46 protein-coding genes and 1 tRNA gene (1 of these 47 running past the window's edge) are annotated in these 57,671 nt (G+C 42.0%); 25 read left to right on the top strand and 22 right to left on the bottom strand.

All coding sequences use genetic code 11. The annotated features are described in order from the left end of the window. The 5 genes in view from ACED29_RS16360 to serS are tightly spaced (at most 18 nt apart) and all read left to right on the top strand, a layout consistent with a single transcriptional unit that may run on beyond the window. Nucleotides 1-2,608: the 3' portion of a DNA translocase FtsK gene (locus tag ACED29_RS16360; RefSeq protein WP_273057208.1), read on the top strand. The gene continues 41 nt to the left of window position 1, outside the view; only the last 2,608 of its 2,649 coding nucleotides appear in the window; the start codon falls outside the window, past its left edge; it ends in the stop codon at nucleotides 2,606-2,608. An 11-nt stretch (nucleotides 2,609-2,619) separates the two neighbouring features. Further along, complete coding sequence (lolA, locus tag ACED29_RS16355) at nucleotides 2,620-3,264, top strand: outer membrane lipoprotein chaperone LolA (RefSeq protein ID WP_124015953.1); 645 nt, start codon at nucleotides 2,620-2,622, stop codon at nucleotides 3,262-3,264. 7 nt (nucleotides 3,265-3,271) lie between these two features. Beyond that, complete coding sequence (locus ACED29_RS16350) at nucleotides 3,272-4,603, top strand: replication-associated recombination protein A (RefSeq protein WP_124015954.1); 1,332 nt, start codon at nucleotides 3,272-3,274, stop codon at nucleotides 4,601-4,603. Then, complete coding sequence (gene crcB / locus ACED29_RS16345; protein WP_124015955.1) at nucleotides 4,596-4,970, top strand: fluoride efflux transporter CrcB; 375 nt, start codon at nucleotides 4,596-4,598, stop codon at nucleotides 4,968-4,970. Before ACED29_RS16350 ends, crcB begins: the two co-directional genes overlap by 8 nt. 18 nt (nucleotides 4,971-4,988) lie before the next feature. After that, nucleotides 4,989-6,275, top strand: coding sequence for a serine--tRNA ligase (serS, locus tag ACED29_RS16340; protein ID WP_371698099.1), 1,287 nt, complete (start codon nucleotides 4,989-4,991; stop codon nucleotides 6,273-6,275). 341 nt (nucleotides 6,276-6,616) lie between these two features. On the opposite strand, the gene ACED29_RS16335 is transcribed toward serS, so the two are convergent. The 6 genes from ACED29_RS16335 to punR form a co-directional block, all read right to left on the bottom strand. Continuing rightward, nucleotides 6,617-6,955, bottom strand: a complete 339-nt coding sequence (locus ACED29_RS16335; RefSeq protein WP_371698098.1) for a TusE/DsrC/DsvC family sulfur relay protein — start codon at nucleotides 6,953-6,955, stop codon at nucleotides 6,617-6,619. Further along, entirely contained in the window at nucleotides 6,949-7,257 is a 309-nt protein-coding gene (tusB, locus tag ACED29_RS16330; RefSeq protein ID WP_124015958.1) for a sulfurtransferase complex subunit TusB, read from the bottom strand. The genes ACED29_RS16335 and tusB overlap by 7 nt, the downstream gene beginning before the upstream one ends. Then, entirely contained in the window at nucleotides 7,254-7,610 is a 357-nt protein-coding gene (gene tusC / locus ACED29_RS16325; protein WP_371698097.1) for a sulfurtransferase complex subunit TusC, read from the bottom strand. The genes tusB and tusC overlap by 4 nt, the downstream gene beginning before the upstream one ends. 19 nt (nucleotides 7,611-7,629) lie before the next feature. Next, entirely contained in the window at nucleotides 7,630-8,019 is a 390-nt protein-coding gene (gene tusD, locus ACED29_RS16320; protein WP_182756607.1) for a sulfurtransferase complex subunit TusD, read from the bottom strand. 65 nt (nucleotides 8,020-8,084) lie between these two features. After that, the gene (locus tag ACED29_RS16315; protein ID WP_124015961.1) at nucleotides 8,085-8,744 is read right to left on the bottom strand and encodes a Bax inhibitor-1/YccA family protein; all 660 of its coding nucleotides are present in this window, start codon (nucleotides 8,742-8,744) and stop codon (nucleotides 8,085-8,087) included. Between the two features lie 204 nt (nucleotides 8,745-8,948). Beyond that, nucleotides 8,949-9,851, bottom strand: coding sequence for a DNA-binding transcriptional activator PunR (punR, locus tag ACED29_RS16310; protein WP_124015962.1), 903 nt, complete (start codon nucleotides 9,849-9,851; stop codon nucleotides 8,949-8,951). Nucleotides 9,852-10,179: 328 nt separating this feature from the next. Here punR and ACED29_RS16305 point away from each other — a divergent pair. Next, a tRNA-Ser gene (locus ACED29_RS16305) sits at nucleotides 10,180-10,269 on the top strand. A gap of 612 nt (nucleotides 10,270-10,881) precedes the next feature. On the opposite strand, the gene ACED29_RS16300 is transcribed toward ACED29_RS16305, so the two are convergent. Further along, entirely contained in the window at nucleotides 10,882-11,040 is a 159-nt protein-coding gene (locus tag ACED29_RS16300; RefSeq protein ID WP_371698096.1) for a hypothetical protein, read from the bottom strand. A gap of 339 nt (nucleotides 11,041-11,379) precedes the next feature. Here ACED29_RS16300 and ACED29_RS16295 point away from each other — a divergent pair, with 339 nt between their 5' ends. Then, entirely contained in the window at nucleotides 11,380-13,938 is a 2,559-nt protein-coding gene (locus tag ACED29_RS16295; protein ID WP_371698095.1) for an ABC transporter, read from the top strand. A gap of 502 nt (nucleotides 13,939-14,440) precedes the next feature. On the opposite strand, the gene ACED29_RS16290 is transcribed toward ACED29_RS16295, so the two are convergent. Continuing rightward, the gene (locus ACED29_RS16290) at nucleotides 14,441-15,517 is read right to left on the bottom strand and encodes a PotD/PotF family extracellular solute-binding protein (RefSeq protein WP_371698094.1); all 1,077 of its coding nucleotides are present in this window, start codon (nucleotides 15,515-15,517) and stop codon (nucleotides 14,441-14,443) included. A gap of 506 nt (nucleotides 15,518-16,023) precedes the next feature. On the opposite strand from ACED29_RS16290, the gene ACED29_RS16285 reads away from it, so the two are divergent. From ACED29_RS16285 to ACED29_RS16275, 3 genes are all read left to right on the top strand, one after another. Continuing rightward, nucleotides 16,024-18,177, top strand: coding sequence for a M3 family metallopeptidase (locus tag ACED29_RS16285; protein WP_371698093.1), 2,154 nt, complete (start codon nucleotides 16,024-16,026; stop codon nucleotides 18,175-18,177). Nucleotides 18,178-18,446: 269 nt separating this feature from the next. After that, complete coding sequence (locus ACED29_RS16280) at nucleotides 18,447-19,409, top strand: DnaJ C-terminal domain-containing protein (RefSeq protein ID WP_371698092.1); 963 nt, start codon at nucleotides 18,447-18,449, stop codon at nucleotides 19,407-19,409. 2 nt (nucleotides 19,410-19,411) lie between these two features. Then, complete coding sequence (locus ACED29_RS16275) at nucleotides 19,412-19,729, top strand: chaperone modulator CbpM (RefSeq protein WP_182697195.1); 318 nt, start codon at nucleotides 19,412-19,414, stop codon at nucleotides 19,727-19,729. Between the two features lie 101 nt (nucleotides 19,730-19,830). On the opposite strand, the gene ACED29_RS16270 is transcribed toward ACED29_RS16275, so the two are convergent. From ACED29_RS16270 to ACED29_RS16255, 4 genes are read right to left on the bottom strand one after another with little or no spacing between them, the layout of a single operon-like run. After that, nucleotides 19,831-20,958, bottom strand: coding sequence for an ABC transporter permease (locus ACED29_RS16270; protein WP_182697196.1), 1,128 nt, complete (start codon nucleotides 20,956-20,958; stop codon nucleotides 19,831-19,833). Further along, nucleotides 20,948-21,865 (bottom strand): ATP-binding cassette domain-containing protein, encoded by a 918-nt coding sequence (locus ACED29_RS16265; protein WP_371698091.1) that lies wholly within the window; start codon nucleotides 21,863-21,865, stop codon nucleotides 20,948-20,950. The genes ACED29_RS16270 and ACED29_RS16265 overlap by 11 nt, the downstream gene beginning before the upstream one ends. After that, a complete protein-coding gene (locus ACED29_RS16260; protein WP_371698090.1) occupies nucleotides 21,862-22,803 on the bottom strand; it encodes an HlyD family secretion protein in 942 nt (313 codons plus the stop codon). The genes ACED29_RS16265 and ACED29_RS16260 overlap by 4 nt, the downstream gene beginning before the upstream one ends. Further along, nucleotides 22,800-23,456 carry a TetR/AcrR family transcriptional regulator gene (locus tag ACED29_RS16255; protein ID WP_124015970.1) on the bottom strand — a complete coding sequence of 219 codons (657 nt, stop codon included), beginning with the start codon at nucleotides 23,454-23,456 and terminating at the stop codon, nucleotides 22,800-22,802. Before ACED29_RS16255 ends, ACED29_RS16260 begins: the two co-directional genes overlap by 4 nt. A 613-nt stretch (nucleotides 23,457-24,069) precedes the next feature. Between ACED29_RS16255 and ACED29_RS16250 the strand changes: the two genes are divergently transcribed. Further along, a complete protein-coding gene (locus ACED29_RS16250; RefSeq protein ID WP_182697199.1) occupies nucleotides 24,070-25,650 on the top strand; it encodes a BCCT family transporter in 1,581 nt (526 codons plus the stop codon). 70 nt (nucleotides 25,651-25,720) lie between these two features. Here ACED29_RS16250 and ACED29_RS16245 read toward each other — a convergent pair whose 3' ends face one another. The 5 genes from ACED29_RS16245 to ACED29_RS16225 form a co-directional block, all read right to left on the bottom strand. Further along, a complete protein-coding gene (locus ACED29_RS16245) occupies nucleotides 25,721-26,437 on the bottom strand; it encodes a 3'-5' exonuclease (protein ID WP_371698089.1) in 717 nt (238 codons plus the stop codon). Nucleotides 26,438-26,446: 9 nt separating this feature from the next. Beyond that, complete coding sequence (locus ACED29_RS16240) at nucleotides 26,447-28,321, bottom strand: putative nucleotidyltransferase substrate binding domain-containing protein (RefSeq protein ID WP_124015973.1); 1,875 nt, start codon at nucleotides 28,319-28,321, stop codon at nucleotides 26,447-26,449. Between the two features lie 488 nt (nucleotides 28,322-28,809). Further along, complete coding sequence (gene iadA / locus ACED29_RS16235; RefSeq protein ID WP_371698088.1) at nucleotides 28,810-29,973, bottom strand: beta-aspartyl-peptidase; 1,164 nt, start codon at nucleotides 29,971-29,973, stop codon at nucleotides 28,810-28,812. 8 nt (nucleotides 29,974-29,981) lie between these two features. Further along, the gene (yfcC, locus tag ACED29_RS16230) at nucleotides 29,982-31,454 is read right to left on the bottom strand and encodes a putative basic amino acid antiporter YfcC (RefSeq protein WP_371698087.1); all 1,473 of its coding nucleotides are present in this window, start codon (nucleotides 31,452-31,454) and stop codon (nucleotides 29,982-29,984) included. A gap of 70 nt (nucleotides 31,455-31,524) precedes the next feature. After that, the gene (locus ACED29_RS16225) at nucleotides 31,525-34,119 is read right to left on the bottom strand and encodes a TonB-dependent receptor (protein WP_371698086.1); all 2,595 of its coding nucleotides are present in this window, start codon (nucleotides 34,117-34,119) and stop codon (nucleotides 31,525-31,527) included. Between the two features lie 345 nt (nucleotides 34,120-34,464). Between ACED29_RS16225 and ACED29_RS16220 the strand changes: the two genes are divergently transcribed. The 4 genes from ACED29_RS16220 (at nucleotide 34,465) to proX (ending at nucleotide 40,088) form a co-directional block, all read left to right on the top strand. After that, complete coding sequence (locus tag ACED29_RS16220) at nucleotides 34,465-36,198, top strand: cyanophycinase (protein ID WP_371698085.1); 1,734 nt, start codon at nucleotides 34,465-34,467, stop codon at nucleotides 36,196-36,198. 754 nt (nucleotides 36,199-36,952) lie between these two features. Continuing rightward, a complete protein-coding gene (proV, locus tag ACED29_RS16215) occupies nucleotides 36,953-38,179 on the top strand; it encodes a glycine betaine/L-proline ABC transporter ATP-binding protein ProV (RefSeq protein WP_182722815.1) in 1,227 nt (408 codons plus the stop codon). A 26-nt stretch (nucleotides 38,180-38,205) separates the two neighbouring features. Beyond that, nucleotides 38,206-39,057 carry a proline/glycine betaine ABC transporter permease gene (locus tag ACED29_RS16210; RefSeq protein ID WP_182756552.1) on the top strand — a complete coding sequence of 284 codons (852 nt, stop codon included), beginning with the start codon at nucleotides 38,206-38,208 and terminating at the stop codon, nucleotides 39,055-39,057. Beyond that, entirely contained in the window at nucleotides 39,054-40,088 is a 1,035-nt protein-coding gene (proX, locus tag ACED29_RS16205) for a glycine betaine/L-proline ABC transporter substrate-binding protein ProX (protein WP_371698084.1), read from the top strand. The genes ACED29_RS16210 and proX overlap by 4 nt, the downstream gene beginning before the upstream one ends. A gap of 98 nt (nucleotides 40,089-40,186) precedes the next feature. Here the strand turns inward: proX and ACED29_RS16200 are convergent, their stop codons facing one another. The 3 genes from ACED29_RS16200 to ACED29_RS16190 form a co-directional block, all read right to left on the bottom strand. Then, nucleotides 40,187-41,311, bottom strand: a complete 1,125-nt coding sequence (locus ACED29_RS16200) for an NAD(P)H-hydrate dehydratase (RefSeq protein ID WP_371698083.1) — start codon at nucleotides 41,309-41,311, stop codon at nucleotides 40,187-40,189. Nucleotides 41,312-41,529: 218 nt separating this feature from the next. After that, a complete protein-coding gene (locus ACED29_RS16195) occupies nucleotides 41,530-42,747 on the bottom strand; it encodes an HD-GYP domain-containing protein (protein WP_124015982.1) in 1,218 nt (405 codons plus the stop codon). A gap of 572 nt (nucleotides 42,748-43,319) precedes the next feature. After that, nucleotides 43,320-44,201, bottom strand: coding sequence for a LysR family transcriptional regulator (locus ACED29_RS16190; RefSeq protein WP_371698109.1), 882 nt, complete (start codon nucleotides 44,199-44,201; stop codon nucleotides 43,320-43,322). 85 nt (nucleotides 44,202-44,286) lie between these two features. On the opposite strand from ACED29_RS16190, the gene ACED29_RS16185 reads away from it, so the two are divergent. The 7 genes from ACED29_RS16185 to ACED29_RS16155 all read left to right on the top strand — a co-directional run bounded on the left by ACED29_RS16185 (nucleotide 44,287) and on the right by ACED29_RS16155 (nucleotide 50,123). After that, nucleotides 44,287-44,712 (top strand): PACE efflux transporter, encoded by a 426-nt coding sequence (locus ACED29_RS16185; protein ID WP_124015984.1) that lies wholly within the window; start codon nucleotides 44,287-44,289, stop codon nucleotides 44,710-44,712. Nucleotides 44,713-44,886: 174 nt separating this feature from the next. Continuing rightward, nucleotides 44,887-45,027 (top strand): hypothetical protein, encoded by a 141-nt coding sequence (locus ACED29_RS16180; RefSeq protein WP_371698082.1) that lies wholly within the window; start codon nucleotides 44,887-44,889, stop codon nucleotides 45,025-45,027. 442 nt (nucleotides 45,028-45,469) lie between these two features. After that, nucleotides 45,470-46,573, top strand: coding sequence for a flavin reductase family protein (locus tag ACED29_RS16175; protein ID WP_371698081.1), 1,104 nt, complete (start codon nucleotides 45,470-45,472; stop codon nucleotides 46,571-46,573). A gap of 4 nt (nucleotides 46,574-46,577) precedes the next feature. Then, a complete protein-coding gene (locus ACED29_RS16170) occupies nucleotides 46,578-47,633 on the top strand; it encodes a fatty acid desaturase (protein ID WP_371698080.1) in 1,056 nt (351 codons plus the stop codon). Nucleotides 47,634-47,756: 123 nt separating this feature from the next. After that, on the top strand, nucleotides 47,757-48,215 hold the full coding sequence (locus ACED29_RS16165) for a DUF2127 domain-containing protein (protein WP_371698079.1): 459 nt from the start codon (nucleotides 47,757-47,759) through the stop codon (nucleotides 48,213-48,215). 467 nt (nucleotides 48,216-48,682) lie between these two features. Then, nucleotides 48,683-49,153 carry a Dps family protein gene (locus tag ACED29_RS16160; protein ID WP_124015988.1) on the top strand — a complete coding sequence of 157 codons (471 nt, stop codon included), beginning with the start codon at nucleotides 48,683-48,685 and terminating at the stop codon, nucleotides 49,151-49,153. A gap of 187 nt (nucleotides 49,154-49,340) precedes the next feature. After that, complete coding sequence (locus ACED29_RS16155; RefSeq protein WP_371698078.1) at nucleotides 49,341-50,123, top strand: hypothetical protein; 783 nt, start codon at nucleotides 49,341-49,343, stop codon at nucleotides 50,121-50,123. 94 nt (nucleotides 50,124-50,217) lie between these two features. On the opposite strand, the gene ACED29_RS16150 is transcribed toward ACED29_RS16155, so the two are convergent. Next, nucleotides 50,218-50,802 carry a TetR/AcrR family transcriptional regulator gene (locus tag ACED29_RS16150; protein WP_182697214.1) on the bottom strand — a complete coding sequence of 195 codons (585 nt, stop codon included), beginning with the start codon at nucleotides 50,800-50,802 and terminating at the stop codon, nucleotides 50,218-50,220. Between the two features lie 455 nt (nucleotides 50,803-51,257). On the opposite strand from ACED29_RS16150, the gene ACED29_RS16145 reads away from it, so the two are divergent. The 3 genes from ACED29_RS16145 to ACED29_RS16135 all read left to right on the top strand — a co-directional run bounded on the left by ACED29_RS16145 (nucleotide 51,258) and on the right by ACED29_RS16135 (nucleotide 55,077). Beyond that, the gene (locus ACED29_RS16145) at nucleotides 51,258-52,592 is read left to right on the top strand and encodes a sensor histidine kinase (RefSeq protein WP_371698077.1); all 1,335 of its coding nucleotides are present in this window, start codon (nucleotides 51,258-51,260) and stop codon (nucleotides 52,590-52,592) included. Nucleotides 52,593-52,665: 73 nt separating this feature from the next. After that, nucleotides 52,666-53,205: a response regulator transcription factor gene (locus tag ACED29_RS16140; RefSeq protein WP_124015992.1), complete on the top strand. Its 540-nt coding sequence runs from the start codon at nucleotides 52,666-52,668 to the stop codon at nucleotides 53,203-53,205. 861 nt (nucleotides 53,206-54,066) lie between these two features. Further along, the gene (locus ACED29_RS16135) at nucleotides 54,067-55,077 is read left to right on the top strand and encodes a substrate-binding domain-containing protein (RefSeq protein ID WP_124015019.1); all 1,011 of its coding nucleotides are present in this window, start codon (nucleotides 54,067-54,069) and stop codon (nucleotides 55,075-55,077) included. A gap of 727 nt (nucleotides 55,078-55,804) precedes the next feature. Here ACED29_RS16135 and ACED29_RS16130 read toward each other — a convergent pair. After that, entirely contained in the window at nucleotides 55,805-57,325 is a 1,521-nt protein-coding gene (locus ACED29_RS16130; protein WP_371698076.1) for an EAL domain-containing protein, read from the bottom strand. Between the last annotated feature and the right edge of the window lie 346 nt (nucleotides 57,326-57,671).

Raw genomic sequence — 57,671 nt, 5'->3', positions numbered from 1 at the left:
ACGATTGCTTGAAGGTGGCCTTATTTTATGTTGCATGATCGCGACATACATTCTATTGGCATTATCCAGTTTTAATCCAAGTGATCCAGGCTGGAGTCAGTCGCATTTCCAAGGTGAAATTCACAACTGGACTGGTGCTGTTGGCGCTTGGACTGCAGATGTGCTGTTTTACTTCTTTGGTTTCATCGCCTTTTTAATTCCTATCATGATAGCCACCACGGGTTGGTTTATTTTCAATCGTGCACATCGTTTGTTTGAAATAGATTATTTTTCAGTCGGATTAAGAATTATTGGTTTTATTTTGATGTTGTTAGGCTTAGCTGCATTGGTCAGCATGAATGCCGACAATATGTACGTCTTTTCAGCCGGTGGGGTAGCCGGTGATGTGATTGGTCAGGCGATGTTGCCGTACTTTAATAAGCTAGGAACCACATTATTGCTAATGTGTTTTTTTGGCGCAGGCTTCACTTTAGCGACTGGGATTAGTTGGTTAACCATTATTGAATTAACCGGCTTAGGTTCTATCTGGTGTGCCAAGAAAATATGGCATTTACCTAAATTATTTAAACGAGAAACAGAAACCGAAGATACTAAAGGCTTCCTTTCATTAGTGGATAAATTTACCCAACGTCGTAACGAAATGGATGATCAACATGAGCCAACAAGAACTCAATCTAACAAGCCGGTTAAAACGCCAATCCATATTAAACAAGCAGTCGAGAAACCGCCGGTTGTAGAAAAGAAACGTAGCTTCTTTAGTCGCAAGCCTAAACCCGCTGAAGATATTGCGGTTTCAGACATTGATGACCAACAGTTTGATAGTGACGATCGTCAAGAACCGTCAATACAATTTGATCATGAAGACACGCCATTTGCGCCTTGGGTCGCGACAAAAGACGACGTTGACTTCAATCTTGACGACGACAATGATGACCTCGATATTACTCAGAGTATGAATCACTCTGATAGTGATGAACCATTTGAGGAAGCTTTTGCCAAACCTCATTCAAAGGGGGCATTAGTTGCACAACAAAAACCGAAAAAAGAAGCCAGAATTGTTGACGGTGTAGTGGTAATCGATGGTCAAACCACGCAACAAGCTCGCCAGAAAATGGATCCTTTACCAAGCATTACCTTGCTTGATGTGCCTGATCGCAAGAAAAACCCTATTAGTGAAGCCGAACTTCAGCAAGTCGCTCGATTAGTTGAAGCAAAGCTGGCGGATTTTAATATTATCGCCAACGTTGTTGGCGTTTATCCTGGACCGGTGATTACTCGCTTTGAGCTTGAATTAGCCCCTGGGGTTAAAGCCTCTAAAATTACCAATCTCTCGAAAGACTTAGCCCGCTCATTATTATCTGAAAACGTGCGTGTTGTTGAAGTGATTCCTGGTAAAGCTTATGTCGGTTTAGAGTTGCCAAACAAATTCCGTGAAACCGTATTTATGCGTGATGTGCTCGATTCTGCCGCTTTTAAAGACAGCAAATCAACATTATCTATGGTGCTGGGGCAAGACATCGCCGGTGAACCTGTGGTGGTTGATTTAGGTAAAATGCCTCATCTATTGGTTGCCGGTACGACCGGTTCTGGTAAGTCTGTGGGGGTGAATGCGATGATCACCAGCTTACTGTATAAATCAGGCCCGGATGATGTTCGCTTTATTATGATTGACCCTAAAATGCTCGAATTATCTGTGTATGAGGGGATCCCACATTTACTCTGTGAAGTGGTTACCGACATGAAAGAAGCTGCTAATGCATTGCGTTGGTGTGTCGGTGAAATGGAGCGACGTTATAAATTAATGTCGGCATTAGGAGTACGTAACCTTAAAGGTTACAACATCAAAATTAAAGATGCTGCTGCAAAAGGGGAGTACATTCCCGATCCATTATGGAAGTCATCTGAAAGTATGTTAGATGATGCGCCGCCGCTTGAAAAACTACCATCTATCGTGGTGGTGGTTGATGAATTTGCTGACATGATTATGATTGTTGGTAAAAAAGTTGAAGAGTTAATTGCCCGTATAGCCCAAAAAGCTCGTGCTGCAGGGATCCACTTAATATTGGCTACTCAGCGGCCATCGGTTGATGTGATCACTGGTTTGATTAAAGCTAACATTCCAACCCGTATTGCGTTTCAAGTGTCATCACGTATTGATTCTCGTACCATTCTTGATCAGCAAGGTGCAGAAACCTTATTAGGTATGGGGGATATGCTGTATCTTCCACCTGGTACTGGTTTACCTAATCGTGTTCATGGAGCGTTTATTGATGATCACGAAGTTCATAAAGTGGTTGCCGATTGGTGTGCTCGTGGCAAACCGCAATACATTGACGACATTCTTAACGGCGCCACCGATGGTGAACAAGTATTGTTACCCGGTGAAACCTCAGACAGTGAAGAAGAATTAGATGCGTTATATGATGATGCCGTTGCGTTTGTTACCGAAACGCGCCGCGGCTCTATTTCTAGCGTACAACGTAAATTTAAAATTGGTTATAACCGTGCCGCCCGTATTATTGAAATGATGGAAAGCCAAGGTATTGTGACAGCTCAAGGTCATAATGGTAATCGTGAAGTATTGGCTCCACCGCCACCGAGATCATAATAGGAATGATAATGAATAAACGTTTTGCTGTATTGAGCCTATTATTAACCACCAGCGTAACTTGCTTTGCCGCGATGGCCGATGACGCCACTGAGCTACGAGCAAAACTGTCTAACATTGATAGTTTGCATGCGACATTTTCCCAGCAAGTTACCGACATTAATAATAAACCAATCCAAACTGGCAGTGGCGTATTTGCCCTAGCATATCCCAATCAATTTTACTGGCATTTAACTCAGCCAGATGAATCTTTGATCGTGGCCGATGGCGCTAATTTATGGATTTATAACCCCTTTGCTGAAGAAGTAACCGTAATGGATGTTGCTCAAGCGGTTGATGCATCGCCGATGGCTTTGTTAGTGCATCGAGATGAAGCCACATGGGCTAAATATTCAGTCACCAAACGGGTTATTAATGCGACATCTAGCTGTTTTGATATTCAGCCTAAGAAACTCAACAGTAACGTTATTGCTGTTAGTGTGTGTTTTGACGCCAAGCAGTTAGTCAAATTTAACTTAACCGACGAGCAAGGTAATTTAAGCCAATTTTCGCTCACTGAGCAGCGCAGCGTAAAAGCAGACGAGACCAATATCTTTAATTTTGCTGTACCAGATAACGTCGATATAGACGATCAACGCTTAAAGCAAGCTCACTAAGCAGTTTATGGCTAACTTAGGTTTCGATTTCGCCCCAGACTTTCGCCCCTTGGCTGCGCGTATGCGCCCAAGGGATATTAGTGAATACATAGGTCAGGCACACTTATTGGGTGAGGGCCAGCCACTGCGTAAGGCGCTAGAGGCAAATCGAGCCCACTCAATGTTACTGTGGGGCCCGCCAGGTACCGGGAAAACCACCTTAGCTGAGCTTATTGCCCATTATGCTAACGCCCATGTTGAGCGTATTTCTGCGGTGACTTCTGGGGTGAAAGAGATCCGTGCGGCGATTGAACAAGCCAAAGCCGTGGCCCAAAGTCGCGGTCAACGTACCTTATTATTTGTCGATGAAGTACACCGTTTTAATAAAAGCCAGCAAGACGCATTTTTACCCTTTATTGAAGATGGCACTGTTATCTTCATTGGTGCTACCACTGAAAACCCCTCATTCGAACTTAATAACGCCTTGTTATCCCGGGCGCGTGTTTACCTTATTAATCGCTTAAGCTCCGATGAAATCAGCTTAATTGTGACTCAAGCGTTAACTGATGTTGAACGTGGTTTAGGCAAACGCCAATTAACATTACCCAGCGCAGTAGCTAAGCAATTAGCCGACATTAGCGAGGGCGATGCACGTAAAGCACTTAATTTAATCGAGTTAATGAGCGATTTAGTTGCAGATGAAAGTGCGTTTACCACCGAGATGCTCACTCAAGTTGCGGGCCATCAAGCAGCGGGTTACGATAAAAATGGCGATCAATTTTACGATTTAATTTCTGCTGTGCACAAGTCTGTGCGCGGCTCGGCGCCCGATGCGGCGTTATATTGGTATTGCCGTATTTTAGAAGGTGGTGGCGATGCCTTATATGTTGCTCGTCGTTTATTGGCCATTGCCTCAGAAGACATTGGTAACGCCGATCCTATTGCCATGACAGTTGCACTTAACGCATGGGATTGTTATCACCGTATTGGACCCGCTGAAGGCGAACGCGCAATTGCTCAAGCCGTGTTGTATTTAGCCAGCGCGCCCAAAAGTAACGCCGTTTATAGTGCGTTTAATCAAGCCCGTGAGCTTGCTAAGCAAACTGGACACGAGCCTGTGCCTAATCATCTGCGTAATGCGCCGACAAAATTGATGAAAGAAATCGGTTTTGGTAAAGAATATCGCTATGCTCATAATGAACCCGCGGCCTATGCTGCCGGCGAAAACTACTTCCCTGAATCATTGCAACACAGCCAGTTTTATCAGCCAACGAACAGAGGTTTTGAAAAACGTATTCAAGATAAATTAGGGCAATTGCGTCAGCTTGATCAACAAAGCGAGGACAAACGCTATGACTAATGTGATCTTGGTGGCATTAGGTGGTTCAATTGGTGCAGTTTTACGCTATCTTCTATCAATTTTTATGATCCAGCTATTTGGAAGCAGTTTTCCTTTTGGTACACTGTTAGTCAATCTACTGGGATCGTTTTTAATGGGCGTAGTTTATGCGCTAGGGCAGTTAAGTCATGTTAGCCCTGAAATTAAAGCGCTAGTTGGCATTGGCCTATTGGGCGCATTAACTACATTTTCAACTTTCTCGAATGAAACCTTACTGCTGTTGCAAGAAGGCTTATGGCATAAAGCTATTTTAAATGTGTTGTTGAATGTCACCTTATGTCTATTTATGGTGTATGTAGGTCAACAACTTATATTTTCTCGCGTTTAACTAAAAAGAACTCACAACATGCTAGATCCAAAATTTTTGCGTAATGATCTTGACGTCACCGCCGAGCGTTTAGCCACTCGTGGCTTTATTTTAGAGGTTGATAATTTGACCAAACTTGAAGAAAAGCGTAAATCGCTTCAAGTAGAAACAGAAGACTTACAAGCGTCGCGTAATGCGATCTCCAAGTCGATTGGTCAAGCTAAAGCTCGTGGCGAAGATACCAGTTCCATTATGGCGCAGGTAGGGGATTTAGGTGTGCAGCTTGATGCAAAGAAAGCTGAACTTGCTGAGTTATTGCAACAAATCAATAGCATCGCCATGAGCATACCAAACTTGCCTGATGAATCTGTGCCAATTGGTGCCGATGAAAATGACAATGTAGAGGTGCGTCGTTGGGGCACACCAAAAGTATTCGATTTTGAAGTGAAAGATCACTTAGATTTAGGTGAAGCACTCGGTGGATTAGATTTTAAAAGTGCCGTTAAAATTACTGGTTCACGTTTTATTATCATGCGCGGCCAAATCGCCCGTTTAAATCGTGCTTTAGGTCAGTTCATGCTAGACCTTCACACCACTGAACATGGCTATAGCGAAACCTATGTACCGCTATTGGTTAACGAAGACAGCTTATTAGGTACTGGTCAGCTTCCTAAGTTTGGTGAAGATTTATTTCACACCAAACCAGCAACAGAAGAAGGCCAAGGCTTGTCACTTATCCCGACCGCAGAAGTGCCATTAACTAACTATGTGCGCGACATGATTGTTGATGAGAGTGAGCTACCCATAAAAATGACCGCATTAACGTCATGCTTCAGAAGTGAAGCGGGCTCTTATGGTCGTGACACCCGTGGTTTGATCCGTCAGCATCAATTCGACAAAGTCGAATTAGTGCAAATTGCTCATCCAGACAATTCAATGCATGCGTTAGATGAAATTACCGCACATGCTGAAAAAGTATTGCAGTTATTAAACTTGCCGCACCGCACTATGGTGTTATGTACTGGTGATATGGGCTTTGGTTCAAGTAAAACATTTGATATTGAAGTGTGGTTACCAGCACAAAATACTTACCGTGAAATTTCATCGTGTTCAAACATGAAAGACTTCCAAGCGCGCAGAATGCAAGCTCGATACCGTAGCAAGGTCGATAACAAACCTGCGTTATTGCACACTTTAAATGGTTCTGGTTTAGCAGTTGGACGGACATTAGTTGCCGTGCTTGAAAATTATCAGAATCAAGATGGCACTATCACAGTACCTGAGGTGTTACGTTCATACATGGGCGGCTTAAGCGTTATTGGCTAGGTTTTCTAATCACTCTGTGCTTATTACTATGAGCACTGAGTGAGGTAACAACGCATTATATTTGGGCTTACTTCGAGTATTTAAATTGGTGCCACTTTGTTTAAGTTGAGCATTATTGATAAGGATTGGTACAACCAGCAATGGGTTCAAGTCGGCGTGATAATCGTAGGCTTATCTATTTATCAGTTATCTTCTTTTTTATTTTGTTGGTAATTGTTGAACTAGCTCAAGCAGCATTGATAGTGGTAGAAAACATTTTCCCTAAATAACCTTTATGAGGTTAATTATTTAAAAGCCCGCTTAAGTTATCTTAAGCGGGCTTTTTTGTAGGCTTTAATCAACTATAAACATTTAGCAGGTTTGGGCAGCCCAGCAATTTTGGTTGCTTGCTTAGCCGGGCCCCCAGGAAATAAGGTATACAAATATTTAGAGTTACCTTTATCGGCTCCTAATCGTTGACCGATAGCTTTAACCAGCACACGAATAGCAGGACTGGTTTTGTACTCTAGATAAAAATCACGCACAAAACGGATAACTTCCCAGTGTTGCTCGGTTAACTCAATGTTCTCAGTGGCGGCAATCACAGTTGCCATAGGTTCTTGCCAGTCATTGATATTTTTTAAATAGCCTTGATGATCGGTTTCAATTTGCAGGCTATTAAATTCAAAAAAGTTTACCAAGTTATCACCTTATCGTGTCGCAAAGATTGTTCAACAAATTGTGAATAGTCAATAATATCAAAATCACCCGCAGCTTTATTAGCTAAAATAATCATTAAGCGATCTGATAACCCCCTAGCGACAACATCATCTTGTAGTACAAACAGTGCAATATTTGCTAAACGCTGTTGCCATTGAGGTTGTAATAAACAATTCACCGCATCGCTAGACAATAAAATACTGTCTTTAGGGTGAATATAGCGCAGGCATGTACTTAAGGCATCGTCACTCATTACTGATGCTTGGATATGATGTAATATCAAAATACTAGCACCTCATCAGCCGCTTGCAGTGTTTGCCTAATCATCTCTGGCGTCGCTACCGTTGCCGCAATACTGAGGTCATTGGGCTGCAATCCTAATGTGTACATTGATTCAGCGCAAACCAATACGGTATCAATATCGTAAAGAGATAGCGCTTTAAACGCCGACACATAATCTTTCGATCCTGCTTGATCAGGTGTTTGGCCTGCCAGTAAATGCAATACAGCTTCATTGGTAAACACAATACTCACCTGTTGTTCGAAGCTGGCACTGAGCATAGCAAAATCAAGCCCTTCACGAGTACTCGTGGTGCCTAAAGGTGCATGTCTAAAAATAATCACCAGTGATTTCATTATCTATTCCACAAATATCTTAAAAGCTAATTAATCTGTCAGATTGTTCAATACCGACCACTAATTCACCTAAGCCGCCCATGGTAAATGCGCCACTGCTATTCCACTGTGGCTTACCATTTTCTGATGCATCTTGTGGTGAGAGTATGCCACGACGCAATGCTGCTGAAACACAATTGGTTAATGGTATTGCGTGTTGCGCTGACAAATTTTGCCAATGTGAGTGCATATCTATTTCATCAGATGCCGGACAAGTAAGGGCATTACTATTGGTTACGCCATCTTGATAGAAAAAGACATTGATGATTTGATGACCGTTAGCTAATGCGCTTTGGCAAAAAGATAACGCACGAAAGCTGGCTGTTGAGCCATAAACACTTCCGTTTACTTGAATGATGAATTTGCTCATTATAAAAAAAATGACCCTAATGTAGGGTCATTTTAACGTAATTTACCAATGAACTCTATCGACGATTAATCGTCGTTGCCCATACCTAACAAATGTAGCAGGCTCATGAACAAGTTCAAAAAGTCTAAGTACAATGAAATGGTCGCGCGAACATAGTTGGTTTCGCCGCCATTCACGATACGACTAGTGTCGTAGAGGATGAAACCGGTCATAAGCAATGCAATACCCGCATTCATTGCCATAAATAATACTGAACTACCGACGAAAATATTAATCACTACAGCACCGATCATCACTAACATACCGGCAAATAGGAAACCGCCCATAAATGAGAAGTCTTTTTTGGTGGTTAGTGCATAAGCCGACAGTGATACGAAAATCACTGAGGTTAAGCCTAACGCCTGCATGATAAGCCCTGGGCCGTTCGCCATACCAACATAATGATTTAAAATATAACCGAGTGACGCACCTTGCATACCCGTAAAGGCAAATACCCAAAATATGGCTGCAGCACTATCGGCTTTTTTTAGGGTCACAAATAACAATACTAAGCTACCAAGCGATAAACCTAATGACATCATTGGGCCAAGGTTAATCGCCATGGCTAAACCAGCAGTAACAGCAGAAAATGCCAATGTCATCGCCAGAAGCATGTAGGTGTTTTTTAGCATTTTATTGACATCAGTCGTCGATAGACTGGGTGATATAACTGATTGTTGATTCATTATCGTCTCCAGGTGTTAACTCAATGATTTGCTCAACGAGAAAAGAATCTTTCTCACTCTGAAGCTAAATCTTTTTCTATAGCGTAAGCAATGTACATTAAACAAAAATTAATTCATAACAAACATCATCTTAATAGGCGCTAATTTATCATAAACTATTCGATAAGTAATGTTATTAACAAAAACATATTTTGCATAATCTGTTTAGCTAAGCCATTCTTTTTTCAGTTTTTCAGTGTCACCTAAGTGATCTAATACCCACTGTAGAGCAGGGCTCATATTGGCAGTATTCCAAGCTAAACAGCAGGCGGTGTCTTGTTTGGGAGTAGCGAGCTGTTTTTCTATTAGCGCACCAGCTTTGATAAAGATATCGGCTAAATGATATGGCATATACCCCACACCTAAACCTTCTCTAAAGCAATTTATCGCTCTGATCCAATCGGGTACCACAATTCGACGTTGATTATTCAATAACCAATTCGGTCGATGAGCAATATTATGCGCTGTGTCTTGCAGGCAGATTGACGGATATTGTAATAACTCTTCATCGGTTAACGCGTGCTCAGCTTTAGCTAAAGGATGATTCTTCCCGACTAAAAAAGACCACTGGATCATCCCCATATCGCGAGATTTAAAGGTGCCACCAACAGGAATGCTCGAGGTAGCGCCAATCGCGATGTCACTTTTTCCTGTAGACAATGCTTCCCAGACGCCGTTATATACTTCTAAGCGAATAATCAATTCAATGTCGGTAAAATGCCGATAAAAATCAGCTATTAAGCCACTTATTTTGTCGGCGCGAACCATATTGTCAATCGCAATCGACAATGAAGGGCGCCAGCCATTAGCCACTTTTTGTGTATCACGCTTAATATTATTAAGTTTGGTCATGATCTCACGAGACTGGGCGACAAAATGTTCACCAGCAGGGGTTAAACTCACGCTGCGATGATGACGTTCAAACAATATTACCCCTAAGTCATCTTCAATCTGCTTAATGGCATAACTCACCGCAGAGGGCACTTTATTTAATTTATTTGCGGCGGCGGTAAAACTGCCTACGCGGGCCACAATATCTATCATTTCGAATGCTTGTTCTGAAAGCATCTCGCTATCCTTGGCATTAGCAACATTACTTGCAGTAAAGGTAAACATTAACCTAAATCAAATCAAGCAAAGTCGCCGTTATCGACCGTTTAATCACATTTGCATTAAGCTAATGGCTATTTGTTGTGGCTTAAACAGCAGTTATTACAAATAGCGGGTTATGGGTGTTTATTGAGTGAATACCATCAAGCAAGCTTAGCTTTGTAAACTATGTTTAATAGCAGATGTGTAAAGGGGATTTGAACTTGAGTATAAAATAGCCACTTAACAAATTATTTGCAATTTACTCTTTACACCATAGAGGCATTATCATATTATTCGCCCGCTCGGAGGGATGGCAGAGTGGTCGAATGCACCGGTCTTGAAAACCGGCAACGGTTTATCCCGTTCTAGGGTTCAAATCCCTATCCCTCCGCCACATTTAATGAAAAGGCCTTATCGAAAGATAAGGCCTTTTTGTTTGGGCAAAAGATAGAGATTTAAACCCAGGGTTCTTCTTTATTACAAGCAAGCTACCCCTCCGCCACATTAAAGACGAAAGGTTCATCAGAAATGATGAGCCTTTTTTGGTTAGGCAAAAGATAGAGATTTAAACCCAAGTGTTCCTCTTTATTACAAGCAAGCTATCCCTCCGCCACATTCAACGGGGAAGCCTCATCAGCAATGATGGGGCTTTTTGTATTTATAACATTTAAATCCAAGATTCATAGTTTTAAGATTGCTATATCTTTGCCATATTGAATAAATAGATAGGACTTTAATCCCACTAATTCTTGTTTGTTATAAACATGGTCATCCATCAATGTTGTTATCTTGAAAATAGCTGGCATAGTCAATTATTTCTAGATGTAGTAACTAAAGTTGATGCTGATAACGCGAAATAATGGCAGATAAGCATAGCGCCATTTATTTTTAATAGATTGAATATTGCTGCTGAAAACTGCTTAAAAATCACAATAGAGTTTGGCGCGTTATTCAAAGAAGAAGTAGGGGACTTTGCCCTATTAAAAGACATTACCAGCATTTAGACCTAAAACGACGACAAGGCGCTGTAAAATTGCCAGCGCGGGTTGTGTGCGTAAACAATTACTTCTGAATTCCACAAACTATTTTCTACTTGATCGATATCAAGCTTTTCTGTTGTCTTGGTTTTAGCTAATGCGTCATTTTGTAGCCATTGAGTGCACATACTTTAAATCACTCGGTTGAATCTGTGCGTTTAGAAAATGAGCGCAGGTGTTGGCAACTCAAAAACGAAAGGCGTTATGTGTTATCTTTAAAATAGCTAGAATATTTTGATGGAGATAGTGATCTTATGCTCTCGGTTAAGAGCATGTCATGAGTTTTGTTCACCCTGACTGAGTAAGCTAGGCCATATTTGGCTTGATTATTGTTATTGTTGAGCCATGAAATAAATGGCAATTTAGGCTGAGAATTCCACATTAATGCCAGTAGAGGCAATCATATTCTGCACGTCCCATCATATCCTGCATATCTAGACAAGAATTAACCTAAGGGGTCTTTAAGCATGAATAAAGCAAAGAATAGCGGCAGCCATCATTTGCCAGTTGACACTTTCAGTAGCCACACCCCGACAGCAACATCCGTTTCGCACCCCATACCCACCGGGTTTGTGCGCGTGCGCGGCGCCCGAGAGAATAACCTGCAGAACGTCGACGTGGATCTACCCAGGGACTCGATAGTCGCCTTTACTGGGGTGTCCGGCTCCGGCAAATCTTCGCTCGCCTTTGGCACCATTTTCGCTGAGGCCCAGCGACGTTTCTTCGAGTCCGTCGCGCCTTACGCCCGTCGCCTGATCCAGCAAGGCCATTCGCCTCAGGTGGATGAAATTACTGGATTACCGCCAGCCGTCGCACTGCAACAGCGCCGAGGAACACCCAACTCACGCTCAAGTGTAGGCACAGTTACCACCCTCTCGAATTCCCTGAGGATGCTTTATTCTCGAACAGGAGTTTATCCTGATGGGGCTTTGCGCCTCGAGTCAGACTCCTTCTCACCCAACACCGCCATGGGCGCATGCCCTAAATGTCAGGGACTTGGAACCGCGCACACAGTCACCGAGGCATCGCTGGTGCTCGACCCTTCACTGAGTATTCGCGAAGGTGCCGTCACGGCTTGGCCTGGGGCGTGGCAGGGTAAGAACCTGCGTGACATTCTTACAGCGCTCGGTTATGACGTGGATAAACCTTGGGAACAGCTGTCCCGCGCCGATCGCGATTGGATCTTGTTCACCGAGGAACAACCCGTGGTCGACATCATGCCGGAGCGGGAAAGGCCCCGACCTTACAAGGGAAAATTCTGGAGCGCGCAGAGTTACGTGATGCACACGCTTGCCGATTCAAAAAGCACCTCGGTGCGTAACCGTGTATTGAAATATGTTGAATCAGGGCCATGCCTAATGTGCGCGGGCAGTGGACTGCGCAGCGAAGCTCTCGCGGTTACCTTTAACGGCCGCACCATAGCCGAGCTTAACAGCTTGTCGCTCACCGAGCTCCGCCGTGTGCTTGACCGTCCGGCGGCCAGCAATACCCCAGGTGAAACTATCACCAAGGATCTCACTCGCCGCCTCGATGTGCTGCTCGATCTCGGCCTCGGATACCTTAGTCTAGGCCGCGCAACACCCACGCTCTCTCCTGGTGAAATGCAGCGGCTGCGCATTGCCACCCAGCTGCGCTCTGGGCTCTTCGGCGTAATCTACGTACTCGACGAACCTTCCGCTGGGCTGCACCCAGCAGATGCCGAGCCGCTCCTTGCCGTACTCGAGGAGCTCAAATCTAGCGGTAACTCAGTTTTTATCGTGGAACACAATATGGACGTGGTGCGCCGCGCTGACTGGGTCATCGACGTCGGCCCACATGCGGGAGAGCAGGGCGGAGTTGTCCTCTACAGCGGACCGACGGCGGGACTCAAAGATGTACCCGCCTCGATCACGCGAAAATTTCTCTTTGCTAGCGAGCGTCCCGTTCCGGCGGCACGCGAGCTACGACATCCGCTCTGCTGGCTTGGCCTGACAGGGATCACCCGCCATAACCTACGCGGCCTTGATGCCAAGTTTCCGCTCGGCATACTGACCGCGGTTACAGGTGTATCGGGCTCTGGCAAGTCCACCCTAGTGAGTCAGGTGCTCGCCGAGACCGTAGGCTTGTACCTTCATCCAGATCTAGACCCCAGTACCGGGATCGCATCCACAGCCTCGATGAATGGCGAGAAGGATGATCAACCCGAGCCTAAACCCGTCGAAATCACCACGGTTGAGACGATCACCGGGGCGGATCTGATCAATCGACTGGTGCGCGTTGACCAGAAACCGATCGGTCGCACACCGCGATCCAACCTCGCCACCTATACAGGCCTGTTCGATGCCGTGCGTACCACATTCGCCGCGACCCCCGAGGCTCGAAGCCGAAACTTCGGCGCGAGCCGGTTTTCGTTCAACGTGGCGGGCGGCCGCTGCGAGACCTGCCTTGGCGAGGGATTTGTGGCGGTCGGTCTGCTTTTTTTACCAGGTAGTTATATGCCCTGTTCCGACTGCGACGGCACGCGATATAATTCTGAGACCCTCGAGGTGACGTACTGTAACAAGAATATAGCCGAGGTGCTTGGGCTTACCGTGGATGCGGCAATGGTGTTTCTCGCCGATGTGCCCTCGGCATTGCGCAGTCTTAAGACCCTTAGTGAGGTGGGGCTTGGCTACCTGCGACTCGGTCAACCCGCCACCGAGCTTTCCGGAGGCGAGGCGCAGCGCATCAAGCTTGCGACCGAGCTGCAGCGGGCACGCCGCGGCCATACGCTGTACATTCTCGACGAGCCCACAACCGGGCTGCATCCTGCCGACGTGCTATTGCTGCTCGCTCAGCTCAACCGGCTCGTCGATGCTGGCAATACCGTGATTGTGGTGGAACACAATATGGACGTAGTTGCCGCCGCCGACTGGGTTATCGACATTGGCCCTGAAGGCGGTGACAAGGGCGGCTGCATAGTGGTCGCCGGCACGCCCCATGCTGTGGCCGCTCATCCGGCGAGCCGAACGGCGCCTTACTTGGCCCAGTGCGTCTCTACCAACTGAGTTTACTGTTTGCCGTGGCAAATTCAGTAAACCTGACGCGCTGGGGCCCAACCTCAGCGTCAGTTGATAAGCCGCAATAGTTCCTACGCGGGTTCGACAGTGCAGCACAACGAGTAGCAAAGTAGGCAGAATAAATCTATCGGTAATAACACACTAAACCATCACTTTAGTATTTAAACTGATTACATTTTAACCGCGACAGCAAATAGAGAGGCATTGCGAAATAGCACTGCCTCACAAGCGACCCTAATTTTACTGATCCAAAAGCGTATTGTTATCATGGAAGTTAAATCTGATATGTGTTTTTAAGCGGTTGTAATGGTTAACTCATATTTTGATGGTTAAAAAATTGACTTTTTAATTCAGGAATAAAGCCAGTTTCTGTTAGCAATTGCAGGGTTAATTTTAGCTTATGAAACTGACCAATTGAAACAGAATGATTAATTTAATATTTAACGCGAGAGTCTTGGGTGTAAACTCTTTTGGGAGCATTGCGGAGGCTTTATTTATCCATGGCCTTATTCCACATTTGCTTATAGGTATTACGGGTTCTTGAGCTTAGAGGGCGCCATAAATATTGCTCAGAGAAAAATGTCTCATCTCCGACTCTGGCATCTTTAACTAATTGTGGGTCGAGTAACTTAGCCGTAGCGCCATTCACTATAATGGAACCATACATTTCTAATATGCGTTTTTGCACTGGTTCGCTGATCATAAAGTCGATTAGTAAATAGGCCGCATCTAGCTTTTCACCTTTAACATGCCTTCCTATAGCTAAAGTATCTAGCCACACAGTTTGGCCTTCCTTAGGGTTTGCTAGTTTCCAGTTTTGTCCGCTTTTATTGGCAGCTGCTACCCCAAACCAATATGTGGTGGCCAATTCTAGATCTTTCATGCGCTCTACATCAGCCATACCGTTCCAAAATGAGTCTGCATTTTGGACTAGGCTCGTCAGTTTAGCTTGCACTTTAGGCTTATCAAACTCTATAGCATCTATGTCGTAGAAAGATTCTGGTGGGTAACCTAAAACCAGTAGCGTGGTATAGATGTTGGCTTCAAATTGATCGCCTGTGATAGCAAATTTAGCTTTATTTTCCGGTTGCCACAGTTCTTCCCAGGATTTTGGCTCATCTCGCTTTGCAGCATTATAAGCCAGGCCATAGGAGCCTCCAAGTAAAGGAACTGAATATTTTTTGCCTTTAAATTCATCGTATTGACTGTTTCTTAATGAATTTAGTACTTTGGGGTAATGACTCAGGCGACTAAAATCTATGGGTTGTAATACCAGAAGTAACCTGTTTTTATTCATCTTGTAGTAATTGTGTGTTGGGGTAGTCACATCAGCGGCTCTGGCTCGCAGTTTGTTGAAGATAAGTTCAGGATCTGTGATATAGGGATCCATAATATTTAGCTCAACTTCCATCCCCTTAGATTTAGCATAGACCTTAAAATCTTCTTTAAATGGGCTGATATAGCCTTCCCATTCTAGTATGTTCAATGTCACGGCTAGGGTATTTGTCGACATCAATATACCAGTTAAAAACAGGTTGTTTACTCTTAAGTATTTACCTATTTTCACTATGTGTATCCTTATTTAGTCACGAGCTTTGATTTATCGAATCAGTAAAGCGGTGAGTTCATCTAACCATGCATCTCATGTGTTATAAGGATTGTTCATAACAAGGAGTTTAGCCAGTTTGGCATAGCGTTTTTATTTAATACTTTGCGCTAATAATCTCATAAACCAACCACGGCAAACTAAAATAAACCCGCTTCAGTTGGTTGCACGCCGATACAAGTAACAGGTTTTTATCCGGTGTTAACTTAATTAAGTCTAAAAAACATCAATATGATATTTTCAAATAACATCATATTTTTATTCAATTCCCCGCCTACAAAAAGTGAAGTTTTACAGACAAAATTGGCTAAATTTACAGCCTTTTATGAGGTTTTTTATGTTTTACCCACCAATGTTGATTATTTCAGCCTGACTTAAGCCACAAATAATAAACTAGTCGATAACGTATTCAATGAGTTGTTTACTATGAAAAATAACAAATATTAAAAGAAGGAAGTCGTTGTTATATGAAAATCAATCTTATCGCGCTAGCCGTTGCAGGTACACTTTCAACCACCCTGTTTATCACGGGATGCCAATCAGCATCAGAAGCGGACAACAAGCAACAATTACAAGTTAGTCCACTATCCGCAAATCCTTTATTTGTTGCTAGCACATTGCAATATCAAGCCCCCGATTTTAACATTATTAAAGATGAGCATTTTCAGCCAGCACTTGAGCAAGGTATTAAAGAGCATTATCAACAAGTACTGATGATTGCTAATAATAATGATAAAGCCACTTTTGCCAACACCATAGTTGCACTGGAAACTAGCGGTGAACTACTCAATAGAGCAGCGAATGTGTTTTATAATTTAGCGAGCACAGACAGTAACCCAACACTGCGAAAAATTCAGGGTGAAATGGCACCCAAAATGGCGGTTCACTCGGATAATATCCAACTCAACTCGGCATTGTTCTCTCGTATTGACTCACTTTATCAACAACGCCAGCAGTTAGGCTTGAGCGCCGAAGAGATCCGTCTGATAGAGGTTTATCATCAGCGCTTTATCATGGCTGGCGCTAAGCTAACCGACCAGCAAAAAGCCCAAATTAGATTACTCAATGAAGAGCAATCAACACTCACCAATGAATTTAGCCAACGCCTACTCAGGCTGACGAAAGAGATTGCAGTTGTTGTTGATTCTGAAGAAGAGCTTGCAGGATTATCTGTAAATGAGCTCCGAGCAGCGAAAGCAGATGCGAGTGCACAAGGTCTTGAAGGTAAATACCTGCTAAGTATTACTAATACCACCCGCCAACCTGTATTAGCCAAGCTTGAAAATCGCGAATTGCGCCAACGTGTTTGGCAGGCTTCATCGACTCGCGGAATGAGTGGTGATAATGAAACCGCATCATTGGTGTCACGTTTAGCCCAGCTTCGTGCTGAGCGTGCAGCGCTATTAGGGTACGATAGCTGGGCGGATTATACTCTGGCACCGCAAATGGCTAAGACGCCAGAGGCGGTATATGAAATGTTTGGATCTATGGTGCCCGCTGTTGTCGCTAATACCGAAAAAGAAGCCGCTGATATTCAAATGATGATCAACAAGACTGGAGCTGATTTTACCCTAGCACCATGGGACTGGGCTTTCTACGCTGAAAAAGTACGTAAAGAGAAGTACGATCTCGACGCCGCTTCAATCAAGCCTTACTTCGAATTTAACCGTGTATTGGAAGATGGTGTTTTCTTTACCCTTGAAAAACTCTACGGCGTCACCTTCAAGCCACGTCCAGATTTACCGGTTTACCATAAAGATGTAAAAGCCTATGAAATGTTTGATGTCGATGGCAGTTCGATGGCCATCTTCTATGCCGATCACTTTGCCCGAGAAGGAAAGCGCGGCGGAGCATGGATGAGTGCATTTGTCACTCAATCGACATTACTTAACAGCAAACCTGTCGTTGTTAATGTCATGAATATCAAAAAGGCACCTGAAGGTCAGCCGACGTATGTTAGCTATGATGAAGTGACCACCATGTTCCATGAAATGGGCCATGGCACCCATGGAATGTTTTCAAAAGTCACTTATCCAAGTCTTTCTGGCACGGCTGTTACCCGCGACTTTGTTGAGTTCCCATCAACCTTCGAAGAAGATTGGGCCGCGCACCCTGAAGTACTGGCAAATTACGCTAAACACTATCAAACCGGCGAGATGATCCCAGATGAGCTACTCCAAAAGTTACTTAAGTCGCGCAGCTTTAATCAAGGTTTCGACACTCTTGAGTATATGGCGGCCGCACTGGTAGATTTAGAGTGGCATTCGTTGCCGGCAGATGCGCCGCTTCAAGATGTCGCGCAGTTTGAAGCCGCTGCGTTGAAAAAGCATGGTGTTGATATCGCTGCAGTGCCGCCACGTTATAAATCGACTTACTTTGCTCACGCATTCCCTGGTGGATACTCAGCAAGTTACTACGCCTACATGTGGAGTGAGATCTTAGCTGCTGATGCATTTGCTTATGTACAAACTCAAGGTGGATTAAACCGTGAGATTGGCATGAAATACCGCAAGACCATTCGTGAAGTGGGTAACAGTGTGCCACCGATGGAAGCTTATAAAGCCTTCCGTGGACAAGAGCCGACAACTGAGGCTCTCCTTAAACGACGCGGTTTGAACTAAACATTCACATTGCATCGACAAAAATGCCGCTAAATTTAGCGGCATTTTTAATTAAATCAATTAAATATTCTGTTTGTGTTTTGTACATCAAGCCTCAGTAAGACCTTTTTTTTTAATCAACTAATGCTGATTAAGTAACCTAAGCATAGTGTGTTAGTGTTGATCAAGATCAAGCATATTGTTGCTCTGTGAGTCTACACTCATTAATGTAGCTGTGTTTAAAGCAGTCCGACGCTCCGTTGCAAACGTGTTTTTTGTTAGGGGATAACATGAATTTTAAAGACTATTACACGGTATTAGGCATAGATCCTCAAGCGGATGATAAGGCGGTAAAAGCCGCTTATAAAAAACTCGCGGTCAAGTATCATCCCGATGTGAGCAAGCATGATGATGCAGAGGCAAAATTCAAAGAAATTGGTGAAGCTTACGCGATATTACATAACGCTAAAAAGCGTGCTGAATACGATAAAGTGCGTCAGCATCATTTAAACCGAAGCCAAAATCAATATGCAAATCACGCAGCTGGCGGCCAGGATTGGGGCCAACAGCAAAGCGATCCTCAAACGGATCAAGAATTCTCTGATTTTTTCAATTCAATTTTTGGTGGCAGGCATACAGGCTTTGATCCTCGCGGCCAATATCAAGGTCGACAGACTCAACCTGCAAAAGGCCAAGACATTGAAATGGAGTTCCCGATGTTTCTTGAAGAAACATTGGCCGACACGCTTAAGCCTGTCTCGTTTACTCTTCAACAACGCGATGCAGATGGTCATATTGTTGAACACCCCAAATCGTTAAAAGTTAACATTCCTGCCGGTGTAGCCAATGGTGAACGTATTCGTCTTAAAGGCCAAGGTGGACCGGGGCAAACCAAAGCCGACAACGGTGATTTGTATTTGAAAATTCGTTTTGCGCCTCATCCTTTATTTGATGTCGACGGGCGAGATTTAACTATTGTAGTGCCTGTAGCACCTTGGGAAGCCGTGCTGGGCACTAAGGTTAAATTACCAACATTAACAGGTCACATCCAATTAAGTATTCCTGCTAATAGTCAATCTGGACAGCGATTACGCATAAAAGGTAAAGGGTTACTGAGTAAAAAACAGCAAGGCGATTTATTTGCGCTGCTGAAAATTGTGGTGCCGACGGTATCAGATGATACCAGCAAAAATTTATGGACTGAATTAGCCGAAAAAAATACATTCGACCCTCGTGCCAGTTGGAGTAAATAACCATGCTGCAGATTAATATAAGTGAACAAGATAGTTGGTTGAGCAGTGATGAATTGTGTGAATGCAGCGATATTAGCCTGGCACTACTACTGGAGCTTGTGGAGCATAGTATTGCCATTCCACAGCAGGGGGAGGTGATAGAGCAATGGCAATTTAGTGTCGAGAATTTACATCAAGTTAAAAAAGCCACTCGTATACAACGTGATTTTGCACTTGACTGGGGTGGCGTCGGTTTAATTTTACAATTACTCAATGAAAGAGACAGATTAGAGCATGAAGTGTATACGCTAAAACAGCAACTTAACCGTTTTAAGGTATAGCCTTATGCCGCTGCCTTAGCAAGGTTAACGCGCTTTGTGCCTTTATTTGTAGATGCAAAATAAGCGCAGGCTATGTAATGCCCAACGCTTATTTTGAGTCTTTATAGATGCTTATTAAACCGTTTTGCCGCTAATAGTACCCCAAGACAGGTAAAGCCCAGTAGCCACAGTGCATCCTGGCTTAATGACATGACTTCCGCTTCTCTAAGCACAATGCCTCGTACCATACGAATAAAATGGGTTGCAGGTAAAGCTTCCGATACCCATTGTGCTCCAATCGGCATGGCTTCATAAGGAAACATAAATCCAGATAATAAAATTGAGGGCATCAACACAAAAATGGTTAATTGCATGGCTTGAAGTTGAGTTTTCGCAATAGTACTTATCACTAAGCCTAGTGATAAACTGGCACAGATAAACAAGAAAGACGCCAGTAACAAAGAGTCTAATCCACCGCGAACCGGAACAGCAAAGATCCAGTGCCCAGCGCTAAGAATAATCGCGACTTGGATGAGCCCTACCAAAATGTACGGAATAATTTTACCCAGCATCAGTTCCAGTGGCCGAACCGGAGTCGCAATTAAAAACTCCATATTTCCCAGTTCTTGCTCACGTACAATGGCCGCAGATGTAAACATAATCATTGTCATTGTTAGGATAACTGCCAGTAATCCAGGCACAATATTGACCACAGATCGCTGCTCAGGATTAAAGTATTCGACCACTTCAAATGTCGGCACACTCATGCTGGCTGAGCGGTTAGCCACTTCGTCCAACGGTAAATTCCTCAATGAGCGAATTGTTGCGGCTACCATAGTATCGGAACCGTCCAAAAGCCATTGACCTACCGGACGAGTGATTTGCGATGAACCTTGTTTGGCATCAAATGCAGGATGGATGAGTAAACGTTGAGGCAAATCAAGGGGTAAATAAAGTACGGCTTTGACTTCACCATTGGTAATCGCTTTCTCCGCTTGCTCGATAGAATAATATTGATATTGAAAATCCACTGCTTGAGTTGCGATTATCGTCTGAGTGACGGCTCGGCTATAGGTGGTTTGACTCATATCGATGATGCCTGCGGGCACATGGCGAATGTCGGTGTTAATGGCATACCCAAATAGCATTAACTGCAACAATGGGATCATCACTATCATGCCAAATGTCATCCGATCTCGAGAGAGTTGCTTCATTTCTTTGACAACAATCGCTACTAATCTATCCCACATTGCGACCTCCGGTGCTGGTGACAAATACGTCTTCAAGACTCGGACGAACAATTTCAAGCTGATATTGCTGACAAATAGAACTCAGGAACTGCAGAGGCTCCGATATCGACTCATTCACCAGGACCCTTAAGCGCGTACCAGATTGAGACGCAGAAATAATTGCATCAACAGTCGACAGTTTCTGTTTTAACTCTCTTATATTATTGCCACTGACTTCAATAACCGTGGCTCCCATTGATTGCATTAAGTCACGCGGCGTGCCATTTGCTCGTCTGATACCATTTTCAAGAATGGCTAAGTGATGACAGCGCTCAGCTTCATCCATATAGTGCGTCGATACCAAAATCGTTGTGCCACTATTACTCAGATCAAATAAATGCTCCCAAAAATCACGTCGGTTTTGTGGATCAACAGCTGATGTTGGTTCGTCAAGAAACAGCAGTTCAGGGCGGTGCATAGTGGCACAGGCCAGCGCCAAACGTTGTTTTTGTCCACCGCTCATGGTGCCTGCTAGCTGCTTTTGTTGCTGCTCGAGACCATATTGGCCCAGTAAGTCGGTTATGCGTTTTTTGTCTTTAACACTGTAGATAGCCGCCACGAAACGCATATTTTCCAATACCGTTAAATTGTCGTATAAGGAAAATTTCTGCGTCATATAGCCGATTCGGCTTTTAAGTAATTCTTCATTTCCTTGCAACGGTAAACCTAAAATGGTGGCTTCGCCCGCAGTAGGCTTTAATAACCCAGTTAACATTCTAATTAAGGTAGATTTACCACAGCCATTGGGGCCAAGAAAACCGTAAATGCTGCCTTTAGGTACCTGTAAATCGAGTTTATCTACCGCGATTAAATCGCCAAATTGACGGGTTAAGCCTTGTGTTTCGATCACATTTTCGAAGTCATTCATGGTAAACGAACCTCAACACCCAGACCATTAGGCAAGTTTACATCAATAGGTAAGTCTATTTCGGTTAAATACATTAACCTTGCTCTATCTCGTTCATTTAGAGCAAAGTAAGGTGTAAACGCTGGGCTACTTCTGATATTGCGTACCGTCCCGGTTACTGGGTGTTCATAACCATCAATCCACACCGCTACAGTGTCACCGCGGTTAATTTTACCCAGAGCCGTTGCGGGCAAATATACTCGCGCGTAAAGTCGATCACTTGCTAGCAATGTCACTAATTGCACGTTCGCTGCGACTCGATCGCCAAGTTTCCAAGGTAAAACATCTACCACTCCAGCTTTAGGGGCTCGAATGCTTAATTCGGCTAGAGATTGCTGGGCATCGGCTAATGATGCTTGCGCCGCATCAGCTTGCGCTTGTGCTTGGACGACTTCTTCGCTGCGGGTACCATTTTTAAGCTCTAACCATTGCTGTTTTGCTTGGGTTAATTGTGCAGCTGTTTGATCTTTTATTGCTTTGGCTGAATCAAAATCGGCTTTGGCGACAATTTTTTTTAACCAAAGGTCTTTCATGCGCACATAGTTTCGGTCTGCTTCTTGGGCTTGAGCTTGTACGGCAAGCATTGCTGCATTAGCGGCGGCAAGTTGCTCTAAACGAGTCCCGGTTTGCAATTGCTTAAGTTTTGCTTGGGCTTGAGTCAGTGTCGCTTGTCGTTGGTTAATAAGCCATTGCGCGTGCCGAGGATCAAGTTGAAGTAACAAGTCTCCTGCGTTGACTTGTTGTCCTTCTTTTACCTGTATCAAGCTAATCTGCTCTGTAACAGGCGCTGAAAGCATAATCCGATCCCGTTCAATTAAACCCATCGCGCGGTTACCTTCTTCAGCGGTACAGCCCACGAAGAGCAAAATAATCGGCAAGTAAATTAGATGAGGTTTCATTTTTGGACTCCTGGACCTGAAGATTCTAGAGGTGGAACTTGAAACAGTCCTTGATTCATCACCAGCATATTGTGGGCAATCAGTTGGTCTAACATAGACTCGCTCAGGGGGAGATTCATTTGTTTGAGTAATACTTTGGGAGCAATTAATGGAAAGACCATTAAGCTAATAAAGCTTAAGCGGACCCATTTGGGATCGAGCTGTGGGTTGATTTTTTGTTGGTCGGATAATTCTTTAATCCAGTCGCCTGCATAACCGAGCATTTCATGAATAACATTCGATACTATGATGAATGCCTCATCACTGGCCTGTTGATTTAATGATTGGAAAATTAGCCGAGGCAGAGCAGGAACATGTTCCATTATGCGATAATAAGCGCGCATTAATGCTTCTGGTGAGTTCTGTTGTTTTTTTAAATCATGCTTAAATACACTGGCCACAGGAGCAATGGTTTCTCTCACCATGGTTTCAAACAAACCAGCTTTAGAATCAAAGTAATAACGGATCATTGCTGCATCTACGCCAGCACGCCGAGCGAGTTCGCGAATAGACACACGATCGTAGCTGTTATGAAGAAAGCATCCTTTTGCCGCCTCTATCAGTGCCGCGCGAGTTTGTGTCTCCCCTTTGGGTCTTCCCGGTTTATCAGCCATATCAAACTCCGTTAATTCATCTATTGATGAATAATAACAAATACTGACTAAGAGAATAGGATATTAATTCCCCAATATAGGATCTCGTGCGGAATTATATTAATAAGCCGTATTTTGGTAAGACCAATAATTATCGTGCAGCAAGCTCAATAATTCATTTTATGAACTAAGCTATAATATGGTTTAAGTAATTATATTAGCGAAAAAAAATGGCCTGAATAATAATGAATATGATTAAAAGCTAACTCTCTAATGGCGCAAGAAATGAATATATTTTTCGCGTATCTTGCTGTGTGTAAAAATTAATCTTGTTGAGTTTTTAGCAGGCAAAAATCTAATAATAGTCTACTGAGGCTAAATCAACTCTTATATCCTCATAAGATCAACTATTACAATATTGAATAAAGATAATTTATAGGGAAATATATTTAATATACAGCAGTTTATTTATAATTATTTTTGATTTAGTCAGTTGTTTTTAAAGAGGATTATTTTTGTAAATATGCTTGATTTCTAAATAATCCTGAAATGATGAGCTTATTTTGTTAAAATCCCCACCAAGAACTGAATTGAGTGTCAAATTTACAGGGCTGGCGGCTCTAACAGAGGATTTATGAAGATAAATAAGGACAAATACAGTATAGATAATACCGATTATACTGTGGGGCAGGATAATATCCAAAAATGGGGCTTTGATATTCATAATTCCGTTTTTGGTATTAGTGCAGGTCTCATAGCGACCTTTTTAATTGCAATTTTAATTATTGATCCGGCAACATCAAAAGAATTTTTGGACGGTTTGAAATGGCAGATTATAGGCGCTTTTGACAGTCTATTTATGTGGTCTGCGAATTTTTTCGTGCTCTTCTGTATCGGATTAATTTTATCTCCTTACGGTAAAATTCGTTTAGGTGGCGATGATGCCAAAGCGGACTATTCTAGACTTTCTTGGATAGCAATGCTCTTTGCTGCTGGTATGGGGATTGGTTTGATGTTTTGGGGGGTTGCTGAGCCCTTAGCGTATTACACTGGTTGGTATGAAACGCCACTGAATGTGGTTGCTAATACACCTGAAGCGGCAGAGCTTGCTCTTGGTGCAACTATGTTCCATTGGGGATTACACCCATGGTCAATTTATGGCGTTGTTGCTTTGTCTATGGCTTTCTTTGCTTATAACAAAGGTTTGCCACTTTCAATACGCTCTGCTTTTTATCCTATCTTGGGTGACCGTACTTGGGGTTGGCCTGGACACATTATTGATATCTTAGCGGTATTAGCCACATTATTTGGTCTTGCAACGTCATTAGGTTTAGGTGCTCAACAAGCCGCTGGCGGATTCCAACATGTTTTTGGTATCGAAGCTGACTTAACCTTACAAATCACGATTATTGTGGTTGTCACATTACTTGCCGTTATTTCTGTGGTACGTGGTCTTGAAGGCGGTGTTAAAGTGATCAGTAACATCAATATGTTACTTGCGGTTGCTTTACTTGTGTTTGTTGCACTTGTTACTTTTGCCGTTTCCATGGGGACGATTCCGACCACGGTAATGGGCTATGTGAAAAATATTATTCCATTGAGCAATCCTATCGGTCGTGAAGATGAAGCTTGGATGCATGGTTGGACTGTGTTTTATTGGGCTTGGTGGATTTCTTGGTCTCCGTTTGTGGGTATGTTTATTGCCCGTATTTCACGCGGCAGAACCGTACGTGAATTTCTGGCCACTGTATTGATTGTTCCAACTGTAGTAACCATTTTATGGATGTCTGTATTTGGTGGTATCGCTATCGATCAAGTGATCAATAATGTCGGTACATTGGGCAGCAAAGGGCTAACAGAAGTGCCATTAGCTATGTTCCAAATGTTTGATTCGTTGCCATTAGGTAATCTGTTATCAATGCTGGCGGTACTTTTAGTGTTGGTGTTCTTTATTACCTCTTCTGATTCAGGTTCACTTGTTATCGACAGTATTACTGCTGGTGGCAAAATAGATGCTCCGATCCCACAGCGTATTTTTTGGGCTGTCATCGAAGGTGCTATTGCTGCGGTATTATTGTGGGTTGGTGGTACTGAAGCGATTGAAGCATTGCAGGCCGGCGCGATATCAACAGGATTACCGTTTACCATTATTCTGTTAATCATGTGTGTCAGCTTGCTGTTAGGCATGCGCACCGAGAAACATAATAAAGGCTAGTCTTAATCTGTAACAAAAAGCCGATGTTTAACTCATCGGCTTTTTTTATGGGTAATGGTTATCGGTGAGACTATAGCCACAATTTTCGAATTTCAGTATCAGAGCTAAAATGATAGTTAATTTGTGCCTGTAGTAACTCGGCAGTGGCAATCGCGTCGGTTAAGGCATCATGAGGTGCATAAGCGGGTAAGTTGTAACGCTCTCGAGTATTAGCCAGTCGAATTGACACCTTGTGTTTGGGTTTAAAAAAACTCAATATTCCCTGAGATTTAGCCCGTTGTAAATTAGCTTCAATTTGCATGGTATCAATCACTGGGAAGACAATGCCTTCATTAATCAACAGTCGTAAAGCGTGATCCAGAAAGTCACGTTCAATATGGCGATAATGTACCACGACCACTTTACCTGCCAGTTCATCTAAAAGCTGCTCTAAAATCAGTAACAGATCAGGTGCTCCTTGTAAATCGGAGTGGGTAATACCATGGATAATAATCGAGTTTTCTTGGAGTTTATCTTGTGGATTTAGATACCATTTTTTGGCTTTACGGCAAAAAATTCGCCGTAAATTAAACGGCACTAGACCAATACTAATAATACTATTTTGCTGCGAATCTAGGCCAGTAGTTTCAAAATCAAGCGCGACAAATTCAATGTCGCTCAATGGAGTTTCATTGCAGTAGGTACTCGCTTGATAAAAATCATATAGGCGTCGATCTTTACTGTTTTTTGCTTTTAATTTAAGCAACGCTGCCCAGTTTAAAATTTCGTTATCGCTGAAATTGGTCATGAGTTAGCCTTAAAGTTTGTTGGCTGTATAACGATATTTTAAAAAGTTTTGCGCATTACTTAACACTAAAAAAGCATCTTTAAGGTTGCGTCGCTCAAAATCAGACATACTTTCTGGTTCAATATTATTATCAGGCTCAATACCAGATTCGATATCTGACGACTGATGGCGCAAGCGAACCAGAGAGATAAGCTCCATGGCATGTTGTAAATCCTCACCTTTTGAGGTGGGCAGAATACCCGCTTCGATAATATCTTCTAAGCGTTCAAATGAGTTTTGTGATTGCGAACCGATGGCCAAGGCATGTACTCGAATTAAATCCGCCAATGGTGCAGTACCACGACGTTTTAAATTAATCGAGTTATTGTGGCGACCATCTTTTTCCATTACAAAATCTTTAAAAAATCCCAGCGGAGGTTTACGGTTAAGAGCATTGTGTGCCAAGCAGGCTAAGAAGCGGTTGTTTTTCTTTGCTTTTCTAAGAATAAATGCATTTAACTGCTCAGCCCATTTGATGCGGCCATAGACACCGGTAAGGTCAAAGAAAATTGAGCAATTTAATAACGCTTGTGGATTAGGATTGTCTATCCAGTCACCGAAACATTCTTCCCACTGCGCACGTGTTTTGCGGTTCTCTGGGTTGCTGGCCATAATATCACCGGTGCAATAGCTGTAGCCGCAGGCGGCTAAACCATCACAGACAAAGTTTGCTAGCTGTTCAAAGTAGGCACCATGCAAGGCGACTTGATAACTATTGTCGAGAATAATGGCATTGTCTTGGTCGGTGACCATCAGCTGCTCATCACGGGCCATCGACCCCAGTGCTAAAAAGCAGTAGGGCACAGGTGGCGGGCCAAATTTTTCTTCCGCCAGTTCTAACAAACGCTGTTTAAAGTTACGGCCAATTTCAGACATCGCCCGACCAACCATGTGGGAGTTGGCATCTTCATTAACCATACGCACAAAACAATTTTTCAGCTGTGCAGAAAGAAACACTAAATCTTCGCTACTTTTTTGCTGAAAAATACTGCTGACAAATAACAAACTATTTTGTGATTCGTAACGGATAATATCCGCAACTTCGATCAGTCCAATGGGTTTTTTATTCTTTAAAATAGGCAGATGGTGAATGTTATTACGCAACATAAGCAGCATGGCTTCAAAGATATATGCGTTATGATCCAGTGAAAACAACTGAGTCGTCATGACTTGTGAGATAGGATTGTCAACATTGATGCCTGCAGCAATTACATTTGCACACAAATCGTGCTCAGTAATAATGCCAACGAAACTGCTGTCTTGTTGATTTTCTATCGTCGGATCATTAATTAATACTGCAGAAATATTCTCGTCGGCCATAATTTTGGCCACTGCTTGGATTGTCGTATTACAGGGAAGCACCAGAGCCTCTCGGGTCAGTAAGGTTTTCACCTTAGATGTGGTCAGCGCATTGTCACTGGTTTTACCTTTTACCGCCTGTTTTAAACGCGTGGTATCTTCAACCTCTACAAAATCGGCGAAATCGTCGTAATGTTCGCACAAATCAGTAAATACTGACTCTGGAATACAATATAGCAGGGTATCTTTTACCGCTTTGGCTGGAAAACGAACTTTATTATTAGTCAGTAAACCCATTTGGCCAAATAATTGCCCTTGATCGAGGCGATTATACAATTCACCTTTACGGCGATATAGCTCAACCACTCCGCTGCGGATCATATACAGTTCGGTAATGTTATCGGTGAAATTAACTATCATGCTATCGGTACGGTAATAAGAAATTTCAACGCTTTTGGCAACTTCAATGATGACTTGTTCAGGAAGCTGATCAAAGGGAGCGTACTGGGCAATAAAGCTTTGAATTTCGAGTAGTTCGGCTGACATAAATAGGCCTGCTAATATGTGATGACTGAGCTTCGTTGATAGTATTTAAATGCAAATCTATCAACGCGAAAATAGTGGCGTCTATCGTTGTTGATGAATATTGAGTCTGCTTAGTGGTGATGTTATTGCAGATAATAAGTAAACAATAGGTAAAGACAAACGATAGTCAATTTGGAAGTCTCATTCTATCACTGCTGTGCTTGTGTTGTAACAAAAGCTGCTACCTGCTGTTGAACAATACCGATATAGCTAACCGTACTGGGTTTGCTTGATTGTATTTTAAGCACCTTTGTGGTGATTGATACCTAGGTTGCTGCTTGTTTATTTAACATGATGGGACAAAAAGATCACTAAAATATGAGAATACTAAAATATGAGATCACTAAAACATGAGATCACTAAAAACATAAGATGAATCACGCGACTCTTATACTTACTGTGCCCGGGTTAACAGGCACTGTGTTATTGAGAGAGATATTTATAATCGCTTAAAACGGTATTTTCAATTGAGATACGCCGTCACAATAGACTCGTTCGCCTTTACTGTATACCGCCTCTATTGCCAATGTATGTGCATTAAGTAGATTAATATCGGCATCCAACCCAGCTGCGATACAGCCTTTAGCCTTAAGCTGCAAAATGCTCGCAGGGGACAGAGTTATCGACGTCAAAGCATCTTCAATTGACACGTCAAACTGTTTTACTGCGTCAACCATAGCTTGATGAAGACTGCAGACTTGACCCACTTGTAAATCGATTAATTTACCTAAGTGATCAAATACCGGCAAACTCGCATTACCATCGGAGCTCATGGTGATTTGGTGCACAGGTACTCCCTGTTTTAACGCTAAGGCTAATGCTTGTGCGGCCGGTATTTCGCCTTGCTCAATAATTTGCGTTGTTGTACTGGTAGTAAAGTCGATATAGCCCCCTTTGGTGGTAAATTCAATCCCAGCCTCAAACAAGGCGCGACTGCGATTAATATGGGTTGGATAGTACTGGGTGATAGGAATATCAAATTGTGCAATAACATCATAAAGCAAATCTAGGCGACTGTTTTCATCGCCTAAATGAACACTTACAATTCCTGCTTTTCCCGCTAACATGCCGGCGACTCTTGCTTCAGATGTCAACCTTGCCATTTCATGAGCGGTTAATTGAGAACTTCTGTGATCAGCAATGGCCACCTCTCCAACACCAATAAACTTCTCAATAAGCATGATATCGTGTTTCATGGATTGAGTGACTGTCACCATAGGATAATGGTAAGAACCTGTATAGCAGTAAACCGATATGCCTTGCTCTTCTAAGGCATAGGCTTTGGCGAGTAAGTTCTCTAAACTTCGGGTTTGTGCATCTGTTCCCAGCACTCCAATTACAGTCGTCACGCCGCCTTTTATGGCTTCATTAATATGCATCTCCGGGGTGCGAGTGGTATAACCGCCTTCACCACCACCACCGGTAATATGCACGAGTGAATCAACAAAGCCTGGAGTTAAAATAAGTCCATCAGTTTGGATCACTTCAACAAATGAGCTGGCGATTAAGTTGATGTTGTCTTCAACGGCAATAATTTTATCACCAGCAATCAGCACATCTTTTTGACCAAGATATTGGGGTGCATAAACGTGAGCAGATTTAAATAATTTCATGAAATTCCTTAACTGAGATTAATGCTTACGGCAATCACGATGAATGAGATTGATATCACTGCCAGTAACAACATAAATCGCCATATAAATTTAGCCCACACAAACCAGTCTACTTTTGCTACACCTAGACAACCAATTAATGCAGCGGATGTGGGGATAATAATATTAGTGAGACCGTCACCGAGTTGAAAAGCTAATACTGCAATTTGCCTTGGTAAACCTAAAATATCTGATAACGGTGCCATAATGGGCATGGTTAACGCAGCTTGGCCTGACCCCGAAGCGATGAAGAAATTAAATACCGATTGAAATAAGTACATACAAACGGCGGAGATGGTTTCTGGCAAATCGCCTAAAAACAAGCCGGTATAGTAAAGCAGGGTGTTTAACACTGAGGGTGTATTAGCTTGATCGCCACCTAATATAATGACAATGCCTTTTGCCATCCCTACAATCATTGCCGCTGGCAATAATTCCATTGCGCCTTTTTTAAATGCATCAGCAACAGCATTGACCTTAAGTCGGCCGCTAAAAATAGCAATAATGCCAACTAAGCAACCAAGAGTAAAAAACTGGCTTGCCAGTTCAGGAATATAGTATCCACGGGCGATAACCCCCCAAATAACCCAAACAATACCGAGTGCAAAGGTGGTTAAGATAAGGATATCGGTTAGAGTGATATTTGCTTTTAAGGTATTTTCAGCGCTGGAGTCAGTGTCGCTATGGATTGTTAGATGACCATCAAGATGATCATCTAATAACCCACTATTGTGCTTTACCTGTTTGGCATACCGCATCGTAAACACCACACCAACAAGTGTGAAGATACACCACATGACGACTCTAAACTGCAAGCCAGACATTAAAGGTAAATCAGCGATACCCTGTGCTATGGCAACACTAAATGGGTTCATCCACGAGGCGGCAAAACCAATTTGTGTCGCGACATAAGTGACTAACACGGTCACAATACCGTTGTAACCAATCGCCCGCATTAATGGCAGCAAGACGATACAAAATGCTATGGCTTCTTCACCCATACCAAAAATAGCGCCACCAGCAGAAAACAACACAAATAAAATAGGAATAAAGGCTAATTCAAACTTTTGCGTTTTAGCGATGAGCGCTAAAATACCATTGTCTATGGCCTGTGTTTGCATGATGATGCCAAAGGCTCCCCCGGTAATAATGATAAACATCATTACGCCAATAGACGATCCCCACTTATCTCCAGAAACCATGCCTTCAAAGGCAAAATTTAGAAATCCAATTTCGCCATGTTCAGCAAATAAAGGCACACCTTGGTACTGGCTTGCAAATTGAAAACTCCCGGCAACTAATTCAGATTTGTTTGTGTGTGGATTGATCGTAACTTCAAAAAAACCGGCTGGTATAAAGTGAGTTGCGATTGCTGCAAACATCACAACAAAAAATAAAATGATAAATGCATCAGGCATTTCTCGAACAGTTTGTGGCTTCATATTGTTATACTTTTTCACCGAAAAGAGAGAAACGTTGGTCGTTTATGGACAACGACCAACGCAGATTTACTTAGAATTTAAAAGTATATCGGACATTCCAACGACGGCCGAGCCAATCATGAATTGAACTGGCGTAACCGTTAGTCGGTGACGATGCATAGGGTGGTTGTTCATCAGTGAGATTACGAACCGAAAACAACAGTGCATGCTGTGGCGAGAAATCATATCCCAAGCTGGCACTAAAGGTTAACCAATCATCCACGGTTTCGTTATCAAATTTAAAGTCACCATCACCAAGTGAACTAATATAGTGGCTCGACACACTGGCATTCCAATCATCTAGCTGCCAATCAGCGCCAAAATCAAGTACGCTTTCTGGTCTGGCTATTTCAGATGCACCACTGAGTTTACCCAGTAAATCTTCAACAGGAGTTGTCGGAGACACTTGTCGTTCAAATGAGAAAGTTTCAGTACCCGTGAAATAGAATGAAAAATCACCCATATTGCTCGTTTGAAGACGATAGTTAATTTTATAATCTATGCCATCGGTACTTTGGTTACCAACATTAAAGTAACCAGTGCGTAAAAAGCTAATGTCGCCTTGACCATCGACAACACAACCAAAATTATCACCTAAGTCACCGATATTGTTCACCACATTAGCTGGGTTTTTAATACACGAATCTAAGGTAGTATTGGCATCAATATCAACAATGTCATCGTGTTCATAGCGCCAATAATCAAGAGTGAATTGTAAATCATCTGTGGTATTCCAAGACAATCCTACATTCATCGCCTGTGATTTTTCAGCCTGCAGATTTTTATTGCCTATGGTTTCTTGATCAAATTCTAACTCGCCGTAATCAGCCCCCGCAACACCACAAAGTGCATTATATGGCTCGCCTGCACCACAATTAATATATTGGCTACCCAAAGATGTTCCCGCACCTAACTGCGATAGAGATGGTGCCCGAAAACCTGTACTCCATGAAGCGCGCAAGACAAGGTCATCAAAAGGATTGTATCTCAGTGATACTTTAGGATTAATATCGCCGCCAAAATCACTGTAATGGTCATAACGCAAAGCCGCGATGACATCCAGAGAATCGAAAATCGGGAAGTTAAATTCACCGTATGCTGCATATTGTGTTCTGTCTGCAGCTGCATCACTGGCTCCAAGACCAATAATGTTGTTATTAACCGCATTGAGTGACGGTGTGTCTGAGATATCTTCTTTTCTAAATTCGCCACCAAAAACAGAGCTTATTACGCCCGCGGGTAATTCGAATAAATCGCCTGAAAAGTTAAAGTCGACTGATAATACCTCTGACTCACCTTTGCGCACGCCAGGATCCCTTAATGCAGCAATTTGTTGTTGTGTATTATCAAGCCCAAGATTAAACGGATTAAAACTGCCATTTGCGATTGCTGCATCGAGTAAGTCGCCATTCATATAACCAGAAGTATTGCTAATCTCGTTAATCGACTTTCCGTAACTCAACGCCGTTTCCCAGCTCCAATCGTCCCATTCTCCGCGAAGACCAGATAACACACGATAACTTTGAGTATCATATTGCTGAATTCGACGTTCAGGGAAGCGGGTTCTTACGGTAATAGAATCACTTACTGTGCCATCAAGTAAGTCTATATCGCGCAGATACTGTGGAACATTAGTGGAATTACCATCGATATAAGTAGTATAGCCAGCGGGGGCTTCGTAAGATGATCCGGTATTTTTCTGGTACATTGCTTCAGCAAACAATGTCATCCCATTATCTAATCGATAAAGGTGATTTAACGTGGTGCCTATATTCTCATAATCTGGTTGAATTGCTCGTTGGATAACATAGTCATAATTACATCGACTACCATCTTGTTGAGTATCGTCACCACACCATGATTCAGCATAATCATTACCATCTATCGACACTCGTGTACTTGATTCATAGGTAACATTAACCGCTCTGTCGCTATTAAATATGGCATTACGAGTCGCATAATCTACCACTACTGTGGTGTTGCTATTGGTTGTTTCAAAGCCTCCTGCATAGGTAAGGTTGGTGCGACTTGCATCGTGGCTTGATGTGTCGTCTCCATACTGAGCGCTAAATTCATGACCGACAAAATCTTTACGTAAGATAAAGTTAATCACCCCAGCGATGGCATCAGATCCGTAAATGGATGATGCGCCATCTGTTAGTACATCAATACGTTCAATGGCAGACAGTGGAATGGCATTAACATTCACAAATGAATCAGAACCATTGGAGAACGAATCAACCGCAACACGGCGGCCATTAATTAATACTAGGGTAGAACTGGATCCAAGACCACGTAAGCTGACACCAGACGAGCCTGCTGGGGCACCATCTGCACCGGCAACGCCACCGGTTTCTGAAAAGGTCCCAGCGCTGGAGGCTTGTGGTAAATCCCGAAGAAATTCGCTGACCGATCCATAGCCTTTTTTAGTGATGTCATCGTGAGTAAAGCTTTGTAATGGATTAGCGCCTTCCATATCAACGCCTTTTAATCTTGATCCGGTAACACTGACCCGTTCTACTTTTTTGACCTCTGTTTGAGTGTCATTTAATTCATTGCTAACAGCACTTGCAACAGGTGATAACGCTACGCCAAATGCAGCGCATAATAATACTGAACTTCTCATGATAAGCTCCCGAGATATCTCTTATTGTATTTTTTTAGATGCAGACAAACTGCGCGTGAGTCAATACGCGTGGCATGTAAGAATATGCAGATGCACTACATCAATTAAGTTTTGAGAGGGGGAGTAATGACAGCAAGACAAGACTCCACCGAACACTATTGTATTCAGTGGTTTATTCGTCCCACCATTCAGACAAATACCATGTGCGGTAATGGTATCTTTGGAAAATTGTTGCCATTAGAATCATGTTATAAACTATGAGCTATTGTTGTTGACCTGTTAAGAGGCTATCCGTAAGATAGGTGCTGAGTCAATACATGGCAGAAACTTTTTTTGAGTACTACCATGAAAATTTCGATTAAACCTAATTTCAATGCCTTATCTTGTCTATTATTTAGCTTGTTAATCAGTACTTTGTTGCTGTCGTTATACAGTTCAATGGCGCTGGCTAGTACTGCTGTCAATACCGATGCTACTCCGCCGGTTCAAACTTTCGATTTAATGATGGTTGGCGGTGGGTTGGTCACTTGCAGTTCTTTATCTAGACAAAACTGTGTGCCTGGCAGTCAATTTACTGCTGATGCAAAACAAACCTCTGTTTATCGATTAACGCATTCTGCACTCGAGCGAGCCTTTAAACATCCGAGTTTATCTGGGTTAACAGCACCTCAAAAAGCTATATTGCTCCATGCCAGTCAGCAGCAGGGTAATGCGGGTTCTAGTTTGAGCTATCAAGCATTTTATGATGCCATCTCTGCTGTTGAAAAAGATTTTTTAACGGATTTAAACGATCAAGTTTATTATGCTTTATTGGATTTACTTGAAGATGAACAAGCCATTACCTCGGGTATCAATCGCCAAGAACATGTGATGCTGAGTGCGACCCAGAACCAATATGGCGCGCAGATATTCTCTTTGTTTACTCAGCAAGCATTGCTAAAAAAACAACAACGGCAGCCGCAAGCTAAGCGGCCATTAATCGCCGTAGTTACCGCATCTGCAAGAGATCCTTTTGAATCAATTGATTTCTATACTCAAGTTTTTGAGCAAGCCGGTGCGGATGTTATCTGGCTGCCTTTAGATAGCGCATTACAAGCCGCTATAGCACAACAACAATGTGATCAGTTACCTGCATTGCGCGAAAAAATTCAAGGTAATGTCGATCGCGCGCGATTGTATCCGGTTGCTACCGCATTACAACAATCCATGTGTGTATCTCCTGATTCTCTTTACCAGCAACTGCTTAATATTGATGGCTTATTTCTTAATGGTGGTGATCAACGTTTAACATTATCAGCTTGGTTAACACCACAGAAAAAGCCAAGTAAAGCGCTTGATATTATTAAACAAAGATTACAACAACATCAGATTGTGATTGGTGGCACGAGTGCAGGAACGGCAGTAATGACAGCTCAATATATGGTCACAGGCGGCACAAGTCATGGCGCATTAACCTATGGCGTGTTGGCTGCCGAGGCGCCAAGTGAGCGATGTGAGGAGAGTCATTGTCAGTCAGACATTCCGGCTACTGCGGTTACATATTCCACCGCGGGAGGATTAGGTTTTTTTCCATTTGGAGTCACTGATACCCATTTCTCACAGCGTGAGCGGCAAGTGAGGTTATTCATGCTAAGTGCCTTGTCTGAAAATAAATTAGGCTTTGGAGTTGATGAAAATACCGCACTGTTAGTTGATCTTCGCAATCACAAAGTATCTGTTGTTGGCGAGCATGGTGTTTGGGTAGTGGAACAATCTCATGTAACTCAAACACCACTATCTTACTCAGGAGTCATGCATTACTTAACCGCGGGCGATAACGCAAAAGTAGATGTAGTCACGCAATCGTTAAACCATATTCAATTATTAAGCGCTGATAAGACGATCAATAAGCAAGCCGATGTTAAGCGAGAGTTTAATGCTTGGGTTGATAAAGCCTGTGTAGATGGCCAAAATGATATTGATCTTGGCCAAGCTAAATTGATTATTAAACCCCAATCACAACAAGAATGTGATCAAATTAAGCGTAATGGTCAACATTATCAAAATATAAATATACAGCTCATTTTAGTTAATCATTAATCTGTTTTTATGCCCTTTATTTAAGCCATATTTTGGACTTAATTGGGTTATGTTAGCGAGACTGATAACTAAATTTCTACATATAATCTATCAAGGTTTTTATCCCCCTTAAAGGTTAGCTAACCTCATCTGTTGATGTGAATCCCTAGCAGTATTGTGTTGGGGATTTTTTTAGACAAAATTCTGATTTTATTGGCTGATATTTAAGTTAATCCATTTTTAATGCTGCTATCAAAGCGAAATTGCGACAATGAATCACGTTGTTTTAACTTACTGATCAATAAGCTTTCATCCTCATTGTCGCAGTAGAGGCCATATCAATTATTGGATCAAATCGATTCGTCATCACCGCATAAGACACTTGCTCTTGTAAACAAAAATAAGCACCGACTGCATTCAATTTTACAGCGCTATCTGCCTAGCGGTTAGCCAGTCAACACTAAGCCAAAATGCTTAACACAATAGTGACAAATAACGCCCATGAAGAAAGTGATACCGGTGAGTGAATCAGTAGCAATGATCCTAAGTTAAAACGTTGTCAATCTGCTCGGAATTTTTACAATTAAATTCAATGATTTATGTCTACTTTTAAAAACGCTAACGTTGACAGGGCGATCGCTTAGGGACTACTGTATAAAATATACCACGAAAATGTGTGGTAAATATTTAACAGCGCAGGATCTATTCATGTGCTTTTTATGTAGCGTTAGTGCAAAAAAGCCGAACGGCGTAAAAAAGCGTCATGGAAATTGGTATGGAAAAAATAGAGATAAAAAACCTTTATAAGGTTTTTGGTTCTGAGCCTCGCAAGGGGGTGAAATTACTTGAACAAGGGAAAAGCAAAGAAGAGATTTACGAACAAACAGGACTAACGGTTGCCGTACAAGGTGCCAGTTTTGTTGTCAATAAAGGTGAGATTTTTGTGGTTATGGGGCTATCCGGCTCAGGAAAATCAACCCTAGTAAGAATGTTAAACAGGCTTATTGAACCCACATCGGGAGAGGTGTTGGTTGATGGCCAAAATATCCTCAACATGAATAAGGATGAACTGGTCAAGTTTCGCAGAAGTAAAACCAGTATGGTGTTTCAGTCCTTCGCGCTTATGCCCCATCAAACAGTGTTAGAGAACGCCGCGTTTGGCCTCGAACTTGATGGCATGGATAAAAAACAGCGTGAAGAACGAGCCCTAGATGCTTTAAAACAAGTCGGACTCGAAGGCTTGGAGAAGGCCTATCCCAATGAGTTAAGTGGCGGTATGCAGCAGCGAGTAGGATTAGCGCGAGGCTTAGCGGTAGATCCTGATATCTTGCTCATGGATGAGGCATTTTCGGCGCTTGATCCGCTTATCAAGACAGAGATGCAAGATGAACTGCTGAAACTGCAAGATCGTCATGAACGCACCATCATTTTTATCTCCCATGATTTAGACGAAGCATTACGCATTGGCGACCGAATTGCCATTATGCAGGGCGGCAGAGTGATTCAGGTGGGGACACCAGAAGAAATTCTGCAAAATCCAGCAGATGATTATGTACGTGCATTTTTCCGTGGTGTGGATCCAACCGGTGTTATCTCCGCTGGGGACATTGCCCGCGACAGTCAACCAACCGTTGTTTGGCATACTAAAGCAGGTAGCCCACGCGCCACCCTAGAAATGTTGAGTATTAAAGATCGCGAGTTTGCCTATGTACTTGACTCAGAGCACCGCTTTTTAGGTGTGGTCTCCTCAGACTCCCTGCGCGACGCTATTGACCAAGGAAATGGTGCCAGCAAACTTGAGCATGCTTTTCTAACAGATGCTAAATCAGTTCAAGAAACAGATAGTCTTCAGGATATCTTATCCCTGGTCGCCTCCCATTCTTGGCCTATTCCCGTTGTAAACTCAGAAAGTAGATATCGCGGCGTTGTTTCTAAAAATCTGTTTCTTCGTACCTTAAACCGTGCAGAGAAGGGGACTTATTTTGAGCAGTCAGCATCTTAGAATATTAGCTTCAGGAGTTTTAAATCATGTTCAGTTTTGATGAAAGAGTGATTCCTTTAGATGTTTGGATCACCAATTTAGTTAACTGGTTGGTTGAAGGCTATCGATGGTTTTTTCAACTGATCAAATGGCCTGTCGACTTTATTTTGTCTGGTGTGTCAGATGGTTTACTGGCAACTTCACCTCTGCTTGTTATTGCCCTGTTTGGTGTCATTGCTTGGCGAGTGTCTGGTCTAAAGCTGGCTGCCTTTACGCTGTTATCATTGGTGCTCATCGGTCTACTCGGTTTCTGGTCAGAAACCATGATAACCCTCGCCATGGTCTTTTCATCCGTGGTGTTCTGCACCCTTGTTGGTGTGCCATTTGGGATATGGGCTGGACGCAGTGATCGTGTTAACAACATTCTACGACCCATTTTGGACGCGATGCAAACGACGCCAGCCTTTGTCTATTTGGTCCCCATTGTGATGCTTTTTTCTATTGGCAACACAGCGGGCGTTCTGGCGACCATCATTTTTGCCCTGCCACCCTTGGTGAGATTAACCAGTCTCGGTATTAGGCAGGTACACCCAGAGTTAGTCGAGGCTGCGCTCGCCTTTGGGGCAACAAGCTCGCAGGTTTTACTTAAAGTTCAGATACCACTTGCTTTACCGACCATCATGGCGGGCCTGAATCAGACCATCATGATGTCGCTCTCCATGGTGGTAATCGCCGCAATGATTGGCGCAGGCGGCCTTGGGGCACCTGTCGTTCTGGGCTTAAATACACTTGATATTGGTTTGGCCACGGTGGGCGGTCTAGCGATTGTTTTATTAGCAATCATTCTCGATAGGATCACCCAATCAATGGCAACCAAAAAAAATAAGGACGTAAAATGATACTTAAAAAAGTAATACTGAGTGCAGCGTTAGCTGCAATGACAGTGACGGGATCAGCAGCGCTTGCTGATACTCTCAAACCAGGGGAAGGGATAACCGTTAAACCCGCTCGGGCGACATGGGACACAGGTTTTTTTCAGGAAGCACTTGTTCGCCGGGGTCTTGAAACGCTTGGGTATGATGTCGAAAAGCCTAAAACGCTGGTTAACCCCATTTTTTACAAAACCGTCACACTCGGTGATATTGATTACTGGACCAATGGTTGGTTTCCAATGCATAACGATCAGCTACCGAGCAATTTCGACGAGAAAGCCGAAAAGGTGGGTTATGTTATTAAAGCCGGTGGATTAGGCGGATATTTAGTCTCTAAAAAAGAAGCCGATAAATATAATATTACCTCTCTTGCAGATTTTAAACGCCCTGAAGTGAAGAAAGCATTCGATACTAATGGAGATGGTAAAGCGGATTTGACTGCATGTCCTCCTGGTTGGGGATGCGAGAAAATCATCACCCATCATATGGATGTTTACGGTCTAAAAGATTCGATTAATCCGGTGAAAGCAGCTTATGCAGCCGGAATGGCATCCGCTATGGCGGGTTATAAAAATGGTGGTCCGATATTTTTCTATACTTGGGCGCCTAACTGGACCATTTTTAAAATGAAGCCAGGTAAGGACGTAGTGTGGATAAACGTGCCTGAAATTAATCCGACTAAAGCTCAAAGTTCAGCTGTTGAACGAATGACGGTACAGGGGCTTGAAGGCGCGGTTTCTGATCCGGTAAAACTGGGGTTTGTTGCTTCTGATATTCAGATTGTTGCCAACAAAAAATTCACTAAACAAAATCCTGCTGCAAGGAAGTTTTTTGAGGTATTTACACTGCCATTGGCTGACATCAATGAGCAGAATACTCGTATGAACGATGGCGAAAAGAGCAAGAAAGATATTCAACATCATGTAGATGGGTGGATTACTAACAACCAAGAAAAATGGAACGGTTGGCTTACTGAAGCACGAAATGCGGCTAAATAGTCTCAAGCTTTAATAATATATAAGTAACCCGGCGTACGCTTGTTGTACTTCCGGGTTGTTTTTTATACTTATGATTAAACCGTTAAACCGTTAAACCGTTAAACCGATAGAACTTGCAAGATAGCCCGAGGAATATAGTTGAGTAGGTCACTGGCTAACATGCCATATTGACTTAAGTCCTCAGCGGCAATATCACCTGCTAAACCGTGTAAATAGACACCTAAACATGCGGCATCTATAGGGCTGACACCTTGAGCACAAAAACCCGCTATCATTCCGGTTAACACATCGCCGGTTCCGGCTTTGGCAAGCGCGCTGTTTCCTGTTGGGTTGATAAATACCTGCTCGCCATCACTAATCACAGTATGTTTGCCTTTAAGTACAACGACTGCGTTTAATTGCTTAGCGGCCATATTGGTATAGTGCACACGTTTGGCTTGGATTTCGCTAACATCAAGATTCAATAATCGTGATAACTCTTTGGGGTGTGGCGTGATAATGCTGTGTTTTGGTAGGGTTATCGATGTGGTTGCGATATTACCTGGGTGAAGTAAGCGACTGATAAAATTCAGTGCGTCAGCATCGAATATGACCGGATTAGGATTAGCTTGTAACTGAGTTAAGAGCGCGTAAAAAAATTCACTATTACCATTAGGGACAGATAAGCCATCTGAATCGCTGTTGTGATGCTTTTTGTTACCCAGAGAGCTGTTGTCGAGAGAGTTGTTGTTGATAGAGTTGTTGTCAAGATAATTACGCCTACAGCTAAAGTTAACGCTGAGTTGGTCAGTACTTTGGCCAATACTTAATCCACTGCCTAATGAAATCACACTGGCTTGGTTAAGTTTATCGTCAAGTTGTAACACGGCCATTTTATCAATTGCTTGTACATCAATTGTCTGCCAACGAGCGGTCTGCATTTGTGTTGCTAATAAGTCAGTATTTGGGGCGTTATTATCATATTTTGCTGTCATCTGAGTCAGCAGCGGTAGGGTAACAACATTTGGCGTTAATGCACTTACACTGTCACATACCGATGGGCTGCTGGCTAAGGTGACGTAACCCGCGCCAACCCGCAATGCCGATATACTCGACAGGTAAGCCGCACCGCGATAATGAATCGAACCTGCAATATTCAATACATGGCCAAAAGTCATTTTATGGCTGTTATCTGGCCGAGGCGGTAATAGAGCGTTGATATGGTCATGGGTGAGATTTTGCATAGTGGCCAGCGATTATGATCAATGTTTATATCATAACTTATCACAGCAACCACTAAGATTGATGCCTGCAACAAAAAATGACAATACTGAAGGTATTGTCATTTTATTTATGGTGATACTAAAACTGGATTTAATCGTGATGATATTTTTTAAGCAATGACATGCATATATATCTTTAACATAGTGGCTAAGTTTTTCGGTTAATTTCTTTGTTGGGATTAGCCTTCTTGCGCCAGGTATTCAATAATTTGTTCCATGTTCAGATTAAAATCATCAGCACGCACACACTTTACAATTAAGTCATCAGTGACGGTTGCCAAATCAATTTTTTTATCAGATGCAAAATGATCCGGTTTTAGATGATAAAAGGGTTTCACAAGAGGACGTATTGGATCTTGAGGATTATGACCTTCAACGATAGCCAGCCTATTTGATTCAAGTTGTACCACAGAGCCAACAGGATAAACTCCCATACAGCGAATAAATTGGTCGACTAAATCTTTATCTAATTCATTGTTGTCTGCTAACGCACGTAAAATACTAAAGGCTTTTACCTGAGCATAGCCTTGTTTGTAGCAACGATGAGAAGTGAGCGCATCGAAAATATCACATATGCTGATCATACGGCCATAAAGGGTAATTTTATCAGCCGTTACGCCGAACGGGTAACCCAAACCATTGAGTTTTTCATGGTGTAGGCTCGCCACTTCTAAGCTCAGCGCACTGATCCCAGGAGTATTTTTCATGATCTCAATAGAGTAACTGGCGTGAGTTTTCATAATATGAAACTCTTCTTCAGTCAGTCTATCTGGTTTGTTGAGAATGCGATCGGGGATCATGATTTTACCAACATCATGTAAAAAAGCCCCGATGGCCAGTTGATTAACAATCTCTTTGTCGATTTTCTTGTATACGGCAAACATCGTCATGAGTACTGACACGGACACTGAATGCTCAAGTAAATATTCATCTTTATTACGAATATTAATCACACATGATAAGGCATTGGGATTATTAAAAATTAAATCTGTTGATTCTGTGGTAATTTTTTCTACCGGATCCATGTCTAACGGAAGACCGTGCTGCGCATTATGAAACAGCTTTTTTTGAATGTCTTTTGACTCATTGAATACTTGGCGCGCTCGTACTATTTCTTGATTAAAGAAATTTGCTGTCACATCGGTGCGGGCAGGCGTGACTTTTCGCGGCGCTTGAGGCTTAGGCACATTGACCTTAAGATCAACTTTTTCGACAATAACTTCACTTTTACTGGTATCAATGAGCAGCTTAGTAACCGACTTTTGTTTTAATGCTTCGATAACACGCTTGCTTTTAATCACACCTGGCTTAGTTAATGAAAACATGTCTTTAGGTTCAGTGATTTCAACTACATACATTCCAACATCAACGTCAGTAATGTTATGTTCAATCAGCATATATCGGTTCCTTGGGTATTTATTTGCATCAAAGATAAATCAGTTACTCGGTATTTATTCATACAGCATTGCATAAGATAGTTCATTTAACATTGTAATATAAGCAAAAATGCTAAGAACATCAGCCTGTAGCACAATCTTTAGCTCAATCTTTAGCATGATATTGTTCAAAAATGCTTGTGCAGTTAATCAACAATGTGGCCGGAGTACTATTTGGATATTATGCCTAATTAGCCGTGAGGTCCAATGGCTTTGAACAATCGTTATTTAATCGTGTTATTTTAGCCCGATTTATAGAGTTTATACCGTTAATACAACCCTCTAAATACAGGTGTGAATATTGGCTAATGGCAAATTAGTCTGAGTTAACACACTGGTAATGTTCAACAATAGAGATTCTGGTCATTGAGAAAATAACGCTATGCTAAGAGTTAACAATCCTGGCTAAATATCATAAATGATTTGAGTCGTGTGAAACCTGTACGTTAACCCTTGGGCATACATCCATATATCGCATATTTTCGCTTATGCTTTAGCATATACATCAGCCGATATTGCTCATTTTATTAATGTTATGGCGTTAGTAATTGCCGTAATGAGTGCCTTAGCTGTTTAAATACTGGTTCGCTGCTATAGCGATGATGCTGAATGACATCGACATTTGCTTGCCAACCAATTTCTTTAAATTCAGAGGGCAACAGCACTAATTGGCCATTATCTACATAGCTGTTGGCAATATGATTAGGCAGCAAGCACCAACCATGTCCCTGTAATGCCAGTTCAAGTAAAATATAATAATTGTCGGCATACCAAACATCAGGACTAATGGCTAACTGAAAGCTACTGGATTTGGTGTTGCGTGAACGCATTAATAATTGGCGGTGCAGCTTTAAGCTGGCTAAGTTATCACATACTTGTTGTGCTAGCGCATGGCTACTGGCGACATACATATCAAACTTAATTGAGCCAATGGATTCAAAATCAATTTGCGTTGGAATAACCAGTTCACTGAAAATAATTCCAGTGACGGCTCGCTCAGTGTCAATCATATCGATAATATCAATGCTTGACGCGGTTAAAAATTCTAAGGTGACATTTGGGAAATTTGCTTCTAACTCATTAATAATATTCGACAGTTTTTGCAGTGGAATGCCTTCATCTAAGCCAATGGTTAACTCTGAAAGTGTTTGCTGTTCTAAGGTTTGGGCGCAATAGCGTAAGCGTTGATGCTGCGCTAATAAGACTTGGGCATGTGGCAACAGTTTTTTACCGGCCGAGGTTAACTGCGGATATCGTCCACTACGATCAAATAAGCTAGCGTTGCAGTCTATTTCGAGGTTTATCACATGCTGGCTGACCACCGACTGCGCTTTATGTAAGGATCTTGCAGCAGAAGAGAAAGACCCAGTTTCTACTGTCGCCACAAAGGCCTCAAGTTGCTCAATACTATACATATCGCTTTTCCAGATACTATCCAACTATTATGTATCCCTATTCTGGATGACAATAGTTGAAAGGTCACGATATATTGAGTCTATTATGCAAGGTAAAGAAAGAGTGTTTCAGGCGATAACGTTTGAGCTGCTGGCAATGGCGCTCATTGTGCCGACAAGCGCGTTAATGATGAAGCAAGAGGCCAGCGATATGTTGGTTGTGAGTATTGGTTTGTCGTTATTTGCTATGTTATGGAATTACATTTATAACGTGTGGTTTGATAAAATAGTTGGTCCAAATAGGATTGAAAGAACGTTACTGATCAGGATTGTACATGCATTGTGTTTTGAAGGCGGCATGTTGTTGGTCACTATTCCATTAGTATCATGGTATCTGTCATTAAGCCTTATCGATACCCTGATATTAGAAGCTGGAGTGTTGATTTTTATTTTAATTTATACCGCGGTCTTTAATTGGCTTTACGATATATATCAACCGTATCAAAAATGGTTTGCTAATTTTGCTCAATAATTTGGTTTATTAAATTGTCTCAATAATCGTTAACTTATATTACTTGTATAAACTAATGATTACCTGTGTGGTCTATTTAATACCTAAGCGGAGTTTGTTTATATTACGGTCATGACTATTGTCATGATCACAGTGCCATCTTAGCCCGTCAATAATTATAAGCTGGATGTGAATGTGAAACATGATTGCCTAGGTTGCACATCTTATTTACCCACATCCGTTCGCTGGCGTTATGGCTGGTCGTATCCTAGAAATTATGGCTCGTTAACTGTCGATGAGCTTAAGCAAGTTGAGCAACTGTCACAACCCTATTAGCATCACCATTCTAGCTCAACTCAAGAGGGGCAATATATGGGGCTATTTAGCCAAGATGGTACATTTGCATTTTGAGCTTACACGCGAACATTATTTGTGTTTTCTTGAGAAAAAGTGAGCAATTTTTTTCTTCGTAACCACTCAGATGTCGTTGGTTTTTAATATCACTTATCGGCTAGTGTTAACATTTCAGACCGATTAACTCACGCTTTGCAGCTTATTACTTTCAGCTGGTTATTTCAGTTTTTTAATTGATACTATGTCTTTTATAAACCCATCATCAACTAAGTCCGCTTAAATTCATCTACGGTCATGAGTGATGTTGTACCATCCATCACGCTATATTAGGCTTAAACGATATAGTTAACATCACTACTTGCACCATAATATAATTTAAGAGTACAATTGTGCGCTGAAATTGAGCTAACACTTGTGCGCTAAAATGAATCTATTGACCCGACTCAACCAAGTCACCGCAAAAACCTTATTCCATACTGACTTTCTTGGCAGTTATTTCGAACCTATTATGCAGCGCATAAAGCCCGCTTGGCGCACCCATTGGTTTCGCGCCCAAGTGTTGGGGCATCAATTACTTCGTGCCGATGTTGTGCAACTAGACTTGTCTGCAGATAAAGCCTGGCCGCAAGCAATAGCAGGCCAGCACGTGTTATTGATGGTAGAAATTAATGGCCGTTTAATGACCCGACCTTTTTCAATCTCCTCAGCACCCGACCAGTCCCATAGCCAATACCCTAAAAAGCGCGTGATTCGTTTAACCATTAAGACCCATGTTGACGGTGCTTTTACGGCAAAATTATTGGCGAATATAACCGCGGGTACTTATGTCAATTTAAGTGCGCCACAAGGTGAGTTTGCAGTAAGTGACCGTATCCAACCATCAACACCATTGTGGTTTGTGGCGGCTGGCAGTGGCATTACGCCATTTATGGCGATGCTAAACCAGATGGCGTTGCTACCACAACAACCACAAAATCCCATTAATTTGGTTTATTTTGCCAAGCCGGGTGAGCATTTGTATGTTGACGAACTCATGGCGTTACAACAGCAGTTAAACCAATTAAAAGTGCAATTGCTTATTCGTAAAAATGGCGACAATTTAGCGGATGCTCTGAGTGACTGCACCGTGCAAAGCCAAGTGTTGGTATGTGGCCCAGGCCAGTTTAAGCAGGATGTTGATCGCCAATTAGATGCCATTAATCAACCGTTAAAGCAGCGGCAAGCGGAGTATTTTCAAGCTCCGGTTATGTCGCAAACACACAGCGGCGAGCAGCATATTCAGTTAACCCAGCGTGGTAAACAAACCCAGCTAACATTAGCAACCAACAACTCATTACTCAATGGCTTAGAGCAACAGGGGATCAGTGCTAATTTTGGTTGCCGTATTGGTGTGTGCCATCAATGCCAGTGTATTAAAAAATCTGGTGTGGTGAGGAATATGCGTACCGGTGAGATATCACAGCAAGGTGAGCAATTAATTCAATTATGTATTTCTCAGGCGGTGACGCCACTTGAGTTGGAACTGTAAAGTGATGAATAAGAATATTAATTTTGATCTGTTAGCTAACGAGTTAGATGAGTTGAAACGTCAAACGTTAACCGAAGTTGGCACAGCCGATGCGGCCTATATTCGTAACGTCATTGTGTGGCAACGAGCTTTAGAGTGGGGCGGGCGTGTGTTATTGATGTTGGGGGTTATTCATCCACTCTGTTGGCTTGTGGGTGTGTTGAGCTTAGCCAGTGCCAAAATTCTCGACAATATGGAAATCGGTCATAATGTGTTGCATGGACAATACGATTGGATGAACGATCCTCATATTAACTCGCGTCAGTTTGATTGGGACATAGCCTGTGACGGTAAAAGTTGGCAACGGATCCACAATTATGAGCATCACACTTATACCAATGTGATTGGTAAAGACCGAGATTTTGGTTATGGTTTGTTGCGTTTGTCGAATGACTTTTCCTGGCGGGTTAAAAACCTGTGGCAATTTCTCACTTACCTAAATTTAAGCATGCTATTTCAGTGGGGAGTTTCTTATCATGAACTCGCCGCAGAACGTGTTTTTATGGGCAAAAAGAAACAAGACCGTATGTCAAAAATTGATCCAAGCGAACTGAAACGACGTTTTTTTAGTAAAGGCGGTAAACAATTATTCAAAGATTATCTGCTATTTCCCTTGCTCGCGGGGCCGCTATTTTTGTGGGTGCTATGTGGTAACTTAATCGCCAATTTAATTCGTAATTTATGGACATCGACTATCATATTTTGTGGTCATTTTACCTCAGATGTTCATACCTTTAGCCAAGCTGAGTGTGAAAATGAAACTCAAGGTCAGTGGTATTATCGCCAGGCATTAGGTTCGTCGAATATTCTCGGCGGCAAATTATTTCATATATTCACTGGTCATTTGAGCTTTCAAATTGAACATCATTTGTTTCCCGATCTGCCATCGTCACGCTATCAGCAAGTGGCGCCAAAAGTGCAAGCTATCTTTGCCCGTCACGGTATTGCTTATCATACGGGACCTTTTTTACGTCAATATAGTCAAGTGGTTAAACGAATACTGCGTTATTCGCTACCTTAAGTTATCTTCAGGTTAACGGCTAAGCACTTCAACTGAAGTGCTTTTTTATCAGTAAAATAGTCATTGGCGTCATTGTTGTGAGCCGCTAATATAGGCTAATCGGTTTAGGGTGGATATGCGAAAATGATAGCGTCAGGCAAAGGTGTACGTGCGGTTGCGGTATTAGAAGCCAGTAAAGGAATGTTGGCTTTATTGGTTGCTATCGGCCTGCATGCATATGCTGGGCAAAACCTGTCGGCGCTGGCAACAGAATGGATGACTCATCTGCACTTAAATCCTGCGAGTCACTATCCCGGTATTTTTATTTCGGCCGTTAGCGCAGTATCACCATCGAGTTTAACGTTAATGGCAATAGGTGCTGCAGCATATACCTTAATTCGTTTTATTGAAGCTTATGGTTTATGGCATAACTTACGCTGGACTCAATGGTTCGCGTTGGTCAGTGGCGCGATATATCTGCCTTTAGAGCTTTATGAAGTGGTTAATCACTTTAACTTAATGAGTGTGGTGGTGCTGATAATTAATCTACTGGTGGTGGGATATATGTATTTGGTGTTATTTCCTCGTCGCGTTTCAATATGAGCTGTATTTCAAATTTTTTATAAAGCGATTAAGTTGAACTATTAACATAAATTAATCGTTGAGAGTTGATCCTTTATATCATGATGTTAGTATAAATACATTAGTAACGTTAACGATGAGTTAGCCATAGCGCTATTCATCAACAGTAACTATATGGTGTGTAATATATTATTAAGGCATCTGTTAAGATGTTATTGGTTTATTTTTAAATGAGACCTTTTAAAAGAGACCTATGAGTTGAGTAATAGTGTTAATATATAGACTCTATTTATAGGTTTAACACATAGGTTTGATACTATACACTGATGTAATATTATATTAGTTAAGTTGGTATATGCATTAAGGCCAATATATTGTTATTCGATTTTATGCTTATTTTATTAAGCGACTTATGAATAACGTGTATTCACCATTTATACAAATGCTGTAATGTTATGACTAATTAATTCTACTTTGAGAGGAATAAAATGACAGACATCGATATTGGTATAAAAAAAGACGACCGACTAAAAATTGCTGAAGGCTTAAAAAGTTTATTAGCAGATTCATATACACTTTATTTACAGACTCATAATTTTCACTGGAATGTAACAGGCGTACACTTTCGTGAGTTACACCTGATGTTTGAAGAGCAATATACTGAGCTTGCGGTGGCTGTTGATGATATTGCTGAACGCATTCGTACATTAGATGTAGCAGCACCGGGGACTTACAAAGAGTTTGCTCGTTTAAGTTCAATAAAAGAAGTTGAAGGTGTACCAAGTTCTGCAGATATGGTTGATTTATTAACCCAAGGCCATGAGCAAGTGGTTAAAACATCGCGACAAGTGCTTAAATTAGCTCAAGCGGCTGATGATGAATCAACCGCTGCATTAGTGTCAGATCGGATGCGCATACATGAAAAAACTGCATGGATGTTAAGAGCTACACGCAAGTAAGCTGCTGTATGAGATCAACCGCTTCTGATTGGCGTTATATCGCTAATAAAGGCTAATAACTTGCAGTAAAATCAAACCGCTGTCTTTGCTACAGCGGTTTTTTGTTTTTGGCTTTCGGATACGAAATTTATCGATCTCAATAGCCAAAAACGATAATCTAGCGTTTTGATTTTTTGATGATGCTATTGTGACCGATAAAGCCCTTAATAAACTTGCTAAGCATTTATATGCTCAGCGTGGTATTCCTCATCCTGACTCAAACTATTTAGCCTTTGTGCCCCAAAGTATTGAACAGGCTATTGCTGTACAACAATTGATGATAACTCAACATGGCACCATTGCAGGTTGGAAATGCCTAGTTCCGCAAGCTAATGGTCAGTTAATTGTTGCGCCAATATTATCAACAGCAGTGAGCCAGACTATTGATTGCGGCATTATACCCAGTATTAAAGACGGGCAGCCAACCGCGCTGATAGAGCCTGAAATTGCGTTTATTTTAGGTCAGGACATTGAGCCTTATCGCCATTACAGTAATGATGACATTGACCAAGCTATTAGTGCTACACACATGGCTTTAGAATTGATTCAAAATCGTTTTAGTCGTGAGATACAACCCAGTTTTTATCAAAAACTTGCCGATGGCTTGAGCAATCAAGGTCTGTACATAGGTCCAATAATAGACACTTCTATTGCTTATCAAGCCAGCCATATTGAGGTGGTGGTCAGTGGCGGTGAACGCACCGCAAGATTACAGCAATTTTCTGGGGTACACCCTTGTGAATTACCCCAAAACCCTGTGTATTGGTTAATTAATTACTTAGCAAAATTGGGCATTAAGCTCAGTGCTGGTCAAGCCATTATCACGGGTTCATATTGCGGTGTTGTCAAAGTCCCCATGGCAACAGAAGTGAATATTGAATATACAGGTATCGGTCAATTTAATATCAAGTTTTATGACTTACTTACCTAGTGGAGTTGCTGGCGGATTTAAAGCTGTCGTTAAATAATACGACATATTTTTGTTATCATTTGTTAAAAATTAAAAAAGCGCTCAAGGCGCTTTTTTAACTTTCTAATTGAATAAAGAATTCTTCTAGTTCTCTGTTTACTGTGTCTGTATCGCCGGTGGCTTTGAGATAAGATCGTAAACCAATAATGTGCACTTGTAGCTTTTTCGCCACTTGAGATTTATCTAATTTGCTTGGTAAATCACCATCATGCTGAGCTTTTTCTATGATACTGGCAAAGCGATGCTCAACTTGAGTCAGCAGATCTTTAGCTATGTTCAGTGTTTCTTGATGAGATTCATCGAGTTCAGCTAAAGTGCGCACAACCATGCATAATTCGCTTGGCACTTCGGCACAGCAAGGCACGATAATACTGCGTAAATATTGCTTAAATCCATTCCAGGCACTGTCACTTTGGGCTATTTTTTCATTTAAATCACCCGTGGAGGTTTGCACGTAATGAATCAACGTTTGGTGAAATAAATCGGCCTTACTACCGAATGCGGCATATATGCTGCCAGGCCGCATATCCATGGTAGTTTGAATTTCTCGGGTCGAAGTCGCCAAAAAACCTTTTTGCCAAAATAGATTTTTTGCTTTTTCAAGTACTTCTTCACGATTAAATTTGGAAATATTAGCCATTAGTGCCTCTTTTAGTTAGATCACTATTTTACGACAAGCCGGTAACCTAAGGCCAGCCTATTGTGCTAAATATTAATTATAAAGCGTAACAGTTATCTATTGTTAACCCTAAAATAGACATCATATAAGTGACTCAATACAGCCATTGATGCGTGTTATCATTTAGCGTTTTTATCGTTAGCATGGATCAAGTTAACGTTAAACAGCAGTAATTCATTTATAATAAATGACTTCAATATTATGTTTTGTCGTCATTATCTGCTCACTTATTTCAAAGGTGAGGTTAAACTTGCTTGCCAATAATCACGTCAGTGTGTTGTTGTGAATTAAATGGTCAATATTGGCATCACAATGGTGAAATAGTTTGATAAAGTGATTTGCTATTATGGCAACGTCAGAATAGTGGCAGCAGGGGATTGAGCTGAATATATCATCAACATTAGGATCGCAATAGTATGGCAAATGTGAACATGCCTTTTAACGCAAGTCAGCAACAATTGGCTTTACTACGACTGGTTAATTGGGGTTTAAAAATTGGGCTGATCTTGTTTGCCACAGACTTATTTGGGTTAACGACTCCTCCAATAGCTTTATCATACGTGCTAATTATTGAAGCTTGTTATGTTGGCTTTAGTTATCGTTTTCATCGACTGAGCATGAACAACAATGGTTTGTTGTTTTTAACCTTATTGTTAGACACTTTGTTTTGGGCAACCTGGTTATATTTTACCGGCGGGGCGACCAATGCTTTTGTATCATTACTATTATTACCGATAGCTATTTCTGCCATTACCTTGCCTCGTTGGGCGCCTTGGTACTTAACCATAGTATCAACCGCATTTTATACCTTAATGATTGTCGATATTTCAGATGAAATGCGCGATCCCGCTATGGCTCATGACATGAGCCAAATGCCAATGACCCATACGATGCAAGCCAATCAGGCTATGCCTGTAAGCCACAGTATGGATATGGGATCGCACTATTTAGGCATGTGGTTTAATTTTGTGATTTCTGCATTAGTGTTAACGGTTACCGTAGGTTTTATCGCCAAACGGATACGTCAAAAAAATGCAGAGCTGCGCTATTTACGCGAAGCCCAGTTACGCCAAGAAAAGATTTTGGCGTTAGGCACCGCATCAGCACAAATGGCTCATCAGCTGGCAACACCATTGGCAACATTACGCTTATTGGTTGATGAACTGTTCGAATCGGCCAATGATGCTGAACAAACAGAATTGATTAGTGAGATGCAACAAGCGCTTAATCGATGTGAAGTTACCTTAAGCGATTTACGCCTCGCCACAGAGTCGATACGCGAGCATAAATTAACCCACCAACCGGTTAATCAGTTAGCTGATATGTTGATTGACCAAGTGAATTTATTAATGCCAGAAACTCAATTAAACATCACCTTAACGCCACAAGTCGAGCAGGGGATCTTATATACCGACATGAGCTTATTACCGGCGTTAATGGCCCTGATCCAAAATGGCGCTCAGGCGAGTCAAGATAACCAGCACTCAGCCGTTGTTGATATCAATATCAGCCTGTCACAGCCACAAGAATTGAGCATCACTATTCGCGATTACGGTGTCGGCATTGCTACTCATTTGCTTCATACCTTAGGTAATAATATGGTAAAAAGCCCCAAAGGGATGGGCATCGCGGTATTATTAAGTCACACCAGTTTTGAGCGTTTAGGCGGTAAGTTATACCTTAAACCGCACCCAGACAGTGGCACCGAAGCCATAGTGACATTACCGCTTAGTGTACAAAAAGCGAGTTGAAGCTATTTTAACGAATAGAAGCGAATCGAAGTAAACAGAAGTTGAAATAAAGATAAGCTGGATTGAGATCACCATGAACAAGCTATTGATTATTGAAGATGATTTGGCCCTAGCTGCCATTTTAGCCCGCCGCCTCGGCAAGCATGGGTTTGAGTGTAAAACCTGCCATCACGCCAGTGATAGCTTATTAATGGCAAGGCAATTTGTGCCCACCCATATCGTGTTAGACATGAAATTAGCCGAACATAATGGCTTGTCGTTAATTAAACCCTTAAGACAACTTTTACCCCAGGTACACATGGTATTGCTCACTGGCTTTGCCAGCATCGCCACCGCCGTCGAAGCCATCCGCCTTGGAGCAGACAATTACCTCGCTAAACCCGTCGATACCCAAACGTTATTAAATGCATTATCCGTCTCGGCTGAAACCACAACCACTTATGATGATATTGAAGAACAGCCACTTAACCCCAAGCGCGTTGAATGGGAACACATTCAACAAGTGCTCGCCAACAACAACGGCAATGTATCAGAAACCGCACGACAATTGGGTATGCACCGCAGAACCTTACAGCGGAAGTTATTGAAAAAGCCTACGGCTGATAATCGGTAAGAAAGGTGGCTAAACCAAGTGTCATTCCGGTAATGCTTTTGAGCCGGAATCTAGGGTTGTTCTTTTATGTTTTGTGCTTTATGGCCTAAGGCCGCTATCGTCGTGGCGCTTCGCTTACACCAGAGCAAAAGGGTAAAGCGCATTCTTATTTATAAATCAGCCTTTGCAAACCCTCAGCGTTCCGGCAACATTTTCAAAAATCTACAAGGTCGCGACGGAAGGATATCCCGCTTTTAATTTCGTTTGAATTCCGCTTTGGCCCATCTTGTCATAAAGAGTGAAAATGCTAACGATTGTTATGGTTAATGGATTCACGAATGTCGTGGTGGCATGTATGCCAAAGAACGACTTGTAACTCGAAAGCTAGTGGGGATCTGATAGGCAGGATGCCTTGGAATACGTGAAAGGCTATGGTCAGCTCACTGACTCTTTTATAAAGAGTCTTCAATGGCCTCAAGTTCAGAGTTGAATTTACCCATTTGCAGGTACTAACTCATTTTTGGACAGAATTTTTAGAGAAGCTAGTGTTTCAGTTTAATTTTATAAAAGTTTACTCTGATTCGATTGAGTTATTAATATCCCCACCCAGTTTCATTTGAATGTCTGCGAAAGCGCTTGATGCTTGGAATGAGCCAAAAAAAAGCAAGCAATAAAATTATGACAGGCATTCAAAAATTAGAACCAATTGGTTACTTGTATGGTGTTGCCATGCTGACGCATGGGGGAGTTCAAAACACAACAATATCGATTAGCTCACACTGATAGGTTCAGCAATACCGTTTCAGCTCACATTTTTAAATGAGTTTCTTTGCTATGTTTTATTGTAAGCTGAGTCGCAATATGATTATTTAAGGAGGGAGTATGGGGAGATCACTTGTATTGTTTGTTGCTTTTAGTCTAATACCCATATCTTCTGTATATGGAAAAGAATTAAGACTTGCCGTGGTACCTAAATTTCATAGTGTTTTTTTTGAGCGAAGCAAAGCTGGCTGTATAGATGCAGCGGCTCAAATAAAAGGCGTGGAATGCATATATCGGGGACCAGATATAAGTAATGTTAGGATGCAAGATCAGGTAATAAATCAACTTATTGATGAAGGTATAGACGGTATCGCAGTAGCCGTTACACAATCTAAATATCTCGTTAAAAATAGCCTTAAGAGAGCTAAAGAAGCAGGTATTCCGGTTATTACCTATGACTCTGATATTGATGTTTCAATCAATGAAGATCCTAATAGTTTACGCCTAGCCTATATCGGCACTGACAATTTTGAATTGGGTAAGTCATTAGGTGAAGAGTTAAAAAAACTTCGGCCCAATGGGGGAACGCTAATAATGCAATCTGGGCGACCAGATTCTCCCAATCTGAATTTAAGATTGATGGGTGTCCGTTCCGCATTATCGGGAAAAAAATACGATGTACCTCCTGGAGAATTGCTTAATAACGATTCGGGATGGACTGAAGTTAGAGAACCTTTCTTTAATTTTGATCAATTGGATCAATCTATTAATCAAATGGAGTCTGTAATGAAAGGTAAGCCTGTAAAAGCAGACTCTTTTATTGCTGTTGGTGGTTGGCCGCAAAATGACCAAGCACTTTATCGTAAAATGATTGCCCCGTACCAGGCAAAAATTAATAACAACAAGGTCATCATTGTTATTACTGACACATCCTCTGAACAATTAGCTATGTTGGAAGATAATCTTGTTCATATCAATATTGGTCAAGCCCCATATGAAATGGGAAGACTAGCCATTTTGACACTGTATAAAATTGTAACAGAACAAAAATATGAGAAAACAATTTACACACCTATCACAGTTTGCACACCAGAGAACGTTGATACATGTACCAAGATTACGGGATTGTAATCATATTTAAACAGCATGGTATAAAAGCTAACGAATAATATTTATAATATTTCCCAAATCTCTTTGGACAAAAGTGTGTTTGAGGTATTAATTAACTCAGCTTACTTGGTATTAGTTTAGCTTGATTTATAATGTAGCTTCATTTGAGCTTATTTGCAGATGATTAAGCGAGACGCCACGAGCACATCCCTGTGGGCTTAACCAAAACATCCCTGTTTTGGATACTCGCTGACTCATCTACACCTGTAATTTAACTCTCTTCGATTTAGCTGCATAGTTGTCTATAGATGAAAGCTAAATAGAAAAAGCTCAAATCTAATTAGCTGACTTACTTTGGGGCTGATTCGTGTCAGCCTAGATACCCCGTACCGACACGTAGATGGACAGAACCTTGTCAGATACTTAGCTTTAAATCGTGAGTTTCAGGTTAAATATTCTATTAGTAATGCCTTTTTTTACTACGACCTAAGCAACGATCTTCGGCGGTTTGACATAAATAGTCGTAATTAAGCGGAGCAGGCGTATATCTGAGTTTGAATCAGTTCTTAAGAGGTTTGGATTATTCTAGGATAAAAAAAGCCCTCGAACAGCAAAAGTGAGGGCCAATTGGGTGGGTTTGGGTGAGAGAGTTAATCAGTCTGATGTAAAATGATTCACAAGCACAATTTTCGCCTAAACGACCATGAGTAAATTTACGATTGACGCTCTGCTGTTTGATTTCATGATGCTAACGTTTAAAATGCTCAACTAGCCATAGTTTTAAATCGGCGAGTTCCATTGGCCTCGCGAAGAGATACCCTTGTAAAAAATGCACCTTACGACAGGTCAAATAGTCCGCCTGCTCCTGCGTCTCAACCCCTTCAGCCACCACTACATAATTCATCTTATGGGAAAGCTCGATAATTGTATCGAGTACATGCGAAGTCACTGAATCTTGGCCTATGGTATCGATAAAACATTTATCAATTTTCAGGTAGTCTAACGGCATCGTTTGCAGCAGGGATAAGGTGGTTTGCCCAGTACCAAAGTCATCAATTGCCACGAGAATCCCTAGCTGTCGCAAACTTTCAATGCACTGGCAAATATCCGGCGTCAGCAATTGCCTCTCGGTAATTTCAATCAACGGCTTAACGCCAATACGCTCAAGAGAATCACGCAGATGAATAAATTTAGACTCAATATCATCCTGCGTAAAGTGTTCTGGCGCCACGTTAAATGCAATTCTAAAGCCCGGTTCGACCTTCATATCGGCAAAATCTTTTAATGCCTGCTCAAAAATATAGTTAGTCAATGGGACAATTAACTTACCCTCTTCGGCAATGGGAATAAATAAATCAGGTCGCACTAAGCCCATTTGCGGATGCTGCCAACGCACTAATGCCTCGACCCCCTTGGCCTTACCGTCCTCGGTGCAAATCACAGGCTGATAAACTAAGAAAAACTCTTCGTTCTCTATCCCACTGCGAATGTCATCGGCAAGGGAGTGGCGAGCCCCCTTTGAATAGAGAACAAATAGGATAGACCCCGTAATCAAGACTATGCTAATGGGTAAAGAAATGGCCAAGAATATCCAAAAGAAATGCCAGAAAAAGGCAGGTGACATTTCTAATAATACTGAGAAATTGTGCTTATCAGAATCTAGCGTCATCATCTCATTTTTTATAAATCCGAGTGACTCAGGAATCGTTTTATCATTTATGGATAAAGCGACATTGATCACTGCACTGGGAAACACATTCGGCTGTACAAAGGAGTCTAATAAATATTGCCCTTCAATAATCACAGCAGCACCGTGTTTAGATATCGGTTCCCAATTGGATGTCACTATCGCTGGCACCTCGGGCATAAAATAAGTGCCGTCAATAATAAACTGGTTAGGTATTTCAAGGTTTTCAGTGATACTGACGATGTCTAAAGGAGCATCAATATCACCTGTTTTAGATGAGCAATAAACGCGTTGTGAGTCAAATATTAAAGCTGAGCGAAAGTAAGGCTGGAACAACATATAGTTATGTAACTCCCTACACTCAGTGTCCTTCAGCGCCAAGGCATAATGGTTTATCTCATTTGCATGTGAGATCAAAGTATCAATGTGGCCAACATAAATAGCACCAACACCTTTGACTTTATCTTCCACAAAATACTGTGCAGAGAGATAACTTGCTACAACAGCAACCCCTATCGGAAACAATATCACTGCAAGCCATTGCCACAATGGCAAATTTAATTTTGCTATTTTTCTTCGCATAGTCCTCTATTTAGTTCCTTAAATCGCACAGTACTTGGTTAAAAATGATATCAAAATCTATGCGGCAAGATGTGTATATGTTTGTATCTCAGTCCATGTCAGTTTGATACAAATAGACTAAATTTCAAACTCATTTTTGGGGCATAAATCATCTACTTGTCTAGGTTAATTTCTGGACAGAAACGTTTTAGATTTTTCGCTCTAAAACAACGTTCGCAATTAGGAAATGTATGGCAATCAGATGTTCGGTAACGCCAGCACAACATGTGTATAGCAAATCGGGTTGACGCATTTTTTATGCTAGTTGTCCCAAGGACTTTTCCATTGGAATACAATCCAAACTAAT

Source organism: Shewanella sp. 5S214 (assembly GCF_041439795.1).
Lineage (GTDB): Bacteria > Pseudomonadota > Gammaproteobacteria > Enterobacterales > Shewanellaceae > Shewanella > Shewanella vesiculosa.
The sequence above is the reverse complement of the archived record's forward strand: the minus strand, read 5'-3'. Positions and strand labels throughout refer to the sequence as shown.

Excerpts from the sequence above, each read along its gene's own strand:
- tusD (WP_182756607.1), bottom strand. The coding sequence starts at position 8,019 with ATGAGCAAATTCATCATTCAAGTAAACGGAAGTGTTTATGGCTCAACA.
- ACED29_RS16190 (WP_371698109.1), bottom strand. The coding sequence starts at position 44,201 with ATGTATAGTATTGAGCAACTTGAGGCCTTTGTGGCGACAGTAGAAACT.
- iadA (WP_371698088.1), bottom strand. The coding sequence starts at position 29,973 with ATGAAATTATTTAAATCTGCTCACGTTTATGCACCCCAATATCTTGGT.
- proV (WP_182722815.1), top strand. The coding sequence starts at position 36,953 with ATGGAAAAAATAGAGATAAAAAACCTTTATAAGGTTTTTGGTTCTGAG.
- ACED29_RS16260 (WP_371698090.1), bottom strand. The coding sequence starts at position 22,803 with ATGAAACCTCATCTAATTTACTTGCCGATTATTTTGCTCTTCGTGGGC.
- ACED29_RS16350 (WP_124015954.1), top strand. The coding sequence starts at position 3,272 with ATGGCTAACTTAGGTTTCGATTTCGCCCCAGACTTTCGCCCCTTGGCT.
- ACED29_RS16140 (WP_124015992.1), top strand. The coding sequence starts at position 52,666 with ATGAACAAGCTATTGATTATTGAAGATGATTTGGCCCTAGCTGCCATT.
- ACED29_RS16135 (WP_124015019.1), top strand. The coding sequence starts at position 54,067 with ATGGGGAGATCACTTGTATTGTTTGTTGCTTTTAGTCTAATACCCATA.
- ACED29_RS16315 (WP_124015961.1), bottom strand. The coding sequence starts at position 8,744 with ATGAATCAACAATCAGTTATATCACCCAGTCTATCGACGACTGATGTC.
- ACED29_RS16220 (WP_371698085.1), top strand. The coding sequence starts at position 34,465 with ATGAAAATTTCGATTAAACCTAATTTCAATGCCTTATCTTGTCTATTA.
- ACED29_RS16150 (WP_182697214.1), bottom strand. The coding sequence starts at position 50,802 with ATGGCTAATATTTCCAAATTTAATCGTGAAGAAGTACTTGAAAAAGCA.
- ACED29_RS16195 (WP_124015982.1), bottom strand. The coding sequence starts at position 42,747 with ATGCTGATTGAACATAACATTACTGACGTTGATGTTGGAATGTATGTA.
- serS (WP_371698099.1), top strand. The coding sequence starts at position 4,989 with ATGCTAGATCCAAAATTTTTGCGTAATGATCTTGACGTCACCGCCGAG.
- tusC (WP_371698097.1), bottom strand. The coding sequence starts at position 7,610 with ATGAAATCACTGGTGATTATTTTTAGACATGCACCTTTAGGCACCACG.
- ACED29_RS16175 (WP_371698081.1), top strand. The coding sequence starts at position 45,470 with ATGAATCTATTGACCCGACTCAACCAAGTCACCGCAAAAACCTTATTC.
- proX (WP_371698084.1), top strand. The coding sequence starts at position 39,054 with ATGATACTTAAAAAAGTAATACTGAGTGCAGCGTTAGCTGCAATGACA.
- ACED29_RS16200 (WP_371698083.1), bottom strand. The coding sequence starts at position 41,311 with ATGCAAAATCTCACCCATGACCATATCAACGCTCTATTACCGCCTCGG.
- ACED29_RS16255 (WP_124015970.1), bottom strand. The coding sequence starts at position 23,456 with ATGGCTGATAAACCGGGAAGACCCAAAGGGGAGACACAAACTCGCGCG.
- ACED29_RS16270 (WP_182697196.1), bottom strand. The coding sequence starts at position 20,958 with ATGTGGGATAGATTAGTAGCGATTGTTGTCAAAGAAATGAAGCAACTC.
- ACED29_RS16245 (WP_371698089.1), bottom strand. The coding sequence starts at position 26,437 with ATGACCAATTTCAGCGATAACGAAATTTTAAACTGGGCAGCGTTGCTT.
- ACED29_RS16160 (WP_124015988.1), top strand. The coding sequence starts at position 48,683 with ATGACAGACATCGATATTGGTATAAAAAAAGACGACCGACTAAAAATT.
- ACED29_RS16300 (WP_371698096.1), bottom strand. The coding sequence starts at position 11,040 with ATGTGCACTCAATGGCTACAAAATGACGCATTAGCTAAAACCAAGACA.
- crcB (WP_124015955.1), top strand. The coding sequence starts at position 4,596 with ATGACTAATGTGATCTTGGTGGCATTAGGTGGTTCAATTGGTGCAGTT.
- ACED29_RS16265 (WP_371698091.1), bottom strand. The coding sequence starts at position 21,865 with ATGAATGACTTCGAAAATGTGATCGAAACACAAGGCTTAACCCGTCAA.
- ACED29_RS16250 (WP_182697199.1), top strand. The coding sequence starts at position 24,070 with ATGAAGATAAATAAGGACAAATACAGTATAGATAATACCGATTATACT.
- ACED29_RS16145 (WP_371698077.1), top strand. The coding sequence starts at position 51,258 with ATGGCAAATGTGAACATGCCTTTTAACGCAAGTCAGCAACAATTGGCT.
- ACED29_RS16165 (WP_371698079.1), top strand. The coding sequence starts at position 47,757 with ATGATAGCGTCAGGCAAAGGTGTACGTGCGGTTGCGGTATTAGAAGCC.
- yfcC (WP_371698087.1), bottom strand. The coding sequence starts at position 31,454 with ATGAAGCCACAAACTGTTCGAGAAATGCCTGATGCATTTATCATTTTA.
- punR (WP_124015962.1), bottom strand. The coding sequence starts at position 9,851 with ATGCTTTCAGAACAAGCATTCGAAATGATAGATATTGTGGCCCGCGTA.
- ACED29_RS16280 (WP_371698092.1), top strand. The coding sequence starts at position 18,447 with ATGAATTTTAAAGACTATTACACGGTATTAGGCATAGATCCTCAAGCG.
- ACED29_RS16295 (WP_371698095.1), top strand. The coding sequence starts at position 11,380 with ATGAATAAAGCAAAGAATAGCGGCAGCCATCATTTGCCAGTTGACACT.
- ACED29_RS16285 (WP_371698093.1), top strand. The coding sequence starts at position 16,024 with ATGAAAATCAATCTTATCGCGCTAGCCGTTGCAGGTACACTTTCAACC.
- ACED29_RS16185 (WP_124015984.1), top strand. The coding sequence starts at position 44,287 with ATGCAAGGTAAAGAAAGAGTGTTTCAGGCGATAACGTTTGAGCTGCTG.
- ACED29_RS16275 (WP_182697195.1), top strand. The coding sequence starts at position 19,412 with ATGCTGCAGATTAATATAAGTGAACAAGATAGTTGGTTGAGCAGTGAT.
- lolA (WP_124015953.1), top strand. The coding sequence starts at position 2,620 with ATGAATAAACGTTTTGCTGTATTGAGCCTATTATTAACCACCAGCGTA.
- ACED29_RS16130 (WP_371698076.1), bottom strand. The coding sequence starts at position 57,325 with ATGCGAAGAAAAATAGCAAAATTAAATTTGCCATTGTGGCAATGGCTT.
- ACED29_RS16240 (WP_124015973.1), bottom strand. The coding sequence starts at position 28,321 with ATGTCAGCCGAACTACTCGAAATTCAAAGCTTTATTGCCCAGTACGCT.
- ACED29_RS16170 (WP_371698080.1), top strand. The coding sequence starts at position 46,578 with ATGAATAAGAATATTAATTTTGATCTGTTAGCTAACGAGTTAGATGAG.
- ACED29_RS16225 (WP_371698086.1), bottom strand. The coding sequence starts at position 34,119 with ATGAGAAGTTCAGTATTATTATGCGCTGCATTTGGCGTAGCGTTATCA.
- ACED29_RS16210 (WP_182756552.1), top strand. The coding sequence starts at position 38,206 with ATGTTCAGTTTTGATGAAAGAGTGATTCCTTTAGATGTTTGGATCACC.